Source organism: Yinghuangia seranimata (genome assembly GCF_029953285.1).
Classification (GTDB): Bacteria; Actinomycetota; Actinomycetes; order Streptomycetales; family Streptomycetaceae; genus Yinghuangia; species Yinghuangia seranimata.
In genome coordinates this window covers 1-53453 of sequence record NZ_JASAOI010000087.1, presented here as the reverse complement: position 1 = coordinate 53453, position 53453 = coordinate 1, and the positions used below count along the sequence as shown (strand labels likewise).

Here is a 53453-nt window from a genome sequence, read left to right as displayed (position 1 = left end):
GCTCGGCCTGCGTCGCCGCCGCGCGCTCGGGCGCGCAGGGGCCCCTCGGGCGCGGGCGGTTACGCCGCGGCCGAGATGTCCGACGAGATGGCGCGTCTGGCACCGGGCGGTCCGCCCGAAGCCGAGCCTGCGCCCATCTCGCCGGACGCCGAACTGCTCGACTACGGCGGCCTCGTGCTCGCGGGTGCCGACGAAGGCACGGCGGTGCGCGGCCGGTTGCGTCCGGCGGCGGCGTGGAACGCGGTCGCGGTGGAGTTCCGGCGGCGCGCGGAGGCCGTGGCGGGCCTGGGACTTCCGGTGCACGGCGCCCCGGTGCGTGAGTCCGCGGGCTCGTACGACTACCGCTTCGACGTCGCGGCACGGGCCGACGTGGAGGCCGACGGCGGCTGGCACACCGTTCCGGTGTGCACCGTCGAGGTGGGCCTGACACCGGAGTTCGTGTGCGTCCCGGCCGTCGACGAGGCGGTCTACGGCACGGTGCACGTGGCGAACGCCTCGCCGCACGCGCTGCTCGCGGGCCCGGCGGACGTGAGCGTGGGCGGCGAGTTCCTGATGACGGTGCCGCTGCCGACGCTGGCGCCGGGCGAGCGGCAGCGGGTCGGCGTCGGCGTGGTGGAGAGCGTGCAGGTCGCGCGTCGTACGCACATGCACGAGTCGACGGCGGGACTGCGCGGCGGCACGACGGTGCTCGACCACCGGATCGAGGTCGACGTCGCGAACCACCTGGGGCACGAGATCACGCTCGAGGTGCTGGAGCGGGTGCCGGTGAGCGACGACAAGGACGTCAAGGTCGAGGAGCACGCGTCCGAGCCGGCGTGGGAGAAGGACACCGAGCTGCGCGACGGGCGTTACGTGCGCGGCGGCCGGCTGTGGCGGCTCAAGGTGCCCGCGGGCGGGACGCGTTCGCTGGCGGGCCGGTTCGAGATCCGCATCCCGACCGGCAAGGCCGTCGTCGGCGGGAACCGGCGGTCGTGAGCATGGGCGTGGATGCGGGAGCGGGCCGGGACCACGGCCCTGTCAACGGCGGGGGTGACGCGATGGACACGACGCGGAACGGTGCGGCGGCCGCACCGCTGGCGCTGCCGATCACCGCGGTGACGTGCCTGGAGGACCGCGCGCAGGTGGAGCGCTCCGGCACGGTCGAACTCGTGGCCGGCGTCCAGCGGTTGCGGGTGGGTCCGGTGACGGCGCTCGCGGTGGACCGTTCGCTGCGCGCGGAGGCGACCGCGCCGGACGGCGGTTCCTCGGGTGCGGTCACGGTGGTGGACGCGCGGATCGTGCGCGCCGCCGAAGTGCCGCTCCCCCACGGCCCGGGCCCGGACGCGTCCAAGCTGCGCGCGCTGGTGCACGAGCTGGAGGAGGCGCTGCGCGATCTGGACCGGCGCCGTCAGACCGCCGCGACCGGCTACGCGGTGGTGCGTCAGGCACGCGAGGAACTGCACCGCGCGCTCGGCGAGTTCGCGGGTGTCGAGGGCACGCCGACGATGCGGTTCGAGACGGTCGACTGGGCGGGCCGCCTGGACGCCGTCGACGCCGCGGAGGAGGACCGGCACGAGGAACTGCACCGCATCGCGAACGAGCGGGACCGGGTGAACGTCCGGCTCGCGGAGGCCCGCGGCGCGCTGGCCGCGACCGAGGAGCCGCCGGACGAGGTCGCGGCGTGGGTCGAGGTCGTCGTCGAGGCGGAGCGCGCGGGCGCGGTGGAGCTGCGGGTCGTGCACTTGGTGCCGTGCGCGCTGTGGCGTCCGGCGTACCGGGCGACGCTGGCGGCGGACGGCGCCTCGCTGCGGCTGGACTCGGACGCGGTGGTGTGGCAGCGCACCGGCGAGGACTGGTCGGGGGTGCGGCTGTCGCTGTCGACGGCCCGTCCGACGCTCGCGGCCAAGCCGCCGGCGCTGGTGGACGACGTGCTGGCGCTGCGCGACAGGACCGGCGAGGAGAAGCGCACGGTCGAGGTGGACCTGCGCGAGGAGGAGATCAGCACGGTCGGCGCGGTCGCGGGCGGCGGCGGTGCGGGCGGGGCGGCGGAGCTGCCGGGCGTCGACGACGGCGGCGAGGTGCGGGTGCTGGCGGCGCCGACGCCGGTGACGGTGCCCTCGGACGGGCGGCCGCACCGCGTGCACCTGACGTCGTTCACGGCGGCGGCGCGCACCGAGCACGCCGCGACGCCGGAGCTGTCGCCGCTGGTGACCCGGGTGGCGTACTTCCCGAACGAGGCGGGGCACGTGTTGCTGGCGGGGCCGGTGGACCTGGTACGGGCCAGCGGTTTCGTGGGGCGCGGGCGGCTGAAGTTCAGCGGGCAGGGCGAGGAGGTGCGGCTCCCGTTCGGGAGCGAGGACACCTTCCGGGTGGTGCGGCACACGTCGGAAGAGCGTTCGACGAAGGCGGTCACGGGCCGCACGACGACGTCCCGCACCGTCCGCCTGTTCGTGTCGCACCTGGCCGGCACCGGCGCGCCCGTGCCGGTCGTCGTGCGGGAACGGGTGCCGGTCTCGGAGGTCTCGGCCGTCGAGGTCGCGGTGAAGACCGAGTCCTGCACCCCGCGCCCGGACGAGGTCGACGGCGAGGGCGTCGTCCGCTACGACGTGACGCTCGCCCCCGGGGAGCGGCGCGAGATCACGCTGGTCTACGAACTGTCGGCGTCGTCCAAAGTCCAGGGTCTGTGACCGTCTGCCTGGCGACCGTTAGGCTGGCTGCGGTCGTCTCATAGTCCAGGGAGTTCTGTCCATGTTGCGCGTCGCGCCGTTCCTGTTGATTTTCGCGATCGACCTGTACGCGTTCATCGACTGCCTGACGACGGACGAACATCGGGCGCGGAACCTGCCGAAGCTGGCGTGGGTCTTCATCATCCTGCTGTTCCCGCTCATCGGCGCCATCGCGTGGTTCGTCGCGGGCCGCCCGGAGCGCGAGACGGTCGCGGAACGCGGCGGCAGCCGTCGTTACATGGCGCCGGACGACGACCCGGAGTTCCTGGCGTCGCTGAGCAAGAGCAACCGCGAGCACGAGGACATGCTCAAGCGCTGGGAGGACGACCTCAAGCGGCGCGAGAACGACCTGGGGCGCGGCGCGGCGCCGGCCGCGGCGGGGCGGCCGATGGAGTGCCCGGGGCGGGGCGGGGGGGGGGGGGGGGGGGGGCCGCGGGGGCCCCCCACCCCTCGTGGTTTCCGCGGGCGTTCAGGTGGCGCGCAGGGCTTCGAGCGGTTCGAGGCGGGCGGCGCGCCAGGCCGGGTAGGCCCCGGCGAGGAGGCCGACCGCGACGCCGGCGAGCGGCGCGGCGAACACCAGGCCCAGGTCGAGGACGGGCGTCCAGTCCTTGGCGACGCACACCCCGACCACGGTGACCATGCCGGCCGTCGCCCCGACGACGCCGCCGAGCAGGCCGAGGACGGCGGACTCGACGAGGAACTGCGCCGCGATGTGCCGGCGGGACGCGCCGAGCGCCCGGCGCAGGCCGATCTCGCCGATCCGCTGCATGACGCCGACCAGGGTCACGTTCGCGATGCCGACCGCGCCGACCACCAGGCAGAGCAGGCCGAGGACGAGGAACATGCCGTTGACGTCGTCCTCCACCGCGCCGCGCGCCCGCTCCAGGTTGGGCGGGGCGAGGACGCGCAGCCCGTCGGTGTGACCGGGGGCGAGCGCGGTCGGCGCCTGACGGGCGATCAGTTGTGCGGCGCCGAGGCGGGTGTCGACGACGACGCGGGTGACCTGGCGCATGCCGAGCCGGTCGGCGGCCGCGGTCGGCGGGACGATCACCGAGGCGGCGAGCGCCTGTTCGCGCTTGAGGTCGCCGATGACGCCGACGACGGTGAACGGTTCGCCGCCGATGAACACCGCCGGGCCGTCCTCGAGCCGGGTGACGCCCAGCAGCCGTGCCGCCTCCTCGCCGAGCACCGCGACCCGGTCGCGGCGGGCCACGTTGCCGGCGTCGTAGAAGCGGCCCGCGACGACGCGGCCGTGCACGGTCGCGGGCAGGTCGACGGTCGCCGCGACGACGCCGAGGGTGCGGGCGGTGACGGCGGAGGGGTCCTTGATGTCGTTGGCCTGGACCGGCGGCGTCTGCCCGGGCTGGCTCTCGGCGAGCGCGACGGCGGCGACGGCGCCGTTGAGGCGGGTGATGCGCTCGGGGGCGTCCCAGCCGATGAGCGGAGGGTCGTCGGGTGACGCGCGGGTGGTCTCGGGGGTGATGGAGACGGCGGTGGCGGTGAGTTCGTCGAACCGTCCGACGATGCGGTTGCCTGCGGTCGCCGCGATGCCGATGGTGACGACGAGGGTGGCGATCCCGAGGACGGTGCCGAGCGCGGTGAGCGCGGCCCGCATGGGGCGCGCGAGGACGGCGGAGAGCGACTCGTCGACGAGGTCGGAACGGGAGATCCGGGTGCCGGTGCCCGAACGCCGGGCCACGGCTCGGCCAAAACGGCTGGGGGGGACCCCCTTTTCAATCATGGCCATTGCGGGCGGTCTCCGGCGAATTGGTGATCCACAGGGGACGGGTTGTCCACAGGCTCCGGCCCGCCTGCGACCACCCGGCCGTCGGCGATCCGGATCCGGCGTCCGGCCCGTTCCGCGACCGCCTCGTCGTGGGTGATCACCAGCAGGGTCAGCCCCTGGCCGTTGAGTTCCTCCAGGACGTCCAGCACCACCTGGGTGTTCTCGCCGTCGAGGTTGCCGGTCGGCTCGTCGCACAGCAGCAGGTCGGGGTCGCCGAGCAGCGCCCTCGCGATGGCCACGCGCTGCCGTTCGCCGCCGGACAGCCGGTCGGGCCGGAACCCGGCGCGGTGGCCGAGCCCGACGCGTTCCAGCGCGGCGAGCGCGCGCTCGCGCCGTCCCCGGCGGGGCGGGGCCGGCCGGCCCTTCGGCCGGTACACCTCGGCCAGCATCACGTTCTCCTCGGTGCTGCGGTACGGCAGCAGGTGGAACGCCTGGAACACGAACCCGAACGACCCGGCGCGCAGCGCGGCGCGGTCCCGTTCGGCCAGCGTCGTGGTCTCGGCGCCCGCGAAGCGGTACGTGCCGGAAGTGGGCCGGTCCAGCAGGCCGAGCAGTCCGAGCAGCGTCGACTTGCCGGATCCGCTCGGCCCGGTGACGGCGACGTACTCGCCGCGGTCGATCCGCAGCGTGACGCCGCGCAGCGCGTGCACCGGCGGGTCCGCCTCGAACATCCGTCCCACGTCGGTGAATTCGATGAGCGCCGTCACTTCTCCCCCACCACGACCCGGTCACCGGCCACGAGCGGCTGCCCGGGCTGCGGGGTGATCGCGACGAATCCGCCGGCGGACAGCCCCAGCGTCACGGGCAGTTGCACGACGGTGCCGTCGCCGCGCTGCACCTTCACACGCGCCTGCGCGTCGGCACCGGTGTAGACGGCGGCGACGGGAACGGCGAGCACCGGCCCGCCGGTCGAGCCGACCTCGGCGGTGATCTTCATGGAGCGGCCCGCGAGGGCGGTGAGCGCCGCCGCGTCGTCCGGGACGATCCGCACCGGGACCGGCATTCCGGCGGACGCGCCGCCGTTCTGCTGCGGCCCGGCCCCGCCGCCGGTGCCCGGCGACGAGTTGGGCGACGGGGCGCCGGGCGTGCCGCCCGCGCTGCCGCCCGCACCGCCGCGGGTGTCGCCGCCGCCGGCGGCCTGCTGCTCGGCGGCGGCCCCGATGGCCTCGATGTGGGCGGGGAACCGCTTCCCGTCGTCGGCCTCCAGGGTCACGGAGAGCCCGACGCGCAGCAGTTCGGCGTCGACGCCCGGCACGGTGGCCTGGACGCGCACGCCGGTGCCGGTCACCGTCGCGACCGAGCCGGACGGGGTGTCGCCCGGCTTCGCGCTGACCTGGTCGATACGCACCGGCAGGGCCGACAGGAACACCAGTTCCCCGACCGGGAGCGAAATGCCGTACGCCGCCCGGTAGTCCGCGAGGTCGCGGCGGGCGATGTCCAGCGACTTCTCGGCGTTGGTCACGGCGGTGCGCAGGGAGGCGAGGTCGGTGCCGCCCGCGCCGCCGGAGGTTCCGCCCGAAGTGCCGGTGCCGGGACGCCCGGTGCCGCCGGTCGTACCGCCGGTGGTGCCGCCGGTCGTGCCGCCGCCGGATCCGGCGGTGGACCCCGCGGTGTCCCCGCCGCCCGTGGCCGAGCCGGCGCTGCCACCGCCCCCGGATCCGCCGGACTGCCGCTGCGTCAGCGCGTTCTTCGCCGCCGTGAGCGCCTGTTCGCCGTTCTGCACGGCCTGTTCGAGCTCGAGCATGCGTCGCTGCTCCGTCGTCCCTGGCGCCTTCGCGTCGTAGCCGCGGGCCTTGTACCAGTTCTTCAGCGCCGTCCCGGAGCCGGCGGTGAACGTGTCGCCGGCCGTCCCGGGGTCGAACCCGATCCGCTTGAGCGCCTCGTTGAGCTGCTTCACGTCGGCGCCCTTGGTGCCCGGGCCGAGCGCGCGGTACATCGGCACGACGCCGCGCAGCACGAACACCGGGCGCCCGGACACCTCCATGAACACGGCGCCTTCGTCGAGCGACGCGCCCGCGGTGGGCGCGCGCGTCACCTTCTGCACGCCGCCGCCCCCGTCGCCGCCGCGTGCGTCACCCGTGGTGCCGACCGAGCCCGACAGCGTCACCGGCACCGGCGACTCGTAGCTCACCGTGCCGTGCGCCACGACGGTGCTCGCCACCACACGCGACTCGACCGGCACCGTCACGAGGGACGCCGGGGGCGCCTTGTGCGAGGCGGCGGCCTCGGCCGGGGACTGCACCTGCTGTCCCGCGTACCAGCCGCCGGCTCCCGCCAGCAGCACGACACCCAGGACGGCGCCGAACGTTCGCCTGGCCTTGTTCACCCCGCTCCTTCCGCCATGGCCTCCGTCGTGCGTTCCGCCGGGCGCATCAGCCGGCGCCTTCGGCGCCCGGCGCCTTGTCGGCCTTGGGGTAGTACGCGGCGCGGAAGTCCTTGCCGCAGTCGAGGTCGGCGAGCGCGGCCTGGATCTCCTGGGCGAGCATGCCGCGCGCGGCGGCGGGGTCCATGTGGGGCAGACCGGCCGGGCTGGTCGGCTTGGGGTCGCCGGGGGCGGGACGGGGACGCATGGTCCCGGCCTTCTCGAACCATTCGAACCGCGCGGCGGTGCGGATCTCAATCACGGCCGTTGTGCGGAGGGGGTAACCCTTGCCGCGCATGCATGTGGCGTACGCCTGTGCGAAGCGCACGAGTTCGGCGTCGCCGTTGAGGTTCTGCCGGTTGATCCGGCCCTGTTCGTCCTTGGTCTTGCTGTCGGCCTCGATCTTCGCCTTGTCGCCGTACGCCTTCGTGCGCGCCTCGCCGTAGCAGCCCTTGCCGTCGACGACGGACTGCTTCATCTTCGCCCCGTCGGCGCTGCCGTACAGCGCGGTGTTCCAGGCGTCCTTGCGGTCCTGCGGGAGGGCCCGGAACGTCGCGTCGTTGGGGTCGTGCGAGATGGCCGGGGACTGCACGCCTGGGGCGTTCGGGTCGTCAGGGTAGACGTCGGACGAGAACGCGCCGAAGCCGTACTTCTCGCGGATCTTGCGGGCCGCCGTGTAGTCGCGGTCGTTGTCGTCGCGGTCCTGGATCGGCGTCACCTGGACATACGGAACGTAGTTGAACCCGGCCTTCTTCATGCAGTCGGCGAGCGCATTGGTCTCGACGTACTGCTTCTTCTGCTCGTCGTTGGCGTCGGCCGGCGCGGTCAGCGGGCCGCCTCCGGAACCGCCTTTCGCGGAGCCCTGGTCGCCCCCGGAGCCGGAGCCGCCTCCGCTCACCGCCGCGCCCGGCGCGGTGCCCTTGGCGTCCTTGCCGCCGTCGGAGCTGCATCCCACGACGAGGAGCAGGCCCGCGAAGGCGACGACTGCACGGGCGGGCAAAACCTGACGAATCATCATCAACCTTGCTGTCGATGGCATGGGGGTGGTGCGCCGGGGCGCGGTGTGGTGCGCGCCGGTGTGGTGCGGGTGGGTACGGGCGTGCCCGCGGGTGGGGGCTCGCCGGGTGGTTACGGGCGCGCCGCCGGCTACGGCGTGTGGCTGGCGGCTCGGCTGCCTGTCGCGGACGGCCCCCCACGGCCGCCGGAGGTCGCGGTGGACCCGGCAGTGGACCCCGCGGTGGACTTCCCGGTGGCCGGCGGGCTCGACAGGTCCGCGGTGGCCGTCGCCGCGCCCAGGGGCGGCGTGTACTTGCCGGCCCCGTCGAGCCCGGGCGTCCCGGCGTAGGGCACGCGGGGCGTCACCAGACCGTCCGAGGTCGTGCCGGCGTCCGGGACCATGCCGCGGACGAAGGCTGCGAGCGGCGCGTTGTCGACCAGTGTCGCAAGGACGTTGACGGTGAGGCGGAGCCGATCAGGCGCGGCCGAGGCTTCGGCCGCCGAGGCACCGGCCGCCGAGGCGTCGTACGTCCACGCACGGACGATCTGCCTGTCCGTGCCGATGCGGACGGCGCCGATCGGGAGCTCCCCCGGCGCGACCGGCTTGACGAAGACGTCCCAGACCCGGCGCTCCTTGCTCGCCGGCACGCCTTCGGCGGTGCGGCATCCGACCCCCGGAGCCGTGTAGGCGAGCGGCGGGGTCTGGTCGACCTTGGCCGGCACCTCGCAGTTCACACCGGGATCCGCGGTCCTCACCTCAGAGGTCGCGTGCCCCGTGGACAGCGCGATCGGGACGGCCCGGCCCTGCCGGTCCCGCAGGGTCAGATAGACGGTGCGGCCGTCGGGCCGCGAGGCCACGGTGACCGACTCGCTGTCGACGCCCAGCTGCGCCTTGGGCAGCGCTTTGTCGATCGCCTCCGCGAACTGCTTGATCATCAGATCCCGCTTGGGGTCGGCGCTGCCGCTCGGCCAGGGGCGCTGCGAGGCGGGCGAGCCGCCCGCCGCGGGTCCGGCCTCCTGGCCGCCGCCGAGATAGGCGAGCGCGCCGACGACGCTCGTGGTCAGCACGACCACGGCGACGGTCAGCGCGAACAGGATGGTGGTGCGCCGGCGGTGCCGGATACGGACGCCTTCCGCCATGGCGGGCCCGAGCAGGTCGGGCATCGCGGGCTCGGCGAAGCGGAGGCGGTCCACGGCCTCGGCGAGCGCGGGCCCGAGGCCGTCGTCGGCCGTCCCGTCCTCGCGCCTCGGCTCTCGGCTGTTCACCTTCCGCACTCCGTCCTCAGTCGCAGATCCGTGGTCCTGGCCGGTCGCGGGGGTGCCCCCGCGACACGGGTGGCGCCGCCTCCCATACCGGCGCCACCCATGCCTGCGCCGCCGGTCCCGCCGTCGTAGCCGGCGTAGCCGCCGTCGTCCCGCAGCCGCTGTCTCAACGCCGCGAGGCCGCGTGACGTCTGGCTCTTGACGGTGCCGGTGGTGCAGCCGAGCGCGGCCGCGGTGTCCTCGACGCTCTGGTCCTCCCAGAAGCGCAGCAGGATCACCGCGCGGCAGCGCGGCGGCAGGTGCGCGACGGCGTCGAGCAGTGCCATGCGCAGCGCCGGGTCGTCGGCCGGGACGCCGGGGTCCGGCAGGTCGACGCCGGTGTGTTCGCGACGGTACCCGCGGCGGGTCTCGTCGACGAACGTCCGGTACAGCACGCGGCGGGCGTACGCCTCGCGGCCGTCGCCCTCGCGGACGCGGTTCCAGGCGGCGTACATCTTGGCGAGCGTGGTCTGGGTGAGATCCTCCGCCAAGTGCCAGTCGCGGCACAGCAGATAGGCCGACCGGCGCAGATGCGCCTGCCGGGCGAGCGCCCATTCACGGAAGTCCTCGTCGAGTTGGGCGCGCCGTGTTCTTCTCCAGTGCCGCACGACCAGTAGTACGTGGGCGGGGGTTGATGAGGTTGTCAGACCAACGCCTGTGATCTGCGCCACATGTGACGGGGGCTCACGGCCCCTGGGTTTGCCCGGGTCAGGTCCGCAGGCGTGCGGACACCTCGGCGGCGACGGCGGCGAGGCGGCGCCCCACGTCGGCGACGCGGTCGCCCGGGGTGCGCGGCGCGAAGCCGTGCAGCGCGAGCACGAGGGCGACGTCGCCGTCGGCGTCGACGACGCCCGCGCCGATGCGGCCGAGCCGGTACTCGCGGTCGGGGTCGACGTCGAGGACGACGTCGTGGTCGGTGTCGCCGAGTTCGCCGGCGATCTCCTCCAGGAGGGTGCGCAGGCGGACGGCGGCGGGGGCGCGGCCGGGGTCGGGGTACGGGTCGGCCTGCGCGGTGCCGTACTGCGGGTTGCCCTGCGCGCTCCCCTGCGCCCTCCCGTGCCCGTCGCCCTGCACGCTGTGCCGCGTGAAGTCGCCGAACTGGTCGCCGAAGTGGTCGCCCAGGTGCTCGTCGAGCTGCGCGAGGGTGCGGCCGAGCTCGGTCTCGACGCGGGTGACCTGCTCGACGGCGTAGCCGCGGGCGCGCGAGCGGCGTACGGCCTCCTCGTGCCGGGCGCGTTTGGCCGGGTCGCTCGTGACGCCGTCGAGCCAGCGGCGCAGCGTCTGCTCGTCGGCCCAGCTCACGTAGCCGACGCCGAGCGGCGGCGCGATCGGGATCTGGTCGCCGACGCGGACGTGCGGGCCGTGCCCCGAGGGCCCGCGGACGACCTCGGCGACGGTCACGTGCGTCTCGCCGGGGGCGAGCGCGATGCAGGTCAGGCCGAGGTCGTCGCGCAGCCGCTGCATGCCGGGGAGGGCGAGGTCAACGACGCTGAGCCCGCGCGCGGCGGCGCGGCCGACGGTGACGAGCGCGGGGCCGAGGCGGTACGTGCGGCGGACGGGGTGGCGGACGAGCCAGCCCAGCTCGGAGAGGCTGACCAGCATGGGGTGGCAGGTGGCCGGGGTGACCGCGAGGTGGCGCGCGATCTCGGACAGCGTGAGGCCGTCCTCGGGGCGCGCGGCGATGGCGTCGACAAGCGCGACGAGGCGTTCGGTCTGCGGTGAGGGTCGGGCCACGCCCGGCACGGTACCGCTTCCCGATCTTTTTGCATAGTGCGAATATTGACTCGCACAGTGCGCAGTCGTACCTTCACCGCAGCGAGCACGGATCTGATGCGTGCTCAGATCCCGGGCGCGGGAAGGGGCTTGCACATGGACACCAGGTACGACCTCAAGATCACCAACGCCACGATCGTCGACGGCACCGGCGCCGACCGGTTCACCGGCGACATCGCCGTGAAGGACGGCCTCATCGTCGCCGTGCACCGGCACGACGACGGCGGCGCGGGGATCGAGGGCGACGCCGCCGAGACCATCGACGCGGCCGGCCGCCTGGTCACGCCCGGCTTCGTGGACATCCACACGCACTACGACGGCCAGGCCACCTGGGACGAACTCCTTGACCCGTCCACGTCGCACGGCGTCACCACGATCGTGTCCGGCAACTGCGGCGTCGGCTTCGCGCCGGTGCGGCCGGGCGCCGAGGACTGGCTGATCGGCCTCATGGAAGGCGTCGAGGACATCCCCGGCACGGCGCTCGCCGAGGGCATGACGTGGGGCTGGGAGACCTTCCCCGAGTACCTCGACGTCCTCGAGCAGCGGCACTTCGCCGCCGACATCGGCGTGCAGATCGCGCACGGCGCGGTCCGGGCGTACGCGATGGGCGACCGCGGCGCGCGCAACGAGCCAGCCACGGCCGAGGACATCGAGGCGATGGCCGTGATCGTCAAGGAGGCCGTCGAGGCGGGCGCGCTCGGGTTCTCCACCTCCCGCACCGTCATGCACCGCGCGATGGGCGGCGAGCCGGTGCCGGGCACCTTCGCCGCCGAGGACGAACTGTTCGGGCTCGGACGGGCGATGGCCGCGGGCGGCCGCGCGGTGTTCGAACTGGCCCCGACCGGCGCGTCCGGCGAGGACATCGTCGCGCCGCGGACCGAGGTCGAGTGGATGAAGCGGCTCGCCGAGGAGATCGGCATGCCGGTGTCGTTCGCGCTGCTCCAGGTGATGGCCGCGCCCGAGCTGTGGCGCGAGCTGATGGCCGAGTCGATGAAGGCCATCGAGGCCGGGATTCCGCTCTACCCGCAGGTCGCGGGGCGGCCGTTCGGCATGCTCACCGGGTTCACCACCCGCAACGCGTTCAGCAAGCGGCCGACCCTGCTCGCGCTCAACGAGCGGCACGCCGCGGGCGAGCTCGACGACGCCGCCTACGCAGCCGCCCTCGCCGACCCGGCGGTCCGCGAGGCCGTCCTGACCGAAGAGGACCTCCCGTCCGACGCGTCCATCCCGGGCGACTCGGTCAACCTGGCCCTCCAGCGGCTCGTCGGCATGATGTACCCGATGGCGGCCGTGCCCGACTACGAGCCGACCGCCGACCGCACCGTCACGGCGATCGCCGCCGAGCGCGGGCAGGACGTCTTCGCCACCCTCTACGACCTCATGCTCGAAGACGACGCCAAGGCCATGCTCACCGTCCCGCTGTTCAACTACGCGAACGGCGACCACGAGGCCATCCGCGAGATGCTCACCCACCCCGCGAGCGTCTTCGGCCTCGCCGACGGCGGCGCCCACTGCGCCATGATCTGCGACGCCTCGCAGCCCACCTACCTGCTCACCCACTGGGCCCGCGACCGCGCCCGCGGCGAGCGCCTCCCCCTCGAGTTCGTCATCAAGAAGCAGACCGCCGACACCGCCGAGCTCTACGGCCTCGGCGACCGCGGCGTCATCGAACCCGGCAAGCGCGCCGACCTCAACGTCATCGACCTCGACGAACTCACCCTCCACCGCCCCCGCATGGTCCACGACCTCCCCGCCGGCGGCGGCCGCATGCTCCAGGACGCAACGGGCTACGTCGCCACCGTCGTCGCCGGCCAAATCACCCGCCGCAACGGCCAAGACACCGGCGCCCGCCCCGGCCGCCTCGTGCGAGGCGCCCGCTAACGCCCTCCGGCCCGGACGGCGGCCGGACGGCCCGAACGGATTGCGGTGTGGCGCCCACGCCTCTCCTCGAGGTGAGGCACCACACCGCAATCCGCCCACGGGGCGTGGACTGCCGTGGCTCGCACGGGGGTTGGGCCGTTGCGCTGCGGCGGGGACTGCGCCTGTCTGCACCGTCCCTGACCTGCAACGCTGTTGGCGGCCTCCCGCCCCTCCCGCTTTTTGATTTTCGCGCGGCCGTCCCGCGCGTCAAGCCGCGGTGACCCTGACCCGGTTCAGATGGCCTGTCCCGGGGCGAAGGAGGCGGCTTGACCCGCGGGCCGTCCGCGCTAAAGACCTCGCACCTAGCGGGAGGGGCGGGGAGTGTGGCGCCGCTCCCTCGCCCCGCGCCGCTCGCCTGCGGCCCCAGCGCGGTCGCCGCGAACAGCGGTGCGGCTCATGTGCCCGTGGTCCGAGCGCCCGCCCTTCGTCCCGGCGTGGTCGCGCAGCTGTGCCTCTGCGCCTCGGTGCGGAGCCGAGAATACATCCCCAAATCGTAACAAATTCCCCTAATCGGGCATTCTCATCGGGCTCCCCGTGACTTTGGGAACCAAATGGACGCTGAGCGTCCATTTGGTTCCCAAAGTCACGGGGACGGCTGCCCATGGGTGTTTCGAGTCGCTCGAGTAGTTGTCCACACCCCGAGCTGCCAGTGTCGCCGACGGCCGCAACCGTGATGGATCATCACAAGCATGGCGACTGAGCTTGACGCCCTCATCCGCAGCCAGCGCGGTCTGATCACCCGGGCACAGGCCCGGCAATGCGGCGTGGGTGACCGAGCTTTCACCAGACGGTGCAGTTCCGGCGGACGCTGGACAGTCATCCTGCCTGGCATTGCGCTTACATCGGGTCTCGCCCCTACGCGGGATCAGCACATTCGAGCGGCACTGCTCTACTGCGGCAAAGGCTCCTTGCTGTCGGGGCGGGACGGGCTGGAACGGTACGGGCTTACCCGCGTGCCCGCGCTGCCGTTCATCCTCGTCGTGACCGCACACGGAACGCGGCGGCGGGCACTGCCTCCGTGGATCCGGCTCGTACGGACTACACGCGCGACGCGAAGCAAGGTGATCGGCGGGGTGAGGGTGGTGCGGCTGGCGCGGGCGGTGGTGGATACCTGTCGGCATGTGGAGCGGGAGCGGGATGTGCTGGCGCTCGTCGCACAGGTGGTCCAGAACCGGCGGGTGACGGTCGGCGAGCTTGAGGAGGAACTGGCGGCGGCGCCCCGGCGCGAGGATCGTCTGCTGAATCTCGCGCTGGAAGAACTGCGGACCGGGACGCGGTCGGTGGCCGAGGCCGAAGCGCGGAAGGTGGTCGAAGGCGCCGGGCTGCCGAAGGCGGTGTGGAACGCGCGGCTCTACCTCCCCGACGGAAGGTTCCTCGCCTGCCCAGACGGCTACTGGGTCGAGCTCGGGGTGGCACTTGAGGTCAACTCCTGGGCCTACCACTCCTCGCCGGAGGATTTGGCACGGACGGAGCGACGGCGGTTAACGATGACGGCGGCAGGTGTCATCGTGGTGGCGGTGACGCCCCTTGAGCTGCGGCTCGACCCGGCACGATTCATCGCCGACCTGGCCGAGGTGATCAGGCAGCGCACAGCAGCCGGGCTCGGGAAACCGCCCGGCGTGGAGGTACGGATCACCGACGGCGAGACTGGCGAACCCCGCTCGGCATGATCGTGCGGCGACCGCGCTGGGGCCGCAGGCGAGCGGCGTGAAACGAGGGAGCGGCGCCACACTCCCCGCCCCTCCCGCTAGGTGCGAGGTCTTTAGCGCGGACGGCCCGCGGGTCAAGCCGCCTCCTTCGCCCCGGGACAGGCCACCTGAGTCGGGTCAGGGTCACCGCGGCTTGACGCGCGGGACGGCCGCGCGAAAATCCAAAAGCGGGAGGGGCGGGAGGCCGCCAACAGCGTTGCAGGTCAGGGACGGTGCAGACAGGCGCAGTCCACGCCGCAGCGCAACGGCCCAACCTCGGCACAGGTCAGAGCGACTTGATCGACTCCGTCAGCGACGCCCAGGAGGACGCGGCGATGATCAGCTGTCCGACGTTCAGGTCCTTCGAGTCACGGACGCCTACCGCCGGTGTCAACGCTGCGGTTTCGAGACAGGCTCCGCCCTGGTTGCCGCTGTAGCTCGACTTCTTCCATCGGGGAACGCAGTCGTGCTTCGTCATGAAGTGCTCTCCAAGAGTTCGCGAATCACCTTCATTGACGCGGAAACTGACAACGTTTCCGTACGCAGCAGATCGTAGCGGCGTTCCAGACGATCGACCCGGGCCCGTTCCGCGATCAGATGTCCTCCGCCCATGGGCTCCAACCACGCACATGTTCCCCTGTCGGCAAGGTCCAGGAGGAGCACGGCGCCGTCCATACACGCGTGGAGTCCGGCAGATGTCGGCAGGATCTCGACCGTGACGTTGGGGAGTTCGCAGAGTCCGGCGATGTGGGCGAGCTGCGAGGAGGCGAAGTCAGGGTGTGCCATCAGGCGGCCGAAAGCGCCCTCGTCGATGATGGCCCAGTAGTCGAGCGGCATTACGGTCCGAGTCAGCACCTCCTGCCGCTTCATGCGGTCGCGCGTCCATGTCTCGACCACCTCGTCCGGTACCCGCATCTGCTGGAACTGGCAACGCGCGTACGCCTCGCACTGGAGCAGGCCCGGGATGGACTGTGGTGAGTACTCGCGCTCCCGGGTCGCCGTCGCCTCGGCCGCCTTGAATCCCTCGAACCACTTCGGTGTGACCTTGGCGAGCGCCTCGCGTGCGTGGTGGTCGAGGATCACCAACATGCCTCGCGCCTGGAGCACTTCGTCCAGCATGGGGACCACCTTCGGGTCAGGTGTCCGTTTCGCGGCCTCCCAGTACCCAACAGTGGTGCCGGTTGCGTGGACCTTGGTGCCCAGATCGTCCTGTGACCATCCCAGGTCGTTGCGGCGTTCCCGCAGGTAGTGGCCGAACGTGTGCCACAGCGACGCGAACGGGTCGAGTTCGTTGGGAGCAACCATTATCGCCTGTCCCCCGCTTCCGCCTGGTGGATTTCCAGCCGTTCCCACCGTACGTCGAGAGGTGTTCGCTCTGTAGCGGAACGGTCACTCGGGAGGTGGAGAATGGCGGACGACGAGGTACGAGGGCGACGCGCGAGTCGTATGACGATCCGGACGTATGTACCTGGCACGGCAAGTCAGGAGTCCAGCGAACGGCTTTGGGTGATCCGCCCACGCGATCCGTTGTCCACGCCCGTCTCGCTTTCCGGGTGGCCGCTCTGCCGATGCCTGAGATGCAAAAGGGAGAGTCATGGGGACCAGAGGTAAGCCGAACGACCAGCCGACGCAGGGCAATTCCAACGACGGCCAGTCCAACACCATCGGCGGTGGCAACACTGGCGACCACCGCAAGCCCAAGGGCGACAAGAAGGACGGCAAGTGACCGAGCCGGACAACGCGTCCGTACGTCTGCTGGGGAGGGACCGCACGCCGTTCCTCCCCGGCAGGTTGTTCGTCGACGGCGAGTGGATCACGCGAGCGGGGGACTTGGAGGCGTGGCAGGCTGCGGCCCGGTCGGACGAGGCCGTGACAACGCAGATGGCCGGTGCCGTCCCGTCGTCGTCGGCCTCTATGCCCACAGTCGTGAAGGCCATGCTCGACGCCTGCGATGTGCACCCGGGACACCGTGTCCTGGAGATCGGCGCCGGCACCGGCTACACCGCCGCGCTCCTGGCGGACCGAGTCGGCCCGACGGGTTCTGTCGTGACGGTGGAGGTCGACCCGGACGTCGCCGAGTCGGCGCGCCGGAACCTCGACGCGACCGGCGTTCCGAACGTCGACGTCGTCTGCGCGGACGGCTTCGACGGACGGCCGTCCAGCGGACCGTACGACCGCGTCCACGTCACCTGCGCGATCCGCCACATGCCCTCGGCTTGGCTGGAACAGTGTCTCGACGGCAAGATCGTGATGCCTTGGGGACCCGCGTTCAGCACCGAGCGCGTCGTCAGCCTGCGTGTACGCGACGGCGAGGCTGTGGGGCGGTTCGGTGAGGTCGCCTCGTTCATGGTGATGCGGTCTCAGCGGTCGCGAGCGTGGGACGAATGGCCGGACGGCGGCGAGACCAAGCCTGTCTCCCTCGGCCCCGACTGGGCGCGACTCGACGGACCGCTGGGCGGGTTCGGCGAGTTCGTCATCGGCCTGCTCCTGCCCGGCGTCACACATCGCACCAGCGGCGACGACCCGGCCGTCGGTGAGCGGGTGCTGTCGCTGGAGCGCGACGGCCGGTACGCGTCCGTCGGCTTCGGAGCCGGCGTCGAGACCAACGCGGCCGGGGACGAGGCTCTCGTCCAGGAGTACGCCGACGCCGTCCGCTGGTGGTACGACCACGGCCGCCCGGAGTCGTCGGGCTTCGGCCTGACCGTGCGCCCGAACGGCGCCCGCGCCCGCCAATGCGTCTGGTTCGGCTCACCGGCCGGCCCGAGTTGGGAGCACTGAGGTCATCGACAGCACGGGCCTTTAAGCACGGCAGATGGATGTGCGGCGTAGCGATGCCGACGAGGAAGGTGGCGTCCCAAGGAACGGGTCATGCTGCCGCTGGCGGTGGAGCGGATAACCGTGATGCATAACGACGGAAAGCCCCGAGCGTCGACAATCCGCGCGAGATCCAGCGCGGCGCGGCCCACGGCCGCGCCGCGCAACCGGCCCGAAAGCGCCAGTGATCGCAGGCTCCGCCCGGGTCGGCGCGTCGCGCGCAAGGTTGATGGCCACGTCCCCGACATTGCGTTGCCGCCCGCTCCGGGCGGCGACGCAATGCGCTTTCGCTCAGTCCATGCCGTACGCGGTGGTGCGTCGTCGGCTGTCGGCGAGGTCCGGGGTCGGGTATGCGCACCTGCAGCTCGCAGGCGCGCACAACGGCGGTTCAGATAGTGCGTGTCCCCTGCGATTGCCCTCGGTGCGCTCCGAAGTGCGGAGCACCAGGCGGGGTTTGAGCGCGGCGCCGCCGTAGGCGGCGCCGCGCCACACGTTCAGGATCCGCGCAGTCAGGCCTCGACATCAGCACGAGCCCAATCTGATGTGCCACACGGGGTCTTGGCGCGGCCTCCGAGGCCGCGACAAGCCGGTCGGCTGTCAGCAGTGGCAGCCGAGACGGATCAGCAGGGTGTCGCCCGGCAGGCTCAGGAGGTAGTCCGTCGCCTCCATCCGGTACAGATCGCGCCAGTTCAGGCCGGGCTCGGGGCACGCCTGCACGGTGGCGTAGCCGAAGGCGCCGTCCTCATCGAGCCATCGGCCGTCCAGGGTGAGCAGGGCCTCCGCGCTGATGATGCCGGCGGTGGCCTTGCGCCGGTACGCGGGCCAGCCTCCGGTGAGGAGGAGGACCGGGTCGTCGAGCCAGACGAAGGGGTCGGCGGTCTGGCTGAACGGCACATGCTCGTGGCCTTGCAGTTCGGCGAGTGCGTGGACGAACGGCTGCGCCTGGTAGTCCGCGTTCATCTGCGGATACGGGTACCCGTCCGGGTCTGCGAGGCTGCGGGCGCGGAGCTCGCCCCAGGACGCCGCCGGCGGGTGGGCGGCACCCAGCTCGGAGAGGACACGCCACGCCGCTTCGGCGCGACGCTCTGCCTCCGCCAACGGGGTCGCGAAGTCAATCAGTTCGTGCGGAGCGCCGCCACACCAGCCGGGCACGGGCGGGGCCGCCGGACTGCCGTCCCAGAGTGTCTTGCGGTGCACGAGCCGGGGGTCGTCGTCGTGGCCTGGGATCACCGGGAAGCCGGCCGTGCCGTCACGGATCCACCACTCGTCCCACATCCACGTCTCTTCCGGCCCCTCGCATATCTTGAACGGGGCCAGCGCGGCAGCCACTGCCGCCTCCACATCCGCGCCGGCTTCCGGCGGTAGGCAGACGATCGCGCTGAACTTGGCCATGCACCACTCACCTTCGGATCGGGACGAAGGCGATCATGCCGGAGGGCCGGACGCGGGGTGCGTCCGGCCCTCGTTGGGAAGGGCGTGGCGGTCAGACTCCGCTGTAGGAGTGCAGGCCGTTCACGAAGATGTTCACGCCGTAGTAGTTGAAGAGGAAGCACCCGAAGGCGGCCAGCGACAGGTAGGCCGCGTTGCGGCCCTTCCAGCCGCCGGTGGCGCGGGCGTGGAGGTAGCCGGCGTAGACGACCCAGGTGATGAAGGACCAGGTCTCCTTGGGGTCCCAGCCCCAGTAGCGGCCCCAGGCGACCTCGGCCCAGATGGCGCCGGCGACGACGGCGAAGGTCCACAGGGGGAAGATCAGGGCGTTGACGCGGTAGGCGGTCTTGTCGAGGGAGACCGAGGCCGGCAGGCGTTCCATCATCGTGTCCCACCGGCGGGCGGGCTTGTCCTCGGAGGCCATGCGCTGCTCGTAGCGCTCCTTGACGAGGAACAGCACCGAGGCGAGGGCGCCGATGTGGAAGGCGCCGAAGGAGACGATGGCGGTCGAGACGTGGATCCACAGCCAGTACGAGTGGAGCGCCGGGACCAGCTGCTGCGTGTCGGTGTAGAGCACGGTGACCGCGACGCCGAGGGTCGTGATGACCGGCAGCAGGATGAACAGGCCGAGCCAGCGCACCGGGCGGCGGGTCATCAGGACGAGGAACGCCGCGACGGCCATGAGGGCGACCGAGGTGGAGAACTCGTACATGTTGCCCCACGGCGCGCGCTTGACCGCGAAGCCGCGGGCGAACAGCGTCCCGGCGTGGAGCAGGAAGCCGACGACGGTCAGGCCGACGGCGATGCGGCCGAAGCGGTCGGAGCGTTCGTCGCCGTTGGTGACGTCGCCGCGGTCGTCGGCGGCGTCCGCGTCGTGGCCGCCGCCGCGGACCACCACGACGGGGCGGCCTGCGTCGACGCCGTCCGCGTCGCCGCCTCCGGTGCGCGTCTCGGTGGCGACGGGGCGGGTCGCGACGGCGACACCGCCGAACGCGGCCGCGATCGTCGCGGCGGGCGCCACCGCGGCGGGTGCCCCGGCCTCGGCGGCCGGCTCGGCGACGAGCGCGGCCGACTGCTGCGCGACGCGGCTGCGCCCGCCGAACACCCACTCCGCGCAGTACGCGAAGAAGGCCAGCACGTACACGGCGATCGCCGAGTACATGCACCAGTTGCTGAGATGCGCCAGGTTCTCGTTGACGGCGTCGACCGTCTCGGCACTCAGGAGCACGCCTAGTCCTCGTCCCTCTTGTTCAGGTCAGCGCCCTTGCCGGTGCCGCCCGACGATGCGACAGGTGCCGAGGCCCGCAGATCGTCCGCGAGTGCCTGCACCTCCTGTGCCAGACCGCCGCCTTCGGTGCGGCTGAGTCCGGCGACCTCCACGACGGTACGCCCGTCGGCCCCCTGCACCGCGCGCACCCACATGCGGCGGCGGCGTACGAACAGCGACAGCACGAGGCCGGCGATGGCCGCGATCACGCTGTACAGCGCGAGCCCCTTGCCGGGCTCCTTGCTGACCTGGAACTGGCCCCACTGCGAGACGCCGTCGAACGTGATGCTGCCCTGGTTGTCGGGCAGCGCGAGTGTCTCGCCGGGCAGCATGCTGGCCGCCCACGGCTTGCCGTTCTCGGTCAGCTGCCGCATCTTGTCGGTCTTGAGCTTGTAGATCGACTGCGGGATGCCCGAGTCGACGCCGAGGTCGCCGACGTACGCGGTGAGGAACAGCGCGGGGAAGTCCAGCGACGGGAACGTCGAGTGCGGACCGCGGCCCGGGGTGATGGCCGTGGACGGGGTGAAGATCCCGCTGAAGCCGAGCTGTTCGAGGCCGGGGCTGACGTCCGGCACCTTGATGACGCCGGTGCCGGTGCGGTTGGTGTCCTGCTGGATGAACACCACCGGGCCCTTGAACGCCACCTTGCCCCGGGCGTCCTTGACGGTCACGACCGGCGCGTAGCCGGTGTTGGTCAGGTAGACCTTCGTGCCGCCTATCTCCAGCGGCTCGTTGACCTTGATGGTGCCGTGCTTGTCGGTGCCGTTCGCGCCCTGCCAGTACGTGACCTCGGCCTTGTAGTCGCGGGCGGCGCCGCGCTGTGTGCCGAGGCGTTCGAAGCGCTGGGTGATGGAGTCGACCTTGAAGCCGAACTTCTCCATGTCGGTGGTGTCGAACCACGGCCCGGAGTTGAAGTCGTCGTACTGCGCCAGGACGTTCGCGAAGCCGCCGCCGGACTTCTCCACCAGCAGCGTCGACCCGGAGCCCTTGAGGAGCGAGCCCATCAGGACGGCGACGAGCACGCCGATGAGCGCGGTGTGGAACACGAGGTTCCCGGTCTCGCGCGCGTAGCCCTTCTCGCCCGCGACCTGGTCGTCGGTCGGGGTGAGCCGGAAGCGGCGCTTCTTGAGCTGCCCGCGCGCGGCGGCGAGGACGGTCTCGGGGTCGGCGTCGGTCTCCCACGTCGCGTAGACCGGGAGCCGGTCCATGCGGCGCGGCGCGGCCGGCGGGCGGGTGCGCAGCGCCTTGGCGTGCGCCCAGGTGCGCGGCACGATGCAGCCGACGAGGGAGATGAACAGCAGCAGGTAGGTGGCGGAGAACCACCAGGACGAATAGACGTCGAACAGCTGGAGCTTGTCCATCCACTCGGCGCGCCCGGGGTGCTGCCGGAAGTACCCGTCGACCTTGAGCGGGTTGGATCCGCCGCGCTGCGGGATCAGCGAGCCGGGGATGGCCGCGACCGACAGCAGCAGGAGCAGGAGCAGCGCGACGCGCATCGAGGTCAGCTGCCGCCACGTCCAGCGCAGCCAGCCGCGCAGGCCGAGTCTGGGCTGCTGCAGCGGGTCGCCGGATTCGGGCTGCGGCGCCGTGGACATTCCGGCGGCGGCGGTCCCCTGCTCGCTCGTGTCGATACTCACGCGTCAGATTCCGATCGTGTATCCGCTGACCCAGGTCTGCATGTGGCGGACGAGGTGGTCCCAGACGCCTGTGACCATGAGCAGGCCCAGGGCGACCAGCAGTCCGCCGCCGAGGCGCATCACCCAGACGTAGTGCCGCTTGACCCAGGCGAACGCGCCGAGCGCTTTGCGGAAGGCGAGGGCCGCGAGGATGAACGGCACGCCCAGCCCCAGACAGTACGCCACCGTCAGCACCGCGCCGCGGTTGGCGCTCGCCTGGTCGATGGACAGGCCGAGGACGGCGCCGAGCGTGGGCCCGATGCACGGCGTCCAGCCGAGCCCGAACACCACACCCAGCACGGGCGCGCCGGCCAGGCCGAGGGTGGGGCGCGTGTGGATGCGGAACTCGCGCTGCATGCCCGGGATGACGCCTATGAACGACAGCCCCAGCACGATCGTGACCGCGCCGAGCACGCGCGTGATGAGCGCCTGGTGCCGCAGCAGGCTGCTGCCGAAGTAGCCGAACGCGGCGCCCATCGACACGAACACCGCGGTGAAGCCGAGCATGAACAGCAGCACGCCGAGCAGCAGGCGGCCGCGCCGCGCGTCCTTCAGGTCGGCGCCGGCGACGCCGGTGACGTACGACAGGTAGCCGGGCACCAGCGGCAGCACGCACGGGGAGAAGAACGACACGAGCCCGGCGAACAGCGCGATCGGTATGGCCAGCAGCAGGGAACCGCTGGTGACCGTCGCGGTGGCGTCGGCGGCGAGCAGCACGCGCTCAGCCCTTCATCGCGTAGTCGACCATCGAGCGCAGCTCCTCTTCCGTGATGCCGCGCAGCGCCCGCGCGGCGATCCGGCCGTCCTTGTCGATGACGAGGGTGCTGGGGATGGCCGCCGGGTTGAGGTTCCCGGGGAACTTGAGGATCTGCTTGCCCTCGGGGTCGTACACGCTCGGGTAGGTGATCTGCTGGCGCTGCTCGAACATCCGGGCGGCGTCCGGCGAGGTGTCGCGGGTGTTGATGCCGAGGAAGGCGACGCCGGCGTCCTTGGTGGTGTCGTACACCTTCTGCAGGTTGGGCGCCTCGCTGCGGCAGGGGCCGCACCAGGAGCCCCACACGTTGAGCACGACGACCTTGCCCTTGAACTGCTCGAGCGAGATGTCCTGGCCGTCGACGGTCCTGCCCTCGACGTTCGGGGCGGACTTGCGGTCGCCGGCGGAGATGAGCTTGATGCCGTCGCCCTGGACGTAGCCCTGCTGGTCGCCGCCCACCGACTTGCCTCCGCCGTTGCCGCTGGTGCAGCCGACGAGGGCGATCACTGCGACGGCCGCGAGTGCCGCGGCGCGGCGGAGGGGGCGCTTCGAGAACATGTGAAAAGTTTCGCATGCGGTTTGCGCGCCTTCGCACGGGGTCCGCGGAAACGAACGCGGGTGGCGTTTCCGGACGGTCGCCCGCCCCGAAACACCACCCGCAATGTCCGTATTGTCGGCTTTAGGCGCCGAACTGCTTGGCCTGCTTGAGCAGTTTGGCCGGCAGCAGGTCGCGCGCCGGCTCGGTGTAGCCGACCGAGACGATCTTGTCGCCCTCGTACGTGAACGTCGTCAGCGACGCCAGCGAGCACTGCCGCTTGCGCGGGTCGTGCCACAGCCGCCGCCGCTCCACGAACGACCGCGTCACCCAGATCGGCAGCTGGTGGCTCACGCACACCGCCTCGTGCCCGCGCGCCAGGTCGCGCGCCCGGCCGAGCGCGCCCATGACGCGCACGACCTGCTCGATGTACGGCTCGCCCCACGACGGCTTGAACGGGTTCTTCAGGTACTTCCAGTACTCCGGCTTGCGCAGCGAGCCGTCGCCCACCCCGAAGGTCTTGCCCTCGAAGATGTTCGCCGCCTCGATCAGCCGGTCGTCGGTCGCGACCTCGAGCCCGTGCCGGGCCGCGATCGGCGTCGCGGTCTCCTGGGCGCGGTCCAGGGACGACGCCACGACGTGCGTGACGTCCCGCGACGCCAGGTGGTCGGCGACCCGCTCGGCCATCTTCACGCCGAGCTCGGACAGGTGGTAGTCGGGCAGCCGGCCGTACAGCACGCCCTCGGGGTTGTGCACCTCGCCGTGCCGCATCAGGTGGACGACGGTCACGTCGCGGTCGGAACGCTCGGCCATGCTCAGTTGCCCTCCGGGGAAGCCTCGGCCGCGGCGCGGGCGGCCCGCGGCAGCGCGTCGAGGATACGGTCGAGCGCCGCGTCGTCGTGCGCGGCGGACAGGAACCACGCCTCGAAGGCGCTCGGCGGCAGGTACACGCCGGCGTCGAGCATCGCGTGGAAGAAGGCCGAGAAGCGGAACGACTCCTGCGTCCGCGCCTCGTCGTAGTTCGTCACCGGGCGGTCGGTGAAGAACACCGAGAACATGTTGCCCGCCGCCGAGACGGTGTGCGCGACGCCCTCCTTGGCGAACGCCTCCGACACCGCCGTGCGCAGCGTCAGCGACGCACGGTCCAGGTGCGCGTACACCGCGTCGTCGCACAGCCGCAGCGTGGTGACGCCCGCGGCCGTCGCGACCGGGTTCCCCGACAGCGTGCCCGCCTGGTACACCGGGCCCGCCGGAGCGAGGTGCGCCATGACGTCCGCGCGGCCGCCGAACGCCGCGGCCGGGAAGCCGCCGCCCATCACCTTGCCGAAGGTCAGCAGGTCGGGGGTGACGCCCTCGACGCCGAACCAGCCCGCCTTCGAGACGCGGAAGCCGGTCATCACCTCGTCCGAGACGAACAGCGCGCCGTGCGCGCGGCACAGCTCGGCGAGCCCCGCGTTGAAGCCGGGCGCGGGGGTGACGACGCCCATGTTGCCGGGCGCCGCCTCGGTGATGACGCACGCGATGTCGTCGCCGTGCGTCGCGAAGGCCGCGCGCACCGCCTCCAGGTCGTTGTACGGCAGCACGAGCGTGTCGGCGGCCTGCGCGCCGGTCACGCCGGGGGTGTCCGGCAGCGCGAACGTCACGAGCCCCGAGCCGGCCGCGGCGAGCAGCGCGTCGACGTGGCCGTGGTAGCAGCCGGCGAACTTGACGACCTTGCTGCGGCCGGTGAAGCCGCGCGCGAGCCGGATCGCCGACATCGTCGCCTCGGTGCCGGAGGTCACCAGGCGGACCTGCTCGACGGGGGCGACGCGGGCGACGATCTCCTCGGCGAGCTCGACCTCGCCGCCGCCGGGCGTGCCGAACGACGTGCCGCGGGCGACGGCGGCGCTCACCGCGTCCACGACCTGCGGGTGCGCGTGGCCGAGGATCATCGGGCCCCACGAGCACACCAGGTCGACGTACTCGCGGCCGTCGGCGTCGGTCAGGTAGGGGCCGCGCCCGGACACCATGAAGCGCGGCGTCCCGCCGACCGCGCGGAAGGCGCGCACCGGCGAGTTGACGCCGCCGGGGGTGACGGCGCGGGCCCGGTCGAACAGGGCCTGCGACGCGGGGGCATCGGAGGGGTAGGACGGGATCTCGTTGACAGGGCTCACGAAGCCATCGTCTCACTGCGGGGACGGGGGCCCGGCCACCCGGCGGCGGGGCCGGGCGGCGGCGCGTCCCGGGGTGCCGACGGGCCGCCCAGGGGCGTGCCGGGGTGCGTGCGGGACGCGTGCCGACCGAGGTACGGCCGAAAGTCGGGAAAATGGACCCGCCGGGCGGGACCGGTCAGCCGGAACAGGTCGGTATTATCAGACGATCCGTCATCTGCCGTCTCGGGAGTCCCACTCGCCGCGGCATGACGGGGGGTGCGACAGGGCGGCGCGGTTTCGAGCAGGGGCGGGTGCGCGTGGCGGCAGGGATGCGGTCGGGCTTGTTTCGGGGTGCTCCTCGAATTGGCAGAGGCCCGGCGCGCGCGGCGGTGTTGGCCGTCGCGGTCGCTGTCACGGCGGCGCTGACGGCCGGCTGCTCGTCGGACGACGGCGGCTCGTCGTCGAGCGGCCTCGAGGACGCCCTCGGAAAGACCGCCGACCTGCCGGGCAACCGGGTCTCCTTCGAGTACGGCGACCTCAAAGCCGTCCGCGACGCCAACGGCGGCGTCCTCCAGGGCCCGTACGGCCCGCTGACGGACGCGGGCCTGGGCGATCTGGCCAGTGTGTACCAGATGGTCCCCGAGGCGTACGGCATCGACCTGGCCAAGGCCGACCGGGCGTGGTCCGCGGGCGAGCCGCCGGACAACGGCGGCGTCCTGGAGGGCTCGTTCGACGCGGCCGCGGTGGAGGGCAAGCTCAAGGGCCTGAACGCCAAGCAGGACAAGACGCCGAGCGGTGCCTCGGTGTGGCGGACCGCGCCGGACCACGAGATGGGCCTTCAGAAGGCGCCGCTGCCGGCCGCGGTCACGCAGTTCAACGTCGCCGAGGTCGGGAGCGGGCGGATCGTGCACGGCCCGTCGGCCGCGGTGGTCGACGGCCTCGCGCATGCCGACGGCAGGACGCTCGCCGACGTCGACGCCTTCAAGGAGTCCGCGGCATGCCTCGGCGATGTGCTGGCCGCGTCCCTGCACGCCCCGTCGGACGACGCCGGGGGCAGGGGCGGCGCCCACCCGGTGTTCACCGCGGCGGGGGTGCGCGGCGGCAAGGGCAAGCCCGCCACCGAGGTGCTGTGTGTCCCGCTGCAGGGCATCGCCGCCGGACAGGACCCCGTCGCGGCGGTCAAGGACTTCTTCGCGAAGCAGTCGACGCGGTCCGGAGCCCCGTGGAGGCAACTGCTCTCGGACGTCAAGGTCGAGAAGACCGGCAACGCGATCCGCGTGACCGCGACCCCGGCGGCGGGACGCAAGGCCGGGGTGTTCCGGAACGCGCAAGTCCAGGGCGACCTGGCCGACTTGCCGATCGCATCAGGGGGTTCCTGACGCCTCCTCAGGACAGCCGGTTCCCGGCACCTTCGAGTGGTGCACACCTGTTACCTAAGCTTCGTGCCCTGTGCACAGGGTTCCTGGGACGATCAACAAGCACGGCGGCAAGGCACGGCGGAAGCACGAAAGGAGGCGGCCGGTGGGAGTGACGTACGAGTACTTCGGTGCGCCCGACCGTGCGTCCGCCGCCCGGGTGCCTCCCCTCATCGACCCGCTCGACCTCGGCGAACTGCGCGAGCGGCCGAGCAACTCGTACATCAGCAACGTGAAGCCGGAGACCGTCAGCGCCATGGTGCTGTCGCTGCTCGGCGACACGCCGCGCGAGTCCACGCCGCCGCTCGAACTCGTGGTGCTGCACCCGGCGCACGCCGTCATGCAGCTGCCGCCGATACTGCTTGAAGTGCTGCGCAACGCGACCGACGAGGAGCTGGGCGCCGCGGCGTTCATCTGGTCCACGGTGCCGGACCGGCGCATCCCGCGTGACGCCTACCTGCTGTACCGGATGCTGCACGACTGGACCGCGTTCGCGCACGAACTGCACCGGGCGGGCGACCAGTTGTACTGCCTGATGCACTCCTGACCCGCCCGTAACACAGCGCCGTCGAGGGCGCCCCCGAGCCCGGGGGCGCCCTCGACGCGTTTCCGGCGCCGCCGCCCACATTCACCGTCTAACCCACTTGAGTTATTAACCCGCGCGCTTTAACGTGCCGCCATGAGCGTGGACACGGCAGGCGGGAGCGGCCGCGGCGCGGCCGCACGGCTCGGCATGATCGAGGTCGCGGAGCGGCTGTTCGCCGAACGCGGCGTCAACGGCGTATCGCTGCGCGAGATCGGCACCCAGGCCGGGCAGCGCAACACCGCCGCCGCGCGCTACCACTTCGGCTCCAAAGAGGCGCTCGTCGACGCCGTGTTCCGGTACCGGATGGAACCGATCAACGCGCGCCGCCTCGACCACCTCGACGCCCTCGACCACGCCAGCCGCGGCCACGAACTGCGGGGCCTGGTCGAAGCGTTCCTCTATCCGCTCGCGGAGACGCTCGGCGAACCCGACGCGCCCAGCTGGTACCTGCGGTTCTGCGTCAACGCGGGCCTGCTCGAGGGCACCGCCGTCGCCGACCTGTCCCGCGAGGAGTGGACGCGCGGCGTCTACCTCGTGCGCCGCCGCATCGAGGACCTGCTCGCCCACCTGCCGCAGCCGCTGCGCCGGGACCGCTGGGGCCTGCTGTCCGGCTACCTCGGCCACGCCCTCGCCAACCGCGAAACGCTCATCCAGTACGGCCGGGCCGCGACGCTGACGCCGCGCCCGGTGTTCCTCTCCGACCTCGTCGACACCGCCGTCGCCCTCGCGGCCGCACCCGTGTCGCCCGACACCGAGGCCGCCCTGCACCGATTCCGGAGGACCCCGTGACCGCACCCGCCGCCACGCCCGTGAACACCGAGGCGAGCACCGGCCTCGACATCCGCCCCATGGCCGGGCACATCGGCGCCGAGATCCTCGGCGTCGACCTGTCCCAGCCGCTCACCCCCGAGCTCGTCGCGGAGATCCGCGCGACGCTGCTCCAGTGGAAGGTGGTGTTCTTCCGCGACCAGGACATCACGCAGGCCCAACACCTGGCGTTCGCCAAGGCGTTCGGCGAGCCGACCAAGGCGCACCCGACGCTGCCGTCGCAGTTCCCCGACTACCCCGAGATCCTGCTGCTGGACAACCAGCAGATGGGCGGAGGAGGGGGCATGGGCGGCGGAGGCACCGTCGAGAGCCGCTGGCACACCGACGTCACGTTCATCCCGAACCCGCCGATGGGCTCCATCCTGCGCGGCGTCGTCGTCCCGCCCTACGGCGGCGACACCCAGTGGACGAACCTCGCCGTCGCCTACGACCGGCTGTCCGACCCGATCAAGGCCGTCATCGACGGCCTGCACGCGGTGCACCACAACACGCTGCCCATGAAGCGCGGCGAACTGCCCGGCCAGCTGGCCAAGGTGTTCCTCGGCGACGGCATACGCTCCGTCCACCCGGTCGTGCGCGTGCACCCGGAGACCGGCGAGAAGATCCTGTTCGTCAACCCGAACTTCACCAGCCACATCCTCGAACTGACCCGCAACGAGGGCCGGCACCTCCTCGCGCTGCTCTACGAGCACCTGCAGGACGCCGAGTTCACCGTGCGCTTCCGCTGGCAGCCCGGCAGCATCGCCTTCTGGGACAACCGCTCCACCGCGCACCTGGTCCCCACCGACGTGCCGGCCGGCATGCACCGCTCCATGCAGCGCATCACGATCGCGGGCGATCTCCCCGTCGGCCCCGACGGGTTCGTGTCGCACGCGGTGGCGGGCTGACCGGGGGTACGCGCCGCGGGCGCGCGCACTCCCGGCGCGCGCACGCCGCCAGACCGCCGTGCGCGGACCGTCCCGTCCGCGCACGGCAGCCCGTTTCCGCCCCGATAATGACGCCGTGGCCCTCTCCAAGTCCGGTACGGCGCACGCCGTGCAGTCCTCGGAACGCGTCTCCACGCTCGAGCTGTTCTTCGACCTCGTCTTCGTCTTCACCATCACGCAGCTGTCCGCCGCGATCGCCCACGACCTGAACCTGACCGGGATCACCCGCGTCGTGATCATGCTCGCGGTCATCTGGTGGATGTACAGCGGCTACGTATGGCTCACCAACGCGGTCCCGCCGACGACGCCGCTGCGCCGGTGCCTGCTGATGGTCGGCATGTCGGGGTTCCTGGTCGTCTCGCTGGCCATCCCGCACGCGTTCGACGACCACGACAGCGCGTCCGCGTTCGGCTGGGGCTACCTGGTCGTCACCCTCGTGCACACCACCCTGTTCCAGGCGTCCGGCGCCGGCCGCGCGTCCATCCTGCGCAACGCGCCGGTCAACCTGGCCACCGCCGCGCTCGTGGTGGTCGGCGCCTACCTCCACGGCGGCCTGCAACTCACCCTGTGGGCGGGCGCCGCACTCGTGCAGATCGTCACCCCGCACGTCACCAACGCGCTGGCATTCCCGCTCTCCGCACGGCACTTCGTGGAACGCCACGGCCTGGTGGTCATCATCGCGCTCGGCGAGTCCGTCATCGCGATCGGCGCAGGCGCGCAGGGCCTCGACCTCGACCTCAAGCTCATCGCGACCGCGGTCCTCACGCTCGCGCTGTGCTTCGCCCTGTGGTGGGCGTACTTCGGCGACGACGAGGAGGCGCGGGCCGTCGCCATCATGGACGAACTCCCTCTGCGTGCCCGCAACATGCGCGGCCTGACCGTGTACGGCTACGGGCACTACGCGCTGCTGCTGGGCATCCTGCTGTTCGCCGCCGGGGTCAAGAGCGCGGTGGCGCACCCCGCCGACCGGCTGGACGCGGCGCAGGCCGTCACGCTCGCGGGCGGGCTCGGGCTGTTCCTGGCCGCCAACGTCGTCACCCGCTGGACGTTCGGCATCGGCCCGAACTCCTACCGCGTCGGCGCCGTGCTGTCGCTGGCCGCGACCATCCCGCTGGGCATGTTCGCGTCCGCGCTCGCCGAGACCGCGGCCATCGTGGCGGTACTGACCGTCGCCGGCGTCCTGGAGACGCAGCGCTACCCGGACCCGGACACCGCGGGGTGACCGGTTCCGTTCCCCGTGCCGGCGCCGCCGCATACGGGGAACCGGTGCTCAGCCGTCAGGGCTTCTTGCCGATACCGCCGAGCAGCAGCTGCTGCGACATCGGCAGCGGGTCCTCGACCGGGCCCTCCGGGCGCCACAGCGGCAGGTAGCCGATCCCCGGCTCGACGACGTCCAGGCCCGCGAAGAAGCCCTCGATCTCCTCGCGGCTGCGGAACCGGCCGGTGTTGTGCGCACCGTGCAGCACGCGCTCGATGTCCTCGGCCTCGCGGGAGCCGTTGGCGAAGAAGTGCGTCAGGAACAGGTAGCTGCCCGACGGCAGCGCGTCCAGGTACGTCTTGACGATGCCCGCCGGGTCCTGCGCGTCCTCCAGGTGGTGCACGATCGCGACCATCAGCAGGCCCACCGGCCGGTCGAAGTCGATGAGTTCGCGCACCTCGGGGAGCGCGAGCACCCGCTCGGGCTCGGTCGCGTCGGCGGTCACCACGCGCGTGCGCGGGCTGTCCGCCAGGATCGCGCGGCCGTGCGCCAGCACGATCGGGTCGATGTCGACGTACACGACCGCCGCGTCCGGGTTGTGGCGCTGCGCGACCTGGTGGGTGTTCTCCGCGGACGGCAGGCCCGAGCCCAGGTCGATGAACTGGTCGATGCCCTGCTCGGCCATGAACCGCACGCCGCGCGACAGGACCTGACGGTTGATCAGCGCCGTCCGCTGCGCGTCGGGCACCGCCGCGAGCAGCTCGGCGGCGGCCGCGCGGTCCGACGCGAAGTTGTCCTTGCCGCCCAGCACCGCGTCGTAGACACGGGCGATGCTGGGCACGCTCACGTCGATACCGCTCGGCGTCCACTGCTCCAGCGGGTCCGTCTGCGGCTGCTGCTCGGTCACGAGTCCCCCTAGGTGGGCGCCGCAGGACGCGACGATCGGCTGACGGCCTGAGAACGCGCCAACCAGCCGGAGCGTTCCCGCGGACCGCGCTGATGTTAACCCACCCGGGTGAACGGCAACCCTACGGAGCGGAACCGGAGTTGACGGGTCCTGTCATCGCCTCCACCGCAACCCGCTTGGCCCACTGGTAGTCCGGCTTCCCGGCCGGCGACCGCGGCACCGCGTCCACCAGGACCAAGTCCCGGGGGACCTTGTACCCGGCGATGGACGCGCGGCTATGCGCGGCGAGTTCGGCGAGCGTGACGGTGTGCCCGTCGCGCACCGAGGCCACCGCGGCGACGCGTTCGCCGAAGCGCGCGTCCGGCACGCCGACGACCACGACGTCGTACACCGCCGGATGCGCCTTGAGGACGCCCTCGACCTCCTCCGGATACACCTTCTCGCCACCGGTGTTGATGCACACCGAACCGCGGCCGAGGAGGGTGACCGTACCGTCCTCCTCCAGGCGGGCGAAGTCACCAGGCACCACCCAGCGCACGCCGTCCGGGTCGACCGGGAACGTCGCGGCGGTCTTCTCGGCGTCCTTGTAGTAGCCGAGCGGTATGTGCCCGGTGCGCGCCATGCGCCCGGTCTCCCCCGGCTTCACCGGCCGCAGGTCGTCGCCGAGCACCGCGGTGTTCGGCTTCAGCGGAAACCGGCCGTCCGCGTTCTGCGCGCTGCCCGCGCCGAACTCGGACGCGCCGAAGCCGTCGGAGATGTACAGGCCCGGGACCAGCGACTTCAGCTGCTCCTTGACGGCGGGCGACAGCAGCGCGCCGCCCGAGCCGATCACCTTGAGGCTGGACGCGTCGTGGCCGCCGCGCGCCAGCTCGTCCGCGAGCGGCCGCGCCATCGCGTCGCCGACGAGCATCAGCGTCGCGGCGCCCTCGCGCTCGACGGCCCGCAGGATCGCCTCGGGGTCCCAGCGCTGCCCCGTCCACAGCACGGCGGTTCCGGCGCTGAGCAGCGTGATCCACGTGACCCACTGGCCGTTGCCGTGCATCAGCGGCGTGGTCAGCATCTGCACCAGCGGCGGCTTGTCCGCCTTGGCGGCCAGCTCCTCCGGGTCCGAGATCGGCGCGCCGCCGAAGTTCCCGCCGCCGAACGCGCTGACGAAGACGTCCTTGGCGTACCACTGGACGCCCTTGGGGAACCCGGTCGTGCCGCCGGTGTAGACGATGTACTGGTCGGTGTCCGAGCGCGGGCCGAAGTCCCGTTCCTCGGAGGCCGCGTCGACCAGGCGCATGCCTTCGAGGTCGACGACGTCCGCGAACCCCTCGGACACCGTGCCGTCGCCGTCGGTCGGCAGCACGAACAGCGTCTTCAGGACGCCCGGGACGGGGTCGACCGCGTCCACGGTGTCGAGCAGGTCGGCCTCCACCACCAGCGCCTTGATGTCGGCGTTGTCGAGGACGTACCGCAACTCGTCCGCGACATAGCGGTAGTTGATGTTGACGGGGACCGCGCGCGCCTTGAACGCGCCGATCATCGCCTCCAGCCACTCGGACCGGTTGCGGGCGTAGACGCCCACGTGGTCGCCGGGTCCGATGCCGCACGCGATGAACGCGTGCGCGAACTTGTTGGCACGGGCGTCCAGTTCCCGGTAGGTCAGGCGGACGTCGCCCGCGACCAGCGCGAGCCGGTCCGGGCACGCGTCCACGACGACCTCGAACAGGTCGGCCAGGTTGAAGGTGCGCGCGGCCATCGTCACGCGTCCTCGGCGACCACGCCGCGCAGCCCGTCCGCGCCGAACAGCGGCTCCAGCACACTGCTGAAGTCCGGTCCGCGGCGCAGGTGGTGGCCGCCGTCCACGTTGATGACCTGGCCGGTCAGCCACGTCGACTCCGGGCCCACCAGGAACGCCGCGAGCGCCGAGATGTCCTCGGTCTCGCCGAACCGGCCCAGCGGCGTGCACTGCAGGTAGTCCTCCAGCAGCGGCCCGCCGTCGGTGATCATCTGCACCATGTCGGTGCGCACCAGGCCCGGGCGGATGCTGTTGACCCGCACGCCGCTCGCGCCCAGCTCGTCCGCCGCCAGCTGCACCAGGTGGTCGATACCGGCCTTCGACACGCCGTACGCGCCGAACCAGCGGTGCGTGTTGGACGACGCCACCGACGAGATCGCCACGAACGAGCCGCCTCCGCCGCGGACCATGTGGCGCGCGCTGTGCTTCAGCACCAGCATCGTGCCGGTGACGTTCAGCTCGACGGTCTCCCGCCACTTCTGCGTGTCCAGCTGCGTGACCGGGCCCATCGTCGAGTTGCCGCCGGCCGACGCGACCACGGCCTTCAGCGGGCCCAGCGACGCCGCCTGGTCCACGGCCGCCTTAGTCTGCGCCTCGTCGGTCACGTCCGCGACCGCGTACCCGACCTGCACGCCGGGCGCGGCGGCCTTGCGGATCTCCTCGACGGCGCCCTTGAGGCGGTCCTCGCTGCGGCCGGCGATCGTCACGTGCGCGCCGTCGGCGGCGAACCGCACCGCGCAGCCCAGGCCGATGCCGCTGCCGCCGCCCGAGACGAACGCGGCGGCGCCTTCCAGCGGAAGCTTCGTGGTCACTTGGTGTCTCCCTCGGTGTCGGACGGGGCGGTGGCGGGCCACAGCGGGGCGGGGATCTCGAAGCCGACCGGGGTGCCCCAGCCGTTGCGGTACGCGACCTCGTGGGCCGAGGTGCGCGGGGCGACACCCCACCGGCCGGTCGGGTAGCCGAACGACACGCAGCACGCCATCCGCCAGCCCTCCTCGGCGGGCACGCCGAGGACGCGGTTGAGCTCGTCGCGGTGCGCGATGCCGAGCACGGCGGTCAGCGCCGAGCCGACGCCCTCCGCGCGGGCCGCCAGCTGGGCGCTCCACACGGCCGGGAAGATCGAGCCGCCGGTGTTGTCGAACTGCGAGAAGCCGAACAGGAACAGCGGCACCTGCTCGAAGTTGTCGGCGAGCCACTGCGAGGAGCGCTGCACGCGCAGGAACTGCTTCGACTCCTCGGCGTCCGGGTCGGCGGCCGCGGCGGCGACCTTCGACGCGTAGATCGTCTTCCAGATCTCCGCCATCGCCTCGCGGTACAGCGGGCCTATCTGCGCCTTCACGTCCGCGTCGTCGACGAGCAGGAAGCGCCAGGTCTGCGAGTTGCCGCCGCTGGGCGCCCGCACCGCGGCGTCGAGGATGCGCGCCTGGACCTCGTACGGCACGGGGTCGGGCTTGACCCGGCGCATCGCGCGGGTCGTGTAGAGCGCTTCGTGGATGTCCATGGTTCTCCTGGGGTGGGGCTGTGTCTTCGCAGTCTCCGTGGTCTTCCGCGGTCTCTCGCGGTCTCTCGCGGTCTCTCGCGGTCGTCGCGGTCGTCGCGGTTTCCGCGGTCCCTCGCGGTCTTCCGCGGTCTCAGACGACGGCGCCGGCCGCGCGCAGCCGGGCGATCTCGTCGGCGGGCACACCCCACGCCTCGAGCGCGGCGTCGGTGTCGCCGCCGTCGGCCGCCGGGCCCGGGTTGACGGGACGCGCCGGCGTCGCCGCCGGGGTGCCGCTGAAACGCGGCGCGGGGGCCGGCTCGGGCAGGCCGTCGACGTCGTGGAACGTGCCGCGCGCGACGTGGTGCGCGTGCGCCGGGGCCTCGTCCGGCGCGAGCACGGGCGCGAAGCAGGAGTCGGTGCCCTCCAGGAGCTCGCACCACGCGTCGCGCGTGCGGGTCGCGAACACCTCGGCGAGGCGCGCCTTCATGGCCGGCCACGCGCCGCGGTCGTACTGCTTCTCGAACGCCGGGTCCTCGGACAGGCCGAGTCGGGCGAGGAGTTCGGCCCAGAAGTGCGGCTCGATCGAGCCGACCGCGACGAACTTGGCGTCGGACGTCTCGTACACGTCGTAGAACGGCGCGCCGCCGTCGAGCAGGTTCGTGCCGCGCGGGCCGAGGCCGCCGTTCGCGGCCATCGTGAACCAGGTCGCGCCGAGCGTCGCGGCGCCGTCGATCATGGCGGCGTCGACGACCTGGCCGCGGCCGGTGCGGGCCGCCGACAGCAGCGCGGACACCAGGCCGTACGCCAGCAGCAGCCCACCGCCGCCGAAGTCGCCGACCAGGTTCAGCGGAATGCTCGGCGGCTGCCCGGCGCGGCCGATCGGCTCGAGCATGCCGGCCAGCGCGATGTAGTCGATGTCGTGCCCCGCGGCCTTGGCCAGCGGGCCCTCCTGGCCCCATCCGGTGAGCCGGCCGTAGACCAGCTTCGGATTGCGCTCCAGGCACACGTCGGGGCCGAGGCCGAGGCGCTCCATGACGCCGGGGCGGAACGGCTCGATCACCGCGTCCGCGCGGGCCACCAGGTCGAGGGCGGCGGCCACCCCCTCCGGCGTCTTGAGGTCGACGGACGCGGAGCGCTTGCCGCGGTTCATGGGGTTGCGCGACGGGCCCGGGAAGCCCTTGCGGGCGGTGTCGGCGCGGTCCAGGCGCAGCACGTCGGCGCCGAGGTCGGCGAGCAGCATGCCGCAGAACGGGCCCGGGCCCAACCCCACGAACTCGACGACGCGGATGCCTTCCAGCGGTCCCACTGTGCCTCCTGGCCTGGCTTCGTAACGCGGTCTGTGCTCGGGTGGATCCCGGGCGGAACGCGGGCGGATACGCGGGTGGAGCGGGTTCATGAGACAGGTGCGGTCGATCTGACGAGACGTCAGACTAGACTTCAGTCTCATCCGGAGGCAAGATCACACCCATGGCTCCGCCGAACACCACCATCACCCTCACCCGCGCCCTCACCCGCGACCAGCAGGCGCGGCGCGAACGCCTGGTCAAGGCAGCCCTCGACCTGGCCGCGGAGGGCGGCTACACGTCCGTGACCATGCACGACGTCGCGGACCGCGCCGGTGTGGCGCGGGCCACCGTCTACCGCTACTTCACGTCGAAGGACCACCTGCTCAGCGAGGTCTCCGCGCTGTGGATCGGCCAGGTCATCGACGAACTGACGGCGAGCGAGCTGCCCGCGGACCCCGCCGGGCGACTCGCCGGCATGCTGTGCCGACTCGTCGAGGTCAGCGCCGAGAACCGGCTGCTCACCGAGGCGATCCTCCAGGCCGCCACCTCCCCCGACCCGTCCGCCGAAGCGTCCCACCAGACCTTCGCGTACACCATCACGATCATCACCGACACCGCCCTCGGCGCCCCCGAGGACGAGGCCGCCCGCGCGCACTTCCGCGACCTGCAGACCGTCCTCGGACACGTCCTGCTGTCCGGCCTGCTCAGCCTCTCCCACCGCGGCCGCAGCACCGAGGAAGTGCAGGAACTCATGCGCACGGCCGTACGGCTGGTGCTCTAGCGCCCGACCGGGGCCCCCGTCCAGGCCTCCGGCCCACTCGACACGTGACACCGCAGGATCCGCCCACGGAGGTCCGACACATGACCGAGCCGACCGCGGCGCCCGAGCGCCGCATAAATCTCCTCGACCGCGACTGGTACGCGGGCGACCCGTACGCCGACTACGCGTGGCTGCGCGAGAACGCCCCCGTGTACTACAGCGAGGAAGCCGGCGTCTGGGGCCTGACCCGGCACGCCGACGTCTCCTTCGCCGAACGCAACCCGGAGATCTTCTCCTCGGCGGCCGGCTCCCGGCCCAAGGTCGGCCCGCAGCCGTCCATGATCGACTCGGACGACCCGCAGCACTACCGGCGCCGCAAGCTCGTCTCCAAGGGCTTCACGCCCCGGCAGATCAACGCCATGGAAGAGCACGTTCGCGAGATCGTCACCACGCTCATCGCCCGCATGCTCGCCCAGCCCGAGCGACGCGCCGACCTGGTACGGCAGTTCGCCGCCCCGCTGCCGATGACCCTGATCGGCGAGCTGCTCGGCGTCGAGCACGACCACCTCGACCAGCTCCAGCACTGGGCCGACGTGATGGTCATGCTTTCCGACGGCGGCGAACTCAGCTACAAGGCCGGCGAGGCCTTCACCGAGTACGTCGAGTACACCACCAAGGTCATCGAGAACCGCCGCGCCAACCCCGGCACCGAGGACCTCATCGGCATCCTCGTACACGCCGAGATCGACGGCGAGAAGCTCGACTTCAGCGAGCTGATCGGGGAGTCCCTGCTGCTCCTCGTCGGCGGCAACGAGACCACCCGCAACGTGATCTCCGGCGGTCTGGCCCAACTCATCGCCCACCCCGACCAGATGGCCCGGCTCCGCGAGGACCCCTCGCTCATCCCGACCGCCGTCGAGGAATGCCTGCGCTGGGTCTCCCCCGTCGTCAACATGGCCCGCAAGACCACCCGCGACGTGGAGATCTCCGGCGTCACCATCCCGGCCGGCGAGACCGTCATGCTCCTGTACGGCGCCGCCAACCGCGACCCCGAGGTCTTCGCCGACCCCGAGACCTTCAACGCCTTCCGCACCCCGAACAACCACATCGCCTTCGGCAACGGCCCGCACTTCTGCCTGGGTTCCTCCCTGGCCCGCCTCGAAATCCGCGTCGCCTTCGAAGAGATCCTGAAGCGCCTCCCCGACCTGAACCTGGCCGAAGGAACCGAACTCCGCTACCACCCCAGCTCGTTCATCCGCGACCTAGCCGAAATGCCGGTCACCTTCTAACGGTCACCGACCCCACAATCCCCGGACGGCGACGGCCTTCCCCGGCGGCGGGTAACGGGAGCACCCGCCGTCAACCCCGTCGCCGTCCGGCACCCCCTCTATTTGCTCGGCCGAACAGGTGAACGAACCGGCATTCGCCTGCCGAACACCAGTTCGCAGACGGATGGTCGATCCATGGAATTCATGGATCTCCAACGCCCCGAGTACTCCTACATGTTCGGCTTCCTGCAGGCGGACGGGCACCTACACCGCGGGCCTGGGCGCAAGGGCCGACTGTCGGTCGAGCTCACCGTCGGCGACAAGCACATCCTGGAACAATTCCAGGAGCTCTGCCCGTACTTCAGCAGCATCAGGGAACGCACCCGCAATACGAACTTCAAAGAAGGCGCTACAAGCGCGGTGTGGACCATGTGTTCGCTTGAAGGGCGGACGAAGGTAAATGCCCTGGGCCTGCCATACGGCCGCAAGTCGGGGACGATCGTTCCCCCTGCCGTCGCGCATCGTCCACGCGACTACCTGCGGGGTCTGGTGGACGCTGACGGGTCAGTCGGCTTCACCGGGCAATGTCAACCCTTCATCAGCCTCACGACGTCGAGCGAGGCGATCGCCGACTACTTCGTCTCACATTGCCAGCTGCTCGGCAGCTCTGTTCGTCGCCCCAGCAGGAATCGACGCGACAACGTCTATAACGTCATCTACATCAACGAGCACGCTGTGAGCATCGCAAGGAACCTCTATCCGACTAATGCGCTGGCGCTGAACAGGAAAGCGGCGAAGGCTCGGGCTGTTCAGTCGTGGGTTCGAAACGACGTCTAGCAATACGACAAAGGCGGGCGACGGCAATGCCGTCGCCCGCCGTGCAGCCGCTAGCCCGTGGTGCCGCTGTCCTGCTGGGTCTGTGGGGGTTCCAAACCCCGAAATACCAAACCAACACGGGGGGCCCCGCCCACGCCCGCCCCCCGCCTTCATGCCGCTAGCCCTTGATGCAGATGACCTGCTTGATCTGTGCCACGACCTCGACCAGGTCGGCCTGCTGGGCCATGACCTTGTCGATGTCCTTGTAGGCGCCGGGGATTTCGTCCACGACGCCGGCGTCCTTGCGGCACTCTACGCCCTTGGTCTGCTCGGCCAGGTCCGCCACTGTGAACCGCTTCTTCGCCGCGTTGCGGCTCATCTTGCGGCCCGCGCCGTGCGACGCCGAGTTGAACGCGGCCGTGTTGCCCAGTCCGCGCACGATGTAGGACCGCGTCCCCATCGAGCCCGGGATGATTCCCATGTCGCCCTTGCCCGCGCGGATCGCGCCCTTGCGGGTGACCAGCAGATCCATGCCGTCGTACGTCTCCTCCGAGACGTAGTTGTGATGGCAGTTGATCATCTCGCCGAACGTCACCTTGGCCTTGCGGAACTCGGTGCGCACGACCTGCTGGAACAGCGCCATCATGATTGCGCGGTTGCGCGCCGCATACTCCTGCGCCCAGTACAGGTCCGAGCGGTAGTCCGCCATCTCCGGCGTGTTCGCGAGGAACACCGCCAAGTCCCGGTCGACCAGGCCCTGGTTATGCGACAACGCCCGTGCGACGCCCATGTGGTGCTCGGCGAGTTCCTTGCCGATGTTGCGCGAACCCGAGTGCAGCATCAGCCACACGGAACCATCAGTTGCAAGACACAACTCGATCATGTGGTTGCCCCCGCCGAGCGTTCCCATCTGCTTTGTGGCACGCTCGCGACGGAATTTGACCGAATCGGCGACGTCGTCGAAGCGGTCCCAGAAGTCGTCCCAGCCGGCGGACGACAGCCCGTAGACCTTCGACGGGTCGACCGCCTCGCTGTGCAGGCCCATGCCCACCGGGATCGCCTGCTCGATCTTCGAGCGGAGCTTCGACAGGTCGTCGGGCAGGTCGTTCACCGTCAGGGACGTCTTGACCGCGCTCATCCCGCAGCCGATGTCCACGCCGACCGCCGCCGGGCAGACCGCGTCCTTCATCGCGATGACGGAGCCGACCGTCGCGCCCTTGCCGAAGTGGACGTCCGGCATGACCGCGAGGCCCTTCAGCCACGGCAGCGTCGTGATGTTGCGGAGCTGCTGCATGGCCTGGCCCTCGACGGTCGCCGGGTCGGTCCACATGCGGATCGGTACGTCGCGCGCGCCGTCGATCTCGGTGTACGTCATGAGGTCTTCACACTCCTGTGTGGTTCATACGGTTCAAGTCTGCGTCACGTGCGCGGCGAAGCGCTGTGGGCCGTGACCGCCCGAAGCCTGGGTAGGGGTCAACCCCTGGTGAGGGGCCGTCCCGGCGTGGCGCCGGACCGTGCACCCGGCGCTGCCGGGGCGGCCCCTCGGGCGGCGCGCTGTGGAAGAGCGGCCGCCCTGGAGAAGAGGGTTCGGGGTTACCGGCGGCGGGCCGATTGCACCCTGGTGGCAGGGCGTCGGCCGGACTCGCGGAACCGCACCGGACCGCTCCTCTCCTTGGGGCGCGGCTGCTACGGACGTGTTCCGGAGCCGCGCGTCAGTGGTTGACGTGCTCCATGAAGCCACGCGGTCTGCCGTGCCCGCAAACGGTTTTCGGGCTACACGTACGCGTGAAGATCGCCGTGACACTTTCCGCAGGTCGCGCGTATGTTGGGGGCACATGGTCACACTCGGGGTCATCGCGTTGGTTGTCGCCGTGGTCGGTTTCGCGGCCGCGCGGTTCGCCCCATGGGCCACCCGCACCCCCCGGTTGACCTGCGAGGACGCGGCCGCGCACCGCGGCAGGGCCACGGTCGCCGGCGTGGTCGAGCCGCTGCCCGGCGGGCTGGTGTACGCGCCGGTGTCGGGACGTTCCTGTGTGTGGTTCACGAGCACCGTCGTCGAGTCCTGGGCCGAGGCCGACCGGCTGTCGGTGCGGGACTTCGACGGCGACGGGCCTTTGCACGTCGGGGAGTTGCGCCCGGCGCGGCGTGGTCGGAGCCGGGCCGAGACGAAGGCGTCGCGGCGGACGTTCGTGCTGCGCGACGACACCGGCACGGTGCTGGTCGATCCGGACGGGCTGCGCGCCGACCGGCTGCCGGTGTCGGTGCGGGACAGCATCGGCGGCGCCGGGACGCCGCGGTTCGGCGGGGTCGGCGGCGTGGTGGCGGTGGACTTCGCGGCCGGCGCGGCCCGGCGGGTGCGGCGGGCGACCCGGTACGACCGCACCGAGACACTCCTGGTGCCGGGCGAGCGGGTGTTCCTCACGGGACGGGTGGTGCGGCGGAGCGACGGGGTGGCGGTGTTGGGCGGCCCGGCGATGGTGGTGTCGCGGCGTTCGCCGGAGGATGTCGCCCGGACGTGCCTGCGGGCCCGGGCGGGCTGGGCCCTCGGCGCGCTGTCGGGCCTGTTCGGCGTCGTGGCCCTGGTCGCGGCGGCCCGGCACTAGGGCCGCCGCGGACCTGCCGGGCGTCGGGTTTCAGGCGTCAGGCGAAGACGACCGTGCGGCTGCCGTTGCGGAGCACGCGGTGCTCGCTGTGCCACTTCACGGCGCGCGAGAGCGCCTGGCACTCGACGTCGCGGCCGACGGCGACGAGCTGTTCGGGGGTGACCGCGTGGTCGACGCGCTCGACCTCCTGCTCGATGATCGGCCCCTCGTCGAGGTCGGCGGTCACGTAGTGCGCGGTCGCGCCGATCAGCTTGACGCCGCGCGCGTGTGCCTGGTGGTACGGCTTGGCGCCCTTGAAGCTCGGCAGGAAGGAGTGGTGGATGTTGATCGCCCGCCCCTCCAGCTCCTTGCACAGGTCGTTGGAGAGCACCTGCATGTAGCGGGCCAGCACGACCAGTTCGACGTCGAGCTCGCGCACGAGCTCGAGCAGCTTGGCCTCGGCCTCCGGCTTGGTGTCGCGGGTGACCGGGATGTGCTCGAACGGGATGCCGTACGAGCCGACCAGTTCCTCGAAGTCCCGGTGGTTGGACACGACGGCGGCGATGTCGATCGGCAGCGCGCCGATGCTGGCGCGGAACAGCAGGTCGTTGAGGCAGTGCCCGAACTTGCTGACCATGACGATCACGCGCATGCGGGCGTCCGCGTCGTGCATCTGCCAGTCCATGTGGAAGGACGCGCCGACGGCGGCGAACCCGGCGCGCAGCGCGTCGAGGGTGACGTTCTCCTCGGCGGTGAAGTGCACGCGCATGAAGAACAGGCCGGTGTCGCGGTCGCCGAACTGCTGGCTGTCGACGATGTTGCAGCCGGTCATCATGAGGAAGCTGGCGACGGCGTGGACGATGCCGCGCTTGTCGGGGCAGCTGAGCGTCAGCACGTACTGCTCGGCCGCGCCGGCTCCGGCTCCGCCGCCGACCGCTCCACCGTCGACCGTCAGCGGTACGGACTGCAGGGGCTGGTCGGACATGCCGGCGCCTTCCTCGGGGTGCGGCCCACGTGCGGATCACGTGGGCGCGTAGTCCTACAGGATCGCACGTCGCGCCGGGTGGTCAGCGCCCGCCGGTCCTGATACGGAGCACGTCGAGGGTGTCGGGGCGGCGGGCGGCGTCGTCCTCGTCGGCGGCGGAGAGCCGCTCGTGCGCGGCGCGCGCGGTCTGGAGGACGTGCGGCCAGCCGGGGTGGTCGAGGTACGCGGCGGCGGGGGCGTCCTCGCCGACCTCGTGCAGGACCCCGAGCACCGCGAGGACGGCCTGGTCGACGGCGTCGGCCTCGTCGCCGTCCACGAAGATCCGGCCGATGTAGGTCGCGGCCGACCAGCGGTCGAGCCACGTGTCGCCGACGAGCCGGTACACGGCATCGGTCACGGTGCCGTACTCGGGCCGCCCGCCGAGCCAGCACTCCTGCTGGAACGCGGGGTCCCCGAACATGTGCAGCGCGGAACGGACCTGGGCCCGCCATCGCCACCACGGGACGGTGTTCTGGCGCATGCGTGCCATGGTGGCGCTTCCCTCCCTGTTCCCGCCGCCGGTTCACCGGATTGTCGTGCGAACGTAATCGCGAACCCGTTCGAATCGATCACGAACGAACCGACCGTGACAGTCAAGGATCATGCCTCAGTCGCCGCGAAGGACACCACACGGGTTGGTCACATCGGTTCGTACGCCTCCGGCATGTCCACGGACGAGACCAGCACGTGCGCGACGCCGTAGTCCCGGTCGAGGACGAACAGCTGCAGGAACTTGTGCTCGGGATGCTGCTTCGCCCACTCCTTGAGCGGTGCCTCCAGCGCGGTGGCCCCGTCGGGCGCCACCAGGCCGCCGCCGGGGTCGGCGGGCAGGTCGGTCAGCAGGGTCAGCTCGGACAGCTTGCCGGACGCCTCGGAGTACACCTTGGTGACGTGCGCGCCCGCGGGTGTGCCCCGGAGGTAGGCGAGCAGCGCGGCGGCGTAGCGGTCGGCCTCCTCGCGGTCGGGGCCTTTGCCGGGGCCCGGGCGCAGCGCCAATGTGCCTTTCCCGTCGAGGTCGGAGTAGCCGGCGGCGTTGACGATCACGCCGTCGATCTCGACGCCGCCGCTGCGGTGGTCCCAGATCCAGAACTGGGCGCGGCGCGCGATGCGGTCGGCCGTGGCGTCGGTCGCGCGCCCGGTGTCCGAGGTGTCGCCGTCGGGGACGACCGGCAGGTCGGTGCCGACGAACACGCGGTACCACTTCTTGTCCTCGCGCAGTTCGAGGGAGCTGACGTGCGCCCCGTCGGAGCCGCCTTTCAGGAATGTGAGCAGGTCGCTGAGGCGCTTGGAGCGGTCGTTCGCGGGGGCGGTCGGCTGGCCGTCGTGGGTCTTCCCGCCGCCGTCGCCGTCGCAGGCGGTGAGTCCTGCGGCCAGTACGGCGGCGGTGATGAGCGCCGCGGCCCGGCGGGTGACTGCCATGGGGAGTCCTTCCGGTCGGGGCGGGGTCACCAGGCGTCGACGATCAGGCCGAGGTCGAGGTTGAGGATTTCGAACGCTCGGATGCCGCGGGGGGTGCGGTGGTCGGCGAGCCAGTCGGCGACTGCGGATTTGAGGGCGGCGGCTTCGGCGGTGGGGAGGGGGCCGGCGGGGTAGTCGGTGCGGACGACGGCCTTGTGGGTCTGGCCCGGGGTGGCGGGGTCGTCCGGCATGGGGAGGACGGCCGCGGCGGTGATGTGGGGGGCCTGCGGGGTGGTCTTCAGGTAGGCGAGCAGGTCGGCGGCGTACCGCGTGGACTCGTCCTGTTCGGCCGGATCGGTCTCGGCTCCGGCGATCCTGAGGGCGACGATGCCGGTGGGGCCGGTGACGCTGACGGACGGGAGCGGGCCGGGCGGCGGGGTGTCGCGCATCCACAGCTGGACTCGGCGTGACAGCACCCGCATCGCGGTCGTGCCGACGAGGGCGGCTTGGGAGCGGTCGGACTGGTCGGCGCCGGGGTGGTCGGTGACGACGGCGTAGGCGTAGCCCGGGGGTTGCGGCCAGTAGGTGACGCCCAGGACGTGTTCGCCGCCGGGCGCGGCGCGCAGTGCGGTGAGCATGGCCTCGGCGTAACGGTCGGCCTCGGGCGAGGGCCTGCCGCCGGTGGCGGTCGGCCGGACGGTCGGCACGGTGAAGGCAGGGCCGGAGGACGCGGCGGCGGTCGGGCGCGGGGTGTGCGACGGGTCGGCGGGGACGCGGGTCGAGGTCCACGTCGGGGTGGGGTCGCGTGTGGCGCTGAGGCCGGCCTTGTGCGCGGGGCCGGCGACGTCGGTGGCCGTGCAGGCCGCGACGAGTGTGCCGGTGGTTAACAGTGCGGCGATGGCGGGCATGGTCGCCCGGCCCCGGCGGCGTGCCAAAAGAGTCCCCCTACCTGCGGGGCCCAACGCCCCGGTGCGGTCAGACGAATGTAGCCACCGGGCCCGTCAAGGGGAACGGCGGGGACTGTCAGGCCAGTTGCGCCGCCCGGGACGAACATCGCGGTGCCGCGTCGGCGGAGGAGGCCAAGACGTGGCGCGCTGCTCGGTGGAGTCGCGGGCGGAGTGTGCTCAGGCCGTGTCGTCTCCGCCGGTGTTCAGGGCCGCGTCGTACCGGTCGAGGACCAGTCTCGCGATCGCGCGGTGGGCGCCGAGGGGGGCCGCGGTGACCGTTGCGCCGGAGCGGGCGGCTTTGCGGGCGAAGTAGCCGGGGCCCATCAGGTAGCCGGACACGGCGATGTTGTGGACGCCGTCGGCGTGCAGCGCGGCGACGGCTTCGGCGGGGGTGGGGCTGCTCGCGCACAGGTAGGACGCGACGACGGGGCGGCCGGTGAGGTCGCCGAGGAGGGCGGCCATGCGGGCGGCGTCGGCGTTCGCCTCGGGGTCGGTGGATCCCGCGGCGGCGAGGACGATGGCGTCGAAGCCGGTGCTGTGGACAACCGGCGCGGGTTCTCCACCGTCGTCCACAGGCTGTGGATCTTGGTGGGGACGGCCGGGCGCTTCCGCGAGCCGTTCCAGCAGCACGTCGGCCAGCCGCGGGTCGGGCCCGAGCGCGCCGGCGACGCGGGCGTCGACCTGCGGCGCGGCGGCGAGCGCGGCCGGGATGTCGGTGCGGACGTGGTAGCCGGTGCCGAGCAGCATCGGCACGACGACGACCGGTCCGGAGAGCGTGGCGAGCGTATCGGTGAGCAGCGGCTCGGCGACGTCCACGTAGCCGAGTTCGACGGTGAGCCCGGGGCGTTCGGCGCGTATGAGGTCGAGCAGCGCGCGGGTCGCGGCGCGGCCTTCCGGGTCGCGGGTGCCGTGCGCGACGGCCAGCAGCGGCACGTCGGCGCGGCCCGCGCCGGTCCACGCGGCGGCCGCGGTGCCCCCGGTGCCCCCGGTGGCCGCGGTGGCCGCTGTGCCTGCCCTCGTGCCCGTCGTCGCCGTGACGCCGGTACCCGCCGGGCCGCCCGTACTCGCCATGACCCCCCTGTTCACCGTGTCCCCCGCGGCCGTCCCCGTGCCCCCGGTCACGGGTCCACCGCCAGCCGGTAGCCGCGCTTGGTGACGGTGCGCACGAGCCCCGAGTGCGGGCCGAGCGCGGTGCGGAGCCGGGCGACGGCCGCTTCGACGGCGTGTTCGTCGGCGCGCGCGCCCGTCCACACCTTCTTCAGCAGTTCGGCGCGGCTGAGCACCCAGCCGGGTTTCTCGGCGAGCGCGCGGAGCACCGCCCCGGGGACCGGGGGCAGCCAGATGGTGCGGCCGTCGACGAGGACGGCGTTGCCCTGGAGGACGAGCCGGTCCTTGCCGGTGTCGAGTTCGCGGCGGGCGCGCGACGGCAGCTCCTCGCTGATGGTGCGGACGAGCGAGCCGAGCCGGCCGCGTTCGGGCCACACGGTGTCGATGCCCTGGTCCTGGAGGGGCCGTGCACACACCGGCCCGATGCAGACGGGCAGGACGTCGCGGCGCAGCGCGTCGAGGAGCTCGGTGCGGCGGCCGAGCTCGTCGGCGCTCTCGAGGAAGGCCTCTATCGCGGGCGAGCTGGTGAAGGTGAGCGCGTGGACCTCGCGGCGGACGCTGGCCTCGACGAGTTTTCGTACGGCGGCGGGGTCCTCGGGCGGGCCCCAGCGGTAGACGGGGACCGTGATGACGTCGGCGCCGCGTTCGCGCAGGGCGGCGGTGAAGTCCTCGAGCGGTGCGCCGTGTTCCTGGAGCGCGATGCGGCGGCCGCGCAGGTCGCGGGCGAGGAGCCAGTAGAGGAGTTCGTCGTTGGCTTCGGAGCCGGGCGAGTAGACCTCGCGGAGGCCGGCGGCGCGGACCGCGCCGGTGGCTTTGGGGCCGCGGCTGACGATGACGGCGTCGCGGCAGGCCTCGACGAGTTCGGTGCCGTACCCCCAGCCTTCGGCGGCGCTCATCCAGCCGCGCCAGCCGACGCCGGTGGTCGCGACGACGTAGTCGAGGCGCCCGGCCAGGCAGGCCTCGGTGGCGCGCCGCAGGACGGTGTCGTCGCCGAGGGGGACGATGCGCATGGTCGGGGCCTCGACCACCTTCGCGCCTCTGCGCTGCAGCAGTGCGACCAGCTCGTCGCGGCGGCGTGCGGCGGTGACACCGATCGTGAATCCGATCAGCGGCTCGGCCGGTTGCGTGGCTGTACCCATGCCGTGAGGCTGTCGGAGATGTGTTTCCGCCCTGTTGCGCAGCGGTCACGTGGCGGTTAGGGGTGGCCCCACCAGGCGCTTCGCGAGTGTCGGTGCTCTCACTGCCGCGCATTACAGGTGTGAGACAGCCGTACCTCTCCCGCAACACCGGTGACCCTGCGGTGTAACGGCGTGCGGACACGCTCACTGGCATGAAACACGCCGCAGAGGCGGCCGGCCCCGCGACCGGCACCGCCGCCGCCACCGAGACGCACTGCCCGTACTGCGCGCTGCAGTGCGGCATGGCGCTGCGGGTTTCCGGGCCGGGTGCCGGGGACGCCGCGGGCGTGGAGGTCGTGGAGCGCGCGTCGTTCCCGGTGAACCGCGGGGCGTTGTGCGGCAAGGGCCGTACCGCTCCCGAGGTGCTCCGGACCGGGGTGCGGCTCACCGCGCCGCTGGTACGCACGGACGGGGTCCTGCGCGAGGCGGAGTGGAGTGAGGCCCTCGACCGGGTGGCGCGGGGTTTCGCCACGGTGCAGAGCACGTACGGGAGGGACGCGGCCGGGATCTTCGGCGGCGGCGGCCTGACCAACGAGAAGGCGTACCTGCTGGGCAAGTTCGCGCGTGTGGTGCTGGGCACGTCGAACATCGACTACAACGGCCGTTTCTGCATGTCGTCGGCGGCGGCGGCGCACCGCAAGGCGTTCGGCGTCGACCGCGGGCTGCCGTTCCCGCTGGAGGACGTGGCGCGGACCGGGTGCGCGATCGTGGTCGGCAGCAACCTGGCCGACACGATGCCGCCCGCGCTGCGGTATCTGACGGAGCTCAAGGAGAACGGCGGCTCGCTGGTCGTCGTGGACCCGCGCCGCACCCGCACCGCGGAGCAGGCGACGCTGCACCTGCAGCCGCTGCCGGGCACCGACCTGGCGCTCGCGCTCGGCCTGCTGCACCTGGTGATCGCCGACGGGCACGTCGACGAGGACTTCGTGGCGGAGCGCACCACCGGTTTCGCGGCGGCGCGTGCGGCGGCGATGGCGCACTGGCCGGAGCGCGTGGAGCGGATCACGGGTGTGCCGGTGCCGGAGATGCGGCGCGCGGTGGAGCTGTTCGCGGGTGCCGCGACCGGCATGGTGCTGACGGCGCGCGGGCCCGAGCAGCAGAGCAAGGGCACCGACACGGTCGGCGCGTGGATCAACCTGTGCCTGGCGACCGGCAAGGCGGGCCGCCCGCTGTCGGGGTACGGCTGTCTGACGGGGCAGGGCAACGGGCAGGGCGGCCGCGAGCACGGTCAGAAGGCGGACCAGCTGCCGGGCTACCGGTCGATCACGGACCCCGCGGACCGCGCGCACGTCGCCGCGGTGTGGGGCGTGGACCCGGACTCGCTGCCGGGTCCGGGGCGCAGCGCGTACGAGCTGCTCGACGTGCTCGGCTCCGAGGTCAGGGCGCTGCTGGTGATGGGCTCGAACCCGGTGGTGTCGGCGCCGCGTGCGGCGCACGTCACCGACCGGCTGCGGTCGCTGGACTTCCTCGTGGTCAGCGACGTGGTGCTGTCGGAGACCGCGGAGCTGGCGGACGTGGTGCTGCCGAGCGCGCAGTGGGCCGAGGAGACCGGCACGACGACGAACCTGGAGGGGCGGGTCATCCTGCGGCAGGCGGCGCTGACGCCGCCGCGCGGGGTGCGCAGCGACCTGTTCACGCTGCACGAGTTGGCGTCGCGCATGGGGGTCACGTTCGGGTTCCCGACGGACGCGGAGACGGTGTTCGACGAGCTGCGGGCGGCGAGTTCGGGTGGTCAGGCGGACTACGCGGGCATCACGTACGACCGGATCCGGCGCGAGGACGGCGTGTTCTGGCCGTGCCCGGACGAGGCGCACCCGGGGACGCCGCGGCTGTTCCTTGACCGGTTCGCGACGCCGGACGGCCGCGCCCGGTTTGTGGACGTGTCGCACCGCCCGGCCGCCGAGGAGCCGGACGCGGACTACCCGCTGTACCTGACCACGGGCCGGGTGCTGGCGCAGTACCAGTCGGGCGCGCAGACCCGCCGGGTGGCGGAGCTGAACGCGGCGGAGCCGGGCCCGTTCGTCGAGCTGCACCCTCAGCTGGCGGACCGGCTGGGTGTCGCGGACGGCGAGCTGCTCGCGGTGACCAGCCGGCGCGGCCGGGCGGTCGCTCCGGCGAAGGTCAGCACGGCGATCCGGCGGGACACCGTGTTCATGCCGTTCCACTGGGGCGGCGCGGGCCGGGCGAACTCGTTGACCAACCCGGCGCTCGACCCGACGTCGAAGATGCCGGAGTTCAAGGTGTGCGCGGTGCGCGTGGAGCGCGCCGGGGCCGCCGACCTGGCGGCGAACGGTACCGGGGGCCGGTCATGAGGCATCGTCAGATCGCGGTGGTGGGCGCGGGGATGGCGGCGGCGCGGTTCACCGCGCAGTTGCTGGCCCGCGACCCGGGCGCCGCCGTCACGCTGTTCGGCGACGAGCCGCACGCGCCGTACAACCGGGCGCTGCTCGCGGACGTGCTGACCGGCCGCTACCAGGCGGACGCCATCGGGCTGCCGGCGCCGGAGCACCCGGGGGTGCACGTGCGCACCGGTGTCGAGGTGACCGCCGTCGACACGGCGGCGCACACGCTGGAGCTGGCCGACGGGTCGTTCGCGGCGTACGACACGCTGGTGATGGCGACGGGGTCGAACCCGGTGCTGCCGCCGATCCGCAACCTGCACTGCACGTCGAACACCGGCGAGGGCGGCGAACTCAAGCAGGGCGTCCACGCGTTCCGCACCCTTGAGGACTGCGCGCGGCTCGCCGAGGCGGTGCCGGGCGCGACGCGCGCGGTGGTGGTCGGCGGCGGGATCCTCGGCGTGAGTGCGGCGCGTGCGCTGGCCGCGCTCGGGCTGCCGGTCGAGATCGTGCACCAGGCCCCGTACTTGATGGAGCGTCACCTCGACGAGGAGGGCGGCGCGGCGCTTCATCGCGCGCTGGCCGGGCTCGGCGTCGCGGTGTACCCGGAGAACCGTGCCAAGTCGGTCGGCGGCACCGACCGTGCCGAAGGCGTGGTGCTGGCGAACGGCTACCGGCTCGACGCCGACCTGGTGGTGCTGGCGTGCGGCGTACGGCCGCGCGTCGGGCTGGCCCGGGCGGCCGGGCTCGACGTACGCACCGGCATCGTCGTCGACGACACGCTCGCCACCAGCGCCCCGGACGTGTACGCGATCGGCGACTGCACCGAGCACGCCGGCCTCGTGCACGGCCTGGCCGGGCCGGCGTGGGAGCAGGCCGACGTGCTGGCCGCGCACCTGAGCGGCGCCGACGCGGCGTACCGCGGCTCACGGGTGTTCGCCCGGCTGACCGCGGGCCCCGTGGAGATCGCCGCGTTCGGCGAGGTCGACGCGCTGCCCGGCACCGCCGACGTCATCCGGCTCGCGGACCCCACCCGCGGTTCCTACAAGAAGCTCGTGCTGCGCGGCGACCGGCTCGTCGGCGGCATCCTCGTCGGCGACCTGGCGACCGTCGGCGCCCTCACCCACGCCTATGAACGGGACGAACCGGTCCCCGAGGACCCCCTGCACCTGCTCATCACGCAAGGAGCCCCCCAGTGATCGAGTCCTCCCCCACCAGCATCCCCGCCGGCAGCCCCGCGACCAGCCGCAAGCGCCTGGTCCTGGTCGGCCACGGCATGGTCGGCCAGCGCTTCCTGGAGGCGCTCTTCGACCGCGACGGATCCGACGCGTGGCAGGTCACCGTCCTGTGCGAGGAGCCGCGCGCCGCCTACGACCGCGTGCACCTGACCTCGTACTTCTCCGGCACGACCGCCGAAGGCCTGTCCATGGTGCCCGAGGGCTTCATGGAGGAGCACGGCGTCGTCCTGCGGCTCGGCGCGCCGGCGGAGTCGGTCGACCGCGAGGCGCGCACCGTGACCGCGCGCGGCGGCGAGGTCTTCCCGTACGACGCGCTCGTACTCGCCACCGGCTCCTACCCGTTCGTGCCGCCGGTGCCCGGCCACGACGCGGACGGCTGCTTCGTCTACCGCACCATCGAGGACCTGGAGGCGATCGAGGCGTGGGCCAAGGGCTCGCGCGTCGGCGCCGTCGTCGGCGGCGGCCTGCTCGGCCTGGAGGCCGCGGGCGCGCTCAAGGCGATGGGACTGGACACGCACGTCGTCGAGTTCGCGCCGCGCCTGATGGCGATCCAGGTCGACGAGGGCGGCGGCGACGCGCTGCGCCGCAAGATCGAGGAGCTCGGCGTCACGGTGCACACCGGCGCCGGGACGCAGGAGATCGGCGTCGGCGAGGACGGCCGCGCCGCGACCATGTCGCTCTCGAACGGCGCGACCCTCGACGTCGACCTGGTCATTTTCTCGGCCGGCGTCCGCCCGCGCGACCAGCTGGCCCGCGACTGCGGCCTGACCGTCGGCGAGCGCGGCGGCATCGCCGTCGACGCCACCTGCCTGACGTCCGACCCGAGCATCTGGGCGATCGGCGAGTGCGCGATGGCCACCGACGGCCGCGTCTACGGCCTGGTCGCCCCCGGCTACCAGATGGCCGAAACCGTCGCCCACGAACTCACCGGCGGCAGCGGCTCGTTCACCGGAGCCGACACCTCCACCAAGCTCAAGCTGCTCGGCGTCGACGTGGCCAGCTTCGGCGACGCGCACGGCACCGCCGAGGGCTGCCTCGAAGTGCTCTACGCCAACAGCAGGGCCGGGGTCTACAAGAAGCTCGTGATCAGCCCCGAAGGCAAGCTGCTCGGGGGTGTGCTCGTCGGCGACGCGGCCCAGTACGACCTGCTGCGCCCGATCTGCCTGGCGGGCGCCGACCTGCCCGCCGCCCCCGAGCAGCTCGTGCTGCCCGAAGGCGCGGGCGGCCCCGTCGCGATCGGCGCCTCCGCGCTGCCGGACGCCGCCGTCGTGTGCTCGTGCCACAACGTCACCAAGGGCGCCATCCGCGCCGCCGTCACCGACACCGGCTGCGCGGACGTACCTGCCGTCAAGAAGTGCACGCGCGCCGGCACCGGCTGCGGCTCGTGCGTCAAGATGCTCACGACGATCGTCAACGACGAGCTCGTCGCCAACGGCGCCGAGGTCTCCAAGGGGCTGTGCGAGCACTTCGAGCACACTCGGGCCGAGCTGTTCGAGATCGTGCAGGTGCGCGGCATCACCAGCTTCGCGCGGCTGATCGACGAGCACGGCACCGGGCAGGGCTGCGACATCTGCAAGCCGGCCGTCGCGTCCATCCTCGCGTCGCTGTCCAACGGGCACATCCTCGACGGCGAGCAGGCGTCCCTCCAGGACACCAACGACCACTTCCTGGCCAACCTGCAGCGCAACGGCTCGTATTCGGTCGTGCCGCGCATCCCCGGCGGCGAGATCACCCCCGAGGGGCTGATCGTGATCGGCGAGATCGCCCGCGACTTCGGGCTCTACACCAAGATCACCGGCGGGCAGCGGATCGACATGTTCGGGGCTTCCGTCGACCAGCTGCCGCTGATCTGGAAGCGGCTCGTCGACGCCGGGTTCGAGTCCGGGCACGCGTACGGCAAGGCACTGCGCACCGTGAAGTCCTGTGTGGGCGAGACGTGGTGCCGCTACGGGGTGCAGGACTCCGTCGGGCTCGCGATCGAACTGGAGCTGCGGTACCGGGGGTTGCGCTCGCCGCACAAGCTGAAGTCGGCCGTGTCCGGGTGCGCGCGCGAATGCGCCGAGGCGCAGAGCAAGGACTTCGGCGTCATCGCCACGTCCAACGGCTGGAACCTGTACGTCGGCGGCAACGGCGGCATGACGCCCCGGCACGCCGACCTGCTCGCCGCGGACCTCGACCGCGAGACGCTGCTGCGCACCATCGACCGGTTCCTCATGTTCTACATCCGCACCGCCGACCGCCTGGAGCGCACCGCGCCGTGGGTCGAGCGGATGGAGGGCGGCCTCGACCACCTGCGCGCGGTCGTCATGGACGACTCCCTCGGCATCTGCGACGACCTCGACGAGCTCATGCAGCGGCACGTCGAGACCTACGAGGACGAATGGCGCGCCACGCTCGACGACCCCGACCGGCTGCGGCGGTTCGTGTCCTTCGTCAACGCGCCCGGGACGCCCGACCCGAGCGTCACCTTCGTCCCGGAGCGCGACCAGATCCGGCCGGCCAAGCCCGGCGAGAACGGGACCACGCTGCCCACTGCCGGACTCATCGCCGGCCCGACCCTGGAGGTGCGTACCTCGTGACCGCTGACATCCACGCCCAGGCCCACGCCCACGGCCAGGCCCCCGGCCCTGGCGCTCGTGGCGGCCATGTCGAGGTCTCCGACGGGGACGGTTGGACGACCGTGTGCCCTGTGACCGACCTGATCCCGGGCCGCGGCGTCGCCGCGCTGGTCGGGGGTCGGCAGGTCGCGGTGTTCCTCGACCGTGATGGGGCGGTGTATGCCGTCGACAACTACGACCCGTTCAGCGAGGCGTACGTCATTTCCCGCGGCATCGTCGGGACGCGGGGTGGGATCCCTGTTGTGGCGTCGCCGATGTTCAAGCAGGCGTTCGACCTGCGCACCGGTCTCTGTCTGGACACGGACGATGAACCGGTCGCCCTGGCCGTGTTCGAGACGCGTCTCCGGGCGGCGGTCGCTGAAGTCGCCTAATGGGTGGGGCGGGGGGCGGGGGGGTCGGGTGGTGCGCATCAATGACGCTGCGTGCTGCCTGGCCTTTTGGCTGCACCGTTCCTGACCTGGTTTTCGGTGGTGGCCTGACGCCCCTCCCGCTTTTTGATTTTCCGCGCGGACGGCCCGCGCCTCAAGCCGATCCTGGCAACGTTGGTTCTGTTGGCCTTGTCCTGTTGCGGCTTGACCCGCGGGCCGTCCGCGCTGAACCACCTCGCACCTGGCGGGAGGGGCGCGGGGTG

General features: G+C 72.2%; 47 protein-coding genes and 1 pseudogene. 20 read left to right on the top strand and 28 right to left on the bottom strand.

Annotation, left to right across the window (positions count from 1 at the left end):
• From QI554_RS41080 to QI554_RS41070, 3 genes and pseudogenes are all read left to right on the top strand, one after another.
• The coding region (locus QI554_RS41080) for a DUF4139 domain-containing protein (RefSeq protein ID WP_281478013.1) at positions 1 to 975 on the top strand (975 nt) is incomplete at its 5' end.
• 62 nt (positions 976 to 1037) lie between these two features.
• Positions 1038 to 2666 (top strand): DUF4139 domain-containing protein, encoded by a 1629-nt coding sequence (locus QI554_RS41075; protein WP_281478011.1) that lies wholly within the window; start codon positions 1038 to 1040, stop codon positions 2664 to 2666.
• A 61-nt stretch (positions 2667 to 2727) separates the two neighbouring features.
• Positions 2728 to 2886, top strand: a pseudogene (locus tag QI554_RS41070) (PLDc N-terminal domain-containing protein); the annotation flags it as partial.
• A gap of 288 nt (positions 2887 to 3174) precedes the next feature.
• Here the strand turns inward: QI554_RS41070 and QI554_RS41065 are convergent.
• The 7 genes from QI554_RS41065 to QI554_RS41035 form a co-directional block, all read right to left on the bottom strand.
• Positions 3175 to 4404: an ABC transporter permease gene (locus QI554_RS41065; protein WP_281478010.1), complete on the bottom strand. Its 1230-nt coding sequence runs from the start codon at positions 4402 to 4404 to the stop codon at positions 3175 to 3177.
• Positions 4405 to 4442: 38 nt separating this feature from the next.
• The gene (locus tag QI554_RS41060) at positions 4443 to 5198 is read right to left on the bottom strand and encodes an ABC transporter ATP-binding protein (protein WP_343230861.1); all 756 of its coding nucleotides are present in this window, start codon (positions 5196 to 5198) and stop codon (positions 4443 to 4445) included.
• Positions 5195 to 6817 carry a Tat pathway signal protein gene (locus QI554_RS41055; RefSeq protein WP_281478008.1) on the bottom strand — a complete coding sequence of 541 codons (1623 nt, stop codon included), beginning with the start codon at positions 6815 to 6817 and terminating at the stop codon, positions 5195 to 5197. The genes QI554_RS41060 and QI554_RS41055 overlap by 4 nt, the downstream gene beginning before the upstream one ends.
• A 46-nt stretch (positions 6818 to 6863) precedes the next feature.
• Positions 6864 to 7853, bottom strand: a complete 990-nt coding sequence (locus tag QI554_RS41050) for a hypothetical protein (RefSeq protein ID WP_281478007.1) — start codon at positions 7851 to 7853, stop codon at positions 6864 to 6866.
• A gap of 146 nt (positions 7854 to 7999) precedes the next feature.
• Complete coding sequence (locus QI554_RS41045; protein ID WP_281478006.1) at positions 8000 to 9115, bottom strand: hypothetical protein; 1116 nt, start codon at positions 9113 to 9115, stop codon at positions 8000 to 8002.
• Positions 9112 to 9759 (bottom strand): SigE family RNA polymerase sigma factor, encoded by a 648-nt coding sequence (locus tag QI554_RS41040; RefSeq protein WP_281478005.1) that lies wholly within the window; start codon positions 9757 to 9759, stop codon positions 9112 to 9114. The genes QI554_RS41045 and QI554_RS41040 overlap by 4 nt, the downstream gene beginning before the upstream one ends.
• 100 nt (positions 9760 to 9859) lie before the next feature.
• Positions 9860 to 10885, bottom strand: a complete 1026-nt coding sequence (locus tag QI554_RS41035; protein ID WP_281478002.1) for an IclR family transcriptional regulator — start codon at positions 10883 to 10885, stop codon at positions 9860 to 9862.
• A gap of 135 nt (positions 10886 to 11020) precedes the next feature.
• Here QI554_RS41035 and QI554_RS41030 point away from each other — a divergent pair, with 135 nt between their 5' ends.
• Together QI554_RS41030 and QI554_RS41025 are read left to right on the top strand one after the other, a co-directional pair.
• Positions 11021 to 12805, top strand: a complete 1785-nt coding sequence (locus QI554_RS41030) for an N-acyl-D-amino-acid deacylase family protein (protein ID WP_281478001.1) — start codon at positions 11021 to 11023, stop codon at positions 12803 to 12805.
• 728 nt (positions 12806 to 13533) lie between these two features.
• Positions 13534 to 14514 (top strand): hypothetical protein, encoded by a 981-nt coding sequence (locus QI554_RS41025; protein ID WP_281478000.1) that lies wholly within the window; start codon positions 13534 to 13536, stop codon positions 14512 to 14514.
• 304 nt (positions 14515 to 14818) lie between these two features.
• Here QI554_RS41025 and QI554_RS41020 read toward each other — a convergent pair whose 3' ends face one another.
• Together QI554_RS41020 and QI554_RS41015 are read right to left on the bottom strand one after the other, a co-directional pair.
• Positions 14819 to 15010, bottom strand: a complete 192-nt coding sequence (locus QI554_RS41020) for a DUF397 domain-containing protein (protein WP_281477998.1) — start codon at positions 15008 to 15010, stop codon at positions 14819 to 14821.
• On the bottom strand, positions 15007 to 15837 hold the full coding sequence (locus QI554_RS41015) for a helix-turn-helix domain-containing protein (RefSeq protein WP_281477996.1): 831 nt from the start codon (positions 15835 to 15837) through the stop codon (positions 15007 to 15009). The genes QI554_RS41020 and QI554_RS41015 overlap by 4 nt, the downstream gene beginning before the upstream one ends.
• Positions 15838 to 16126: 289 nt before the next feature.
• Here QI554_RS41015 and QI554_RS41010 point away from each other — a divergent pair, with 289 nt between their 5' ends.
• A complete protein-coding gene (locus QI554_RS41010) occupies positions 16127 to 16258 on the top strand; it encodes a hypothetical protein (protein WP_281477995.1) in 132 nt (43 codons plus the stop codon).
• On the top strand, positions 16255 to 17310 hold the full coding sequence (locus QI554_RS41005; RefSeq protein ID WP_281477993.1) for a methyltransferase domain-containing protein: 1056 nt from the start codon (positions 16255 to 16257) through the stop codon (positions 17308 to 17310). The genes QI554_RS41010 and QI554_RS41005 overlap by 4 nt, the downstream gene beginning before the upstream one ends.
• 633 nt (positions 17311 to 17943) lie before the next feature.
• Here QI554_RS41005 and QI554_RS41000 read toward each other — a convergent pair.
• From QI554_RS41000 to hemL, 7 genes are all read right to left on the bottom strand, one after another.
• On the bottom strand, positions 17944 to 18738 hold the full coding sequence (locus QI554_RS41000) for a hypothetical protein (RefSeq protein WP_281477991.1): 795 nt from the start codon (positions 18736 to 18738) through the stop codon (positions 17944 to 17946).
• 91 nt (positions 18739 to 18829) lie between these two features.
• Entirely contained in the window at positions 18830 to 20002 is a 1173-nt protein-coding gene (gene ccsB, locus QI554_RS40995) for a c-type cytochrome biogenesis protein CcsB (protein ID WP_281477990.1), read from the bottom strand.
• Between the two features lie 2 nt (positions 20003 to 20004).
• The gene (resB, locus tag QI554_RS40990) at positions 20005 to 21678 is read right to left on the bottom strand and encodes a cytochrome c biogenesis protein ResB (RefSeq protein WP_281477989.1); all 1674 of its coding nucleotides are present in this window, start codon (positions 21676 to 21678) and stop codon (positions 20005 to 20007) included.
• 3 nt (positions 21679 to 21681) lie between these two features.
• Positions 21682 to 22434, bottom strand: coding sequence for a cytochrome c biogenesis CcdA family protein (locus tag QI554_RS40985; protein WP_281477987.1), 753 nt, complete (start codon positions 22432 to 22434; stop codon positions 21682 to 21684).
• A gap of 4 nt (positions 22435 to 22438) precedes the next feature.
• Positions 22439 to 23029 carry a TlpA family protein disulfide reductase gene (locus tag QI554_RS40980; protein WP_281477985.1) on the bottom strand — a complete coding sequence of 197 codons (591 nt, stop codon included), beginning with the start codon at positions 23027 to 23029 and terminating at the stop codon, positions 22439 to 22441.
• A 121-nt stretch (positions 23030 to 23150) separates the two neighbouring features.
• On the bottom strand, positions 23151 to 23819 hold the full coding sequence (locus QI554_RS40975; RefSeq protein ID WP_281477984.1) for a histidine phosphatase family protein: 669 nt from the start codon (positions 23817 to 23819) through the stop codon (positions 23151 to 23153).
• Positions 23820 to 23821: 2 nt separating this feature from the next.
• A complete protein-coding gene (hemL, locus tag QI554_RS40970; protein WP_281477982.1) occupies positions 23822 to 25159 on the bottom strand; it encodes a glutamate-1-semialdehyde 2,1-aminomutase in 1338 nt (445 codons plus the stop codon).
• Positions 25160 to 25527: 368 nt separating this feature from the next.
• On the opposite strand from hemL, the gene QI554_RS40965 reads away from it, so the two are divergent.
• The 5 genes from QI554_RS40965 to QI554_RS40945 all read left to right on the top strand — a co-directional run bounded on the left by QI554_RS40965 (position 25528) and on the right by QI554_RS40945 (position 30115).
• On the top strand, positions 25528 to 26517 hold the full coding sequence (locus QI554_RS40965; protein ID WP_281477980.1) for a hypothetical protein: 990 nt from the start codon (positions 25528 to 25530) through the stop codon (positions 26515 to 26517).
• A gap of 142 nt (positions 26518 to 26659) precedes the next feature.
• On the top strand, positions 26660 to 27100 hold the full coding sequence (locus QI554_RS40960) for a hypothetical protein (protein WP_281477978.1): 441 nt from the start codon (positions 26660 to 26662) through the stop codon (positions 27098 to 27100).
• Positions 27101 to 27232: 132 nt separating this feature from the next.
• Positions 27233 to 27928, top strand: a complete 696-nt coding sequence (locus QI554_RS40955) for a TetR/AcrR family transcriptional regulator (protein ID WP_281477976.1) — start codon at positions 27233 to 27235, stop codon at positions 27926 to 27928.
• Positions 27925 to 28854 (top strand): TauD/TfdA dioxygenase family protein, encoded by a 930-nt coding sequence (locus QI554_RS40950; protein WP_281477974.1) that lies wholly within the window; start codon positions 27925 to 27927, stop codon positions 28852 to 28854. The genes QI554_RS40955 and QI554_RS40950 overlap by 4 nt, the downstream gene beginning before the upstream one ends.
• A gap of 115 nt (positions 28855 to 28969) precedes the next feature.
• A complete protein-coding gene (locus tag QI554_RS40945) occupies positions 28970 to 30115 on the top strand; it encodes a low temperature requirement protein A (RefSeq protein ID WP_281477973.1) in 1146 nt (381 codons plus the stop codon).
• 55 nt (positions 30116 to 30170) lie between these two features.
• Here the strand turns inward: QI554_RS40945 and QI554_RS40940 are convergent, their stop codons facing one another.
• From QI554_RS40940 to QI554_RS40920, 5 genes are all read right to left on the bottom strand, one after another.
• On the bottom strand, positions 30171 to 30998 hold the full coding sequence (locus tag QI554_RS40940) for an SAM-dependent methyltransferase (protein WP_281477970.1): 828 nt from the start codon (positions 30996 to 30998) through the stop codon (positions 30171 to 30173).
• Between the two features lie 121 nt (positions 30999 to 31119).
• Positions 31120 to 32742 carry an acyl-CoA synthetase gene (locus QI554_RS40935; RefSeq protein ID WP_281477969.1) on the bottom strand — a complete coding sequence of 541 codons (1623 nt, stop codon included), beginning with the start codon at positions 32740 to 32742 and terminating at the stop codon, positions 31120 to 31122.
• Between the two features lie 2 nt (positions 32743 to 32744).
• Positions 32745 to 33593, bottom strand: coding sequence for an SDR family oxidoreductase (locus QI554_RS40930; protein WP_281477968.1), 849 nt, complete (start codon positions 33591 to 33593; stop codon positions 32745 to 32747).
• Entirely contained in the window at positions 33590 to 34282 is a 693-nt protein-coding gene (locus QI554_RS40925; protein ID WP_281477967.1) for a nitroreductase family protein, read from the bottom strand. The genes QI554_RS40930 and QI554_RS40925 overlap by 4 nt, the downstream gene beginning before the upstream one ends.
• A gap of 130 nt (positions 34283 to 34412) precedes the next feature.
• A complete protein-coding gene (locus tag QI554_RS40920) occupies positions 34413 to 35567 on the bottom strand; it encodes a CaiB/BaiF CoA transferase family protein (RefSeq protein WP_281477965.1) in 1155 nt (384 codons plus the stop codon).
• A 161-nt stretch (positions 35568 to 35728) separates the two neighbouring features.
• Here QI554_RS40920 and QI554_RS40915 point away from each other — a divergent pair, with 161 nt between their 5' ends.
• The 3 genes from QI554_RS40915 (at position 35729) to QI554_RS40905 (ending at position 38412) form a co-directional block, all read left to right on the top strand.
• Complete coding sequence (locus tag QI554_RS40915) at positions 35729 to 36328, top strand: TetR/AcrR family transcriptional regulator (RefSeq protein WP_281477962.1); 600 nt, start codon at positions 35729 to 35731, stop codon at positions 36326 to 36328.
• Positions 36329 to 36408: 80 nt separating this feature from the next.
• On the top strand, positions 36409 to 37596 hold the full coding sequence (locus QI554_RS40910) for a cytochrome P450 (protein WP_281477960.1): 1188 nt from the start codon (positions 36409 to 36411) through the stop codon (positions 37594 to 37596).
• A 174-nt stretch (positions 37597 to 37770) separates the two neighbouring features.
• Positions 37771 to 38412: an LAGLIDADG family homing endonuclease gene (locus QI554_RS40905; RefSeq protein WP_281477958.1), complete on the top strand. Its 642-nt coding sequence runs from the start codon at positions 37771 to 37773 to the stop codon at positions 38410 to 38412.
• Positions 38413 to 38569: 157 nt separating this feature from the next.
• Here QI554_RS40905 and QI554_RS40900 read toward each other — a convergent pair whose 3' ends face one another.
• Positions 38570 to 39766, bottom strand: a complete 1197-nt coding sequence (locus tag QI554_RS40900) for an RtcB family protein (protein WP_281477956.1) — start codon at positions 39764 to 39766, stop codon at positions 38570 to 38572.
• 460 nt (positions 39767 to 40226) lie between these two features.
• Between QI554_RS40900 and QI554_RS40895 the strand changes: the two genes are divergently transcribed.
• Complete coding sequence (locus QI554_RS40895; protein ID WP_281477954.1) at positions 40227 to 40994, top strand: GIDE domain-containing protein; 768 nt, start codon at positions 40227 to 40229, stop codon at positions 40992 to 40994.
• A gap of 37 nt (positions 40995 to 41031) precedes the next feature.
• Here the strand turns inward: QI554_RS40895 and purU are convergent, their stop codons facing one another.
• The 6 genes from purU to QI554_RS40865 all read right to left on the bottom strand — a co-directional run bounded on the left by purU (position 41032) and on the right by QI554_RS40865 (position 46588).
• On the bottom strand, positions 41032 to 41958 hold the full coding sequence (purU, locus tag QI554_RS40890; protein ID WP_281477952.1) for a formyltetrahydrofolate deformylase: 927 nt from the start codon (positions 41956 to 41958) through the stop codon (positions 41032 to 41034).
• 82 nt (positions 41959 to 42040) lie between these two features.
• Complete coding sequence (locus QI554_RS40885; RefSeq protein ID WP_425528137.1) at positions 42041 to 42487, bottom strand: SCO4402 family protein; 447 nt, start codon at positions 42485 to 42487, stop codon at positions 42041 to 42043.
• 149 nt (positions 42488 to 42636) lie between these two features.
• The gene (locus QI554_RS40880; protein ID WP_281477951.1) at positions 42637 to 43416 is read right to left on the bottom strand and encodes a hypothetical protein; all 780 of its coding nucleotides are present in this window, start codon (positions 43414 to 43416) and stop codon (positions 42637 to 42639) included.
• 26 nt (positions 43417 to 43442) lie between these two features.
• Positions 43443 to 44303: a hypothetical protein gene (locus tag QI554_RS40875; protein ID WP_281477949.1), complete on the bottom strand. Its 861-nt coding sequence runs from the start codon at positions 44301 to 44303 to the stop codon at positions 43443 to 43445.
• 216 nt (positions 44304 to 44519) lie between these two features.
• A complete protein-coding gene (locus QI554_RS40870; protein WP_281477948.1) occupies positions 44520 to 45413 on the bottom strand; it encodes a sirohydrochlorin chelatase in 894 nt (297 codons plus the stop codon).
• 47 nt (positions 45414 to 45460) lie between these two features.
• Positions 45461 to 46588, bottom strand: a complete 1128-nt coding sequence (locus QI554_RS40865; protein ID WP_281477946.1) for a uroporphyrinogen-III synthase — start codon at positions 46586 to 46588, stop codon at positions 45461 to 45463.
• 191 nt (positions 46589 to 46779) lie between these two features.
• Between QI554_RS40865 and QI554_RS40860 the strand changes: the two genes are divergently transcribed.
• The 4 genes from QI554_RS40860 to nirD all read left to right on the top strand — a co-directional run bounded on the left by QI554_RS40860 (position 46780) and on the right by nirD (position 53193).
• Positions 46780 to 48939, top strand: coding sequence for a molybdopterin oxidoreductase family protein (locus QI554_RS40860; RefSeq protein ID WP_281477944.1), 2160 nt, complete (start codon positions 46780 to 46782; stop codon positions 48937 to 48939).
• Complete coding sequence (locus QI554_RS40855; protein ID WP_281477942.1) at positions 48936 to 50165, top strand: NAD(P)/FAD-dependent oxidoreductase; 1230 nt, start codon at positions 48936 to 48938, stop codon at positions 50163 to 50165. Before QI554_RS40860 ends, QI554_RS40855 begins: the two co-directional genes overlap by 4 nt.
• Positions 50166 to 50242: 77 nt before the next feature.
• Positions 50243 to 52783, top strand: a complete 2541-nt coding sequence (gene nirB / locus QI554_RS40850) for a nitrite reductase large subunit NirB (protein WP_281478017.1) — start codon at positions 50243 to 50245, stop codon at positions 52781 to 52783.
• Positions 52780 to 53193 (top strand): nitrite reductase small subunit NirD, encoded by a 414-nt coding sequence (gene nirD / locus QI554_RS40845; RefSeq protein ID WP_425528136.1) that lies wholly within the window; start codon positions 52780 to 52782, stop codon positions 53191 to 53193. Before nirB ends, nirD begins: the two co-directional genes overlap by 4 nt.
• Positions 53194 to 53453 lie beyond the last annotated feature (260 nt).

Coding starts and splice junctions, on each gene's coding strand:
- QI554_RS41075 (WP_281478011.1), top strand. CDS start 1,038: ATGGACACGACGCGGAACGGTGCGGCGGCCGCACCGCTGGCGCTGCCG.
- QI554_RS41030 (WP_281478001.1), top strand. CDS start 11,021: ATGGACACCAGGTACGACCTCAAGATCACCAACGCCACGATCGTCGAC.
- QI554_RS41025 (WP_281478000.1), top strand. CDS start 13,534: ATGGCGACTGAGCTTGACGCCCTCATCCGCAGCCAGCGCGGTCTGATC.
- QI554_RS41020 (WP_281477998.1), bottom strand. CDS start 15,010: ATGACGAAGCACGACTGCGTTCCCCGATGGAAGAAGTCGAGCTACAGC.
- QI554_RS41015 (WP_281477996.1), bottom strand. CDS start 15,837: ATGGTTGCTCCCAACGAACTCGACCCGTTCGCGTCGCTGTGGCACACG.
- QI554_RS41010 (WP_281477995.1), top strand. CDS start 16,127: ATGGGGACCAGAGGTAAGCCGAACGACCAGCCGACGCAGGGCAATTCC.
- QI554_RS41000 (WP_281477991.1), bottom strand. CDS start 18,738: ATGGCCAAGTTCAGCGCGATCGTCTGCCTACCGCCGGAAGCCGGCGCG.
- QI554_RS40980 (WP_281477985.1), bottom strand. CDS start 23,029: ATGTTCTCGAAGCGCCCCCTCCGCCGCGCCGCGGCACTCGCGGCCGTC.
- QI554_RS40975 (WP_281477984.1), bottom strand. CDS start 23,819: ATGGCCGAGCGTTCCGACCGCGACGTGACCGTCGTCCACCTGATGCGG.
- QI554_RS40955 (WP_281477976.1), top strand. CDS start 27,233: ATGAGCGTGGACACGGCAGGCGGGAGCGGCCGCGGCGCGGCCGCACGG.
- QI554_RS40935 (WP_281477969.1), bottom strand. CDS start 32,742: ATGGCCGCGCGCACCTTCAACCTGGCCGACCTGTTCGAGGTCGTCGTG.
- QI554_RS40925 (WP_281477967.1), bottom strand. CDS start 34,282: ATGGACATCCACGAAGCGCTCTACACGACCCGCGCGATGCGCCGGGTC.
- QI554_RS40915 (WP_281477962.1), top strand. CDS start 35,729: ATGGCTCCGCCGAACACCACCATCACCCTCACCCGCGCCCTCACCCGC.
- QI554_RS40910 (WP_281477960.1), top strand. CDS start 36,409: ATGACCGAGCCGACCGCGGCGCCCGAGCGCCGCATAAATCTCCTCGAC.
- QI554_RS40905 (WP_281477958.1), top strand. CDS start 37,771: ATGGAATTCATGGATCTCCAACGCCCCGAGTACTCCTACATGTTCGGC.
- QI554_RS40900 (WP_281477956.1), bottom strand. CDS start 39,766: ATGACGTACACCGAGATCGACGGCGCGCGCGACGTACCGATCCGCATG.
- QI554_RS40895 (WP_281477954.1), top strand. CDS start 40,227: ATGGTCACACTCGGGGTCATCGCGTTGGTTGTCGCCGTGGTCGGTTTC.
- purU (WP_281477952.1), bottom strand. CDS start 41,958: ATGTCCGACCAGCCCCTGCAGTCCGTACCGCTGACGGTCGACGGTGGA.
- QI554_RS40885 (WP_425528137.1), bottom strand. CDS start 42,487: ATGGCACGCATGCGCCAGAACACCGTCCCGTGGTGGCGATGGCGGGCC.
- QI554_RS40880 (WP_281477951.1), bottom strand. CDS start 43,416: ATGGCAGTCACCCGCCGGGCCGCGGCGCTCATCACCGCCGCCGTACTG.
- QI554_RS40875 (WP_281477949.1), bottom strand. CDS start 44,303: ATGCCCGCCATCGCCGCACTGTTAACCACCGGCACACTCGTCGCGGCC.
- QI554_RS40870 (WP_281477948.1), bottom strand. CDS start 45,413: ATGGCGAGTACGGGCGGCCCGGCGGGTACCGGCGTCACGGCGACGACG.
- QI554_RS40865 (WP_281477946.1), bottom strand. CDS start 46,588: ATGGGTACAGCCACGCAACCGGCCGAGCCGCTGATCGGATTCACGATC.
- QI554_RS40860 (WP_281477944.1), top strand. CDS start 46,780: ATGAAACACGCCGCAGAGGCGGCCGGCCCCGCGACCGGCACCGCCGCC.
- QI554_RS40855 (WP_281477942.1), top strand. CDS start 48,936: ATGAGGCATCGTCAGATCGCGGTGGTGGGCGCGGGGATGGCGGCGGCG.
- nirB (WP_281478017.1), top strand. CDS start 50,243: ATGGTCGGCCAGCGCTTCCTGGAGGCGCTCTTCGACCGCGACGGATCC.